The sequence below is a fragment of the Mesorhizobium sp. WSM3862 genome, from assembly GCF_002294985.1.
Lineage (GTDB): Bacteria > Pseudomonadota > Alphaproteobacteria > Rhizobiales > Rhizobiaceae > Mesorhizobium.
Genome location: NZ_NSGE01000007.1, coordinates 173015 through 227533 on the forward strand (window position 1 = coordinate 173015; position 54519 = coordinate 227533).

Here is a 54519-nt window from a genome sequence, read left to right on the forward strand (position 1 = left end):
CGAGCTTCGCGAGTGGGTGGTGTGGGCGATCGAGACCAACCGCAACGGGTCCGCCACGCCGCAATGGATCGCCACCATGCCGGTCGTCGGTGAATGGCTGAACCAGCAGTGGACGGCCAATCTCGGCCATCCCGGCGGCATCGGCGAACTGATCCAGATGGTCAGCGGCTCCAACATCGGCACCATCTATCGCGGCGCGCTGGCCGCCGGCGGCAGCGCCTTCGGCCTGCTGCTCACGCTGCTTTTCATGCTGATCGCGCTGTTCTTTGCCTATCGCGACGGCGAGGGCTTCGCGGCGCAGGTTGATCGCCTCGGCGAGCGCATCTTGCCGACGCGCTGGGAGCGCATCTCGCGCGTCGTGCCGGCCACCATTTCATCGACCGTCACCGGCATGACGGTCATCGCCATTGGCGAGGGCGTGGTGCTGGGCGTCGCCTATTGGCTGGCCGGCGTGCCGTCGCCGGTCACGCTCGGGGCGCTTACCGGCATCATGGCGCTGATCCCGGGCGGGGCGCCGCTCTCCTTTACGCTGGTGTCGATCTACCTCGCGGCCAGCGGCAAGTTGTTTGCGGGCCTCGCGCTGTTCGTCTGGGGCGCGGTCGAGCTTTTCATCGTCGACAAGACGCTGCGCCCGAAGCTGGTCGGCGGGCCGATCAAGCTGCCTTTCCTGCCGACCTTCTTCGGCCTGATCGGCGGCGTCAAGACGATGGGCTTCCTCGGCCTGTTCATAGGCCCTGTACTGATGGCGCTGCTCGTCGCCATCTGGCGCGAATGGCTGCGCGAGGTCGAGCTGATGGATGAGCTTCCACCTACCGCTGAAGAAGGGAACGGGCCGCCACGGATCGAGACGGCGCCTGAGACCAGGAAAATTCAGGCCGGGTAGGCGACGGCGAGCGCCGCGCGGCGCCTGCGGCCTTCGTGCAATTGCCAGAGCGAGTGGGCTACCAGCGCCACGATCAGGATCGCGCCGCCGATCAGGCTGTTTCCCGTCGGAGCCTCGGCAAAGACCAGCCAGACCCAGACAGGCGCGAGCACCGTCTCCAGAACGTAGAACATCGCCACCTCCGGCCCTGAAATATATTTCGGGCCGGCGGCGAGACAGAAGAACGAGATCGGCATGATCACCGCGCCGTTGAAGATGATCCACCACGGCGCGTTGACGTGCAGTCCTTCACCCGAGACCATGAATGCGGCGAGCGCCAGCGGAAAGACGACGCCGACCAGCGCGGTGAAGCCCATGTCCTTGCCGCTGGCGCGCGAGATGGTGATGGCGAGTGCGACGAAGAAGGCCGAGCAGAGCGCCATGAAATCGCCGAACAGTTTTCCGGTGCCGACCGAACCCCCGACAATGATCAGCACGCCGACGATCATCGCCAGCATTGCGATCACGGTGCTCAGCCGCGGTCGTTCTCTGAGGAACAGCCAGGAGAGCAGCGCCGCGAAGACGGTGTTGAAGGCCAGGATGAAGACGAGGTCGGCGGTCGAGGTATGATAGACGGCGGTGACGAAAGTGATGGAAGTCAGGCCGTAACAGATCGCCGCCGCCAGGCCCGACCAGCCGGGGATGAGCTTCGGCACGTTGCCGCGCACCGCTCGCCAAACGACCCAAATCAACAGGGTGGCGACAAGCGTTGTCCCGGTCCGCAGCGCCATGATGGTCCACGGGCTGCCATCCGCGAGCCGGATCAGGGGAATGTCGAAGGTGAGCACCAGGCCGCCGATAGCGGTGATCAGCAGGCCTTTCTGATGGTCGTGGTGGGAAGACATGATAGGTCTCGCAATGATTTGCAGGCGGTGGCTGGCTCGATGGCGCACTCTTCCAGCGAGTGGCGGAAACACCAGCTTCCTGCCCCTTGAAACAGTTTAAGAACGGGCTTTGGAAAAAACGTCAGCGACTGACCGCTTCGTGGTCGTAGCGTTCCCAGCCTTTCGGGCCGAGATGCTCCTGCGGCATGAAACGCATCTTATAGCTCATCTTGCGCGAGCCGTTGACCCAGTAGCCGAGATAGACGTGGGGCAGTCCCATCGCCTTGGCGCGGGCGATGTGATCGAGGATCATGAAGGTGCCGAGCGAGCGGTCCTCGAAATCGGGATTGAAGTAGGAATAGACCATCGACAAGCCGTCGGCCATCTTGTCGGTCAGCGCCACCGCGATCAATTCACCCTGGCCCTTGCCGGTGATGAAGGTGTCGGGGCCGCGGCGCCGGTATTCGATGATCTTGGTGTCGACATGCGTGTCCTCGACCATCATCGCATAGTCGAGCACTGTCATGTCGGACATCCCGCCGCGGCGATGGCGCGCGTCGAGATAGGCGCGAAACAGCGAATATTGCTCGGTGGAAGGCTGCGCGTCGTGCATGGCGCCGATGAGGTCGGCATTGCGCTGGGTGACGCGGCGCATGTTGCGGCTGGCGGTAAACTCCTGCGCCAGGATGCGCACCGACACGCAGGCGCGGCAGGATTCGCAGGCTGGCCGGTAGGCGATGTTCTGGGAACGCCGGAAGCCGCCTTGCGTGAGCAGATCGTTCATCTCGGGCGCCTTGTCGCCGACAAGGTGCGTGAACACCTTGCGCTCGAACTGGCCCTCCAGATAGGGGCACGGGGACGGCGCGGTCAGGAAGAACTGCGGCGACTGGGTCGGATGCTGCGTCATCGATTCTTGGACACGCTCCTGCGAATCGCCCTACCTTTGGCCCGGCCGGCGAAAAATTCAACAGGATTGTGCTGTCTCGGCCGGCCCAAGCTGTTCATAATCTAGCACAACCGGCGCGGCGAGGGCGGCCGCACATATCGTCAGCTATCGGTGCGGGTGACGACGGTGCCGAGAAGCAGGTCGTGCAGCGTGCGCTTGCGATCGGAAAACAGCGTGACCAGCAGCACCAGCGGCGTCAGGATGACGTTGCCGGCCCAGAACAGCACCGAATGCACGACGGCGGTCAGGCCGTCGATGCGCGTGCCGTCGAGCCTCTCAAGCCGGATGCCCATGATCTTCATGCCGGTTGTGGCCTGGTCGCGGCTGCCCAGCGTGTTCCAGACATAGAGGATGGCAACCGCCGGAAGCAGGACGGAGAACAGCGCCCAGCCCAGGCCGAAGGTCAAAAGCCCGAGTAGGGCGACCAATATGGCGAAGGGGATGGTGAGCAGCGCCACGAAGAAATAGTCGAGGATGAAGGCGAAGACGCGCCTAGTGCGCACGCCGCGGTAGGCGCGTGTATCCTCGAGCCTTGTGGTGATAATCTCGCCGTCCAGCACGCGCGTGTTCATGTGTCATGCCCTCGCAACAGACCAGAAATCAATCTCGGCCATTCGCCACTGAAATGGTGAAAGCCGGTGGCGGAATCAAGATGGACTGCTCGTGACGCCCGCGCGGCAGGCTGTGGCGAGCCGCGCTGCGGCGATTGAATTTATGGCGCGGATCGCGTTAGCCTGCTGCGGCGCAACAAGACGCCGAGGGGATGGGGAATATGGATTACGACATGTTGGTCATCGGCAGCGGCCCCTCCGGGCGCCGCGCCGCGGTGCAGTCGGCCAAGCTCGGCAAGTCGGTTTTGGTCGTCGATAGGGGCCGGCGTCTCGGCGGCGTCTCCGTGCACACCGGCACCATTCCATCCAAGACGCTGCGCGAAACCGTGCTCAATCTCTCCGGCTGGCGCGAGCGCGGCTTCTACGGGCGCGGCTATCGGGTCAAGCAGGATATTTCGGTCGGCGACCTCGTCGAGCGCCTGCGCAAGACGCTCGATCACGAAGTCGAGGTGCTACAGCATCAGTTCATGCGCAACGCGGTCAAAAGCGCGCGGGCCACGGCCAAGTTCATCGGCGCCAACAAGGTCAGCCTGACCACCGACAATGGCGACTACAGCGAGATCGGTTTCGCCAATGCGCTGATCGCCGTCGGCACCAGGCCGCACCGCCCGCGCGACGTGCCGTTCGACAAGACGCGCGTCTTCGACAGCGACGAGATGCTGGAACTCGACCGGTTGCCGCGCACGCTGACCGTCATCGGCGCCGGCGTCATCGGCGTCGAATACGCGACCATCTTTTCCGCGCTCGACGTGCCGGTGACGCTGGTCGAGCCGCGCAACACCATCCTCGATTTCGTCGATCGCGAAATCGTCGACGACTTCATCCATCAGATGCGCGACCGCGGCATGACCATTCGCCTCGGCAGCACGGTGAAGGAAATCGCCTCCAAGCCCGATCATGCCGAAGTGACGCTTGCCGATGGCCGTACCATTCGCTCCGAAATCGTGCTTTACGCTGCCGGCCGCAGCGGCAATCTTGGCAGCCTCGGGCTCGACGTGGTCGGCATCGAGGCCGACAGCCGCGGCCGCATCAAGGTCGATCCCCAGACATTTCGGACCAGCGCGCCCAATATCTATGCCACCGGCGACGTCATCGGGTTTCCGAGTCTGGCCTCGACCTCGATGGAGCAGGGCAGGGTGGCTGCCTGCCATGCCTTCGGCGTGGCGCTGCCACCGCCGCCGGAAACGTTTCCTTACGGCATCTACGCCGTGCCGGAAATCTCCACCGTCGGCCAATCGGAGGAGCAGGTGCGCGAGAGCGGGATCGCCTATGAGGTCGGCGTGGCGCGCTTCCGGGAAACCTCGCGCGGCCACATCATGGGCGTCAACTCAGGTTTCCTGAAGCTCCTGTTCTCGGTCGACACGCGCCGCCTGCTCGGCGCCCATATCGTCGGCGAGGGTGCGACCGAGCTCATCCATATCGGCCAGGCGGTGATCAATCTCGGCGGCACGGTCGACTTCTTCGTCAACAACACCTTCAACTATCCGACGCTCGCCGAAGCCTACAAGATCGCCGGGCTGGATGCCTGGAACCGGATGGGGCAGGGCTAGCCTCGGCAGCACCGTCTATCTCTCGTCAGGCGGCCGGCGTCGAGGTCGCGGCAAGCCACTGCCGGGCGATCGCGGCATCCGCGGCGCCGAACTCGTGGCCGGAGGCGACGATGCGCGCATCGACCTCGGCACGGCGCTGGCTGAAGAGCGTCACCAAGGCTGGCGCGAACGGGCCGTAGGTCTGGTCGGCCGCGCCGGCGATGATCAGCACTCGCGTTGCGGCAAGATCGGTCGCCGGCGCATCGTCGAGCACCGGCATGGCCCTGAGCAGCGCCGCCTGCCTGACGAGGCCCGGGTGAAGCAGCATCAGCGTGGAAACCAGATTGGCGCCGTTTGAGTAACCCAGGAAGGTCGCGCGAGTGAGATCAAGCTCGTGGTGCCGTGCGGCTTCCACCGCGAATTGGGCGAAAGCGGCCGTCTCCGCGCGGATGCTCGACTGCTCGAAGCTGGTCGGCGTGATTCGCTCGAACCAGCGAAAACCGTCCTCCTGGCGGATGCGGCCGCGTGCTGCGACAACCACCGCGCGCGGCGCGATCCGCCTCGCCAGCGGCAAAAGTGTCGCTTCGTCCACGCCCGATCCATGCAGCACGAAAAGGCATTCGCCGCTCGCATTTTCCGGTCTGATCAGACGATAGGAAAAGGGCAGATCACGCTGCAGCTCGCTGTTTTTGCTGTCATGTTCGGACATGATCAGATCCTTTTGATTCTACGGTGATTTCGCTGATTTGCCGGCTTCAAAACGGAATGTTTTCAAGCTCCGCGAAAGTTGATTGAACCCGGCGCATTTCGGGCCGTTTCTGCGCCGATACACTCCCGAACGGGAGGAATCGAAGCGGTGCGTCGGGGGTCGCATTGCTGGACATGAAACACCAGCTCTGAGGCCTTTTGTCGATGACCATCCCCGTTTCTCAACGCGATACGCGTATCGATGTGCTGCGCGCGCTCGCCTTGCTCACCATTTTCGTCGACCACGTGCCGGGTACCGTCTTCGAAAACCTGACCTACAAGAACCTCGGCTTTTCCGATGCGGCAGAGGCCTTCGTTTTGATCTCCGGCATCTCGGTGGCGCTCGCCTATGGCACCAAGTTCAAGCCGGGGGGCAGGCTGCTGGCGACCCTCAAGATGTGGCGGCGCGCCGGCGTGCTCTACGTCACCCACATCGTCATCACCATGCTGGTGATCGCCCTGTTTTCCGCCACGGCCGTGTTCGCCCACCGCCCGGAGCTGTTGGAGATGATCAACATCGAGCCGCTGATGAAGGACACGCCGGAGGTGCTTTTCGGCATCGTCACCCTCGGCCATCAGCTCGGCTACAACAACATCCTGCCGGTCTATGCGGCGCTGCTTCTGGCGGCGCCGGCCTTCGTTCTGTTCGTCAGCTACAGGCCCGTGGCGGCACTGACCGTGTCCGGGCTGCTGTGGCTGGTCGCCGGCATCTGGCAGATCGCTCCGCCGAATTATCCCGAGCCGGGTCTCTGGTTCTTGAACCCGCTGTCCTGGCAGTTTCTGTTCAACATCGGCCTTGCCGCCATGCTGCATATCAAGCGCGGCGGCACCATCCCCGTAAACCGGTGGCTGCTGGGTTTCGCCGGCGTCTATGTGGTGGGCGCGGCGATCTGGGTGCACAGCCCACTCTGGGGGCAGATCACCTGGTTCAATCTGCCGGTGGTGATCGGCGGCTTCGACAAGACCTTCCTGTCGCTGCCGCGGCTGCTGCATATCTTGGCCGTCAGCTATCTGGTAGTCGCCCTGCCGGCCGTATCGAACCTTTTCCGCGCCAAGCCCGACAATCCGCTGGCGATCCTCGGCAAGCGCTCGCTGCCCGTTTTCGTTGCCGGAACGCTGATCGCCATGGCCGCTCAGGTGCTCAAGCTGATCAATCCGGGCGGCCTCGCCTATGACACGCTGCTGATCGCTGCCGGCATCGCCATGCAGTTCGCGCTGGCGCTCTATCTCGAATGGCTCGCCGGTCTCGGCCCGACCCGCATCAAGCCGGCGCGTGCGGAGCCGGCGCGCACCGGGTTCCCTGTGCCGCCCATGCCGGCGCGGGTCGGCGGATATTGAGATGTGGTTCTAGGATATGGGAGCAGGGCCCGTTGAGGCCCTGACGACGAGCTCAACGCCCATCGTCTCGCGCCGCACCGCGCCGTCATAGTCGAGGATCATGCGCGCGGCCCGCCGGCCGATCTCGGTGATCGGCTGCGCGATCGTGGTCAGCGGCGGGTCGCAGAGCGCGCCGTCGGGCACGCCGTCGAAGCCGACAACGGAAACGTCTTCCGGCACTTTCAGACCGCGCGCAGTCAGCCAGTCGATGGCGATCATGGCCATCCTGTCCGACATTGCCAGGATAGCGGTCGGCCGCTCGCCGCCGGCAAAGATCGCTTCGAGCCCGGCCCAGGTGCTCCTTTGCTCGTTCTCGGTCTCGAAGACCGGGATGCTCTTCGTGTCGACACCGAAGCCGGACAGTTCCTCGAAATAGCCGGCCAGACGATCGCGCGTTCCCGTGTAGACGGCCGAGCGGACCATTTCGGGCGTGACGAAGCCGGTGCGGTCATCGCCGAGAGTAAGCGACAGCACGGCGAAACGGCGATGCCCGAGTTCGGCAAGATGCCGCGCGGCGAGCCGTCCGCCAGCGATATTGTCGACGCCGATGGCCGAGATCGTCTCGTCGTGAAAGCCGAGCTCCAACGCCACGAAGGGCAGCCTGCGTTCGCGCGTCAGCTCGACGAGACGCGAGCCGCCTTCGATGCAGAACAGGATGAAACCGTCGACAAGCGCGCTCTGGATGTTCCAGGCGAGCTTCTCCTGGTTGGCCGCCGAAACCAATGCGATGCCGGCGCCGGTGGCGTCGCAGGCCTCGGAAATGCCGGCCATCATGACGCGCGCGAAGGGATCCTCGAAGAAGTAGGAAAGGGGCTCGGTCGTGCCGACGCCGATGGCATTGACCTTGCCGGCGCGCAGCAGGCGGCCTTTCGGATCAGGCCCGGCGTAACCCATCGCCTCCGCCACCGCCCTGACCCGCTCGCGCACCTCGGCGCGCACGACCTCCGGGCGACTGAAGACATTGGAGGCCGTCCCATGCGAGACGCCCGCCGCCTTGGCAATATCCGCCAGCCGGATGGGGCGTGCCTGGCCTTCGATGAGTGATGCCATGTCTGTTCTCCGAATCCGGTCGCATGTCGAACATGGACGCGGAATGTCCGACGGTCCACTTACCATTTTTGTTGGATCGATTCAAATTTCTCCTTGACTTCGGCGGTGCAGGGCTTATAATTGAATCGATCCAAGTCACCTGACATGAAGCAAGATACGAGAAGGAGGGTGCCATGCATCCGGTCAACTTTTTGTTCGAGGACGTCTACCGCAACGATTGGGGCATTGCTTCGGCCGCGCAGAGTGAGCGGCGCTGCGGCAAGACAGGCCCGTGGAAGCGTCAGCCCCGCTTCATCGTGGAGCGCAAGCGCGCCTGAGCAGCCAGTCTTTTTCGCGTCGATCGGTTGGATCGATTCAATTGAAGGAACCAAGCCATGCATCCCATCAGCCATCTTTTCGAGGACATCTATCGCAACTATTGGGGCATCTCGCCGGCAACCGACCGGCCGGAACGGCGGCGCGCGGCGGAGCCGGCGTCGCGCCAGCGGCGCCTGCGTCGGGGAGGGCGGTAGTCGCGGCCCATTTTCCGACGAGCCTCAGCAATGGCAAGGCGGATCTAGGACCCTGGGCGCCACAGCGCCGAGACCGCAATCGCCAGCCAGCCGACGATAAGCAGCGTGCCGCCGATCGGCGCCGACATCGGAAACAGTCGCGAACCGAGGAAATCCCGGGCGAGAAGATCGCCCGAGAACAGCAGCAGGCCGACAAGGAGCGCCAGGCTTGCGATCCTCAGATACCGGCTGCCGCCGATAAGACCGATGGCGAGGAAGACCGGCGCATGCATCAGCAGGAAGGATGCGGCCGTGCCGGTGAAGGCGCCGCCGCGATGCGCGGCCGCCGCCGACAGCGCCACCCCTGCCGCGCCGACGAGACCGCCTGCCAGCACGAGGATGCGGCTGCCGCCGTCTGATGGTTGCCCGGCAAGACTCATTTCGATGCTCCGTCTTCGATCGCGCGCGGCTCAGGATTCGCCGGCTTCGAGCAGCATATGCCGTGCGCGCCGCGTCTGGACAATCCAGTTATAGACCGCCCCCAGCGCCATCAGCACCGATGTGCCCAAGAACGCCGCCCGCATGCCGAAATGGCCGCCGACGAAGCCTCCGGCGAGCGGTCCCGCGACCTGGCCGACATACTGCGCCGAGATCGATAGTCCGAGCACATTGCCGCCGACGCCGTCGGGGATGTTGTGACGGATGACGCTGGTGATGCAGGGCAGGAGGCCGCCCAGCGCCAGCCCCATCAGGAAGCGCAACCCGATCAGCTGCCAGCCGTCGGTGACGAAAGCTTGCGGGACAAGCAGCAGCGCAGAAATCGCGAGCGCGCCGACGACCACGTTCCAGTGGCCGACCCGATCGGCAAGCTTGCCCAGCCACGACGAGGACAGGATGGTTCCAAGCGCGGCCGCCGACATCACCACGCCCGCGACCATCGTCACCTTGCTCTGGTCCGCGACGAGCTGCTGCACATAGACCGTGATGATCGGCTCGATCGACATGGTTGCAAAGGCGAGCAGCATGCCGGTCGTCAGCATCGCGACGACCGGGCGCTTGTCGGGAATCTGTGCCCAGCTGCTCTTCGGCTTTGCCGACGAGACCGGTTTGGGAGCCGGCGGGTTTTCCTTGATCAGGAAAGTCGTGGCCAGGAAAGCGAGAAAGATGACAGCGCCTGACAACAGGAAGGTGGCGCGGATGCCGATCACCGGCGGCAGCATGCCACCAAGCAGCGGTCCGACCAGCGAGCCGGCCGTGATACCGGCCGACAGCACGCCGAGCGCCCAGCCGGAGCGCTCCTTTGGCGTCTGCATCGCCACCAATATCGTCGATCCCGAGGAGTAGCCGCCGGCAAAGCCGATCAGGAGCCTCAGCAACACCAATTGCCAGACGCTCTCGACCATACCGGTCAGCGACATGCAGATCGCCATGCCGAACGAGGCGCGCACCAGCATCAGCTTTCGGCCGTAACGGTCGCCGAGCCGCCCCCACAGAGGGGCGACCAGCGCCGCGGCAAAGAAGGTGGCACCGTAAGCAACTCCTGACCATTGCACGATTGCCGCGTGCCCTTTGGCACCCAGCTGTTCGACATAAAGCGGCAGGAACGGCAACAGCAGCGTCATGGCAATCAGCGTGCTGAACGAGCCGGCGAAGCAGACGGCGAGATTGCGTCGCCAATGGATATTGTAGCCGCTCTGGGTGCTGTTTTCTGCCATGTCATGCCTACTTGGTTGTCCGGGATTGTTCCGGATACCATTTTGGGATACCAAATCGGTATGCGTCATGAACCTCAACCCAGCCGCTGTCAATGCGGTGCCGAAGAGCGGAACGACAATGTCGCAAATGCAGAATGTCGAAAGGCAGCTTCGCGGAATGATCCTTGGGCTCGAGATCGGCCCGGGCGAGCGGCTGACCGAGCGTTGGATCGAAAGTCGCTTCGGCGCCTCCCGCACCCCGGTCAGGGCGGCGCTGCTGCGCCTCGAGACCGAAGGGCTGATCGCTCGTGACGGCCGCGGCTGGACGGTGGCGCCGATCAATCTCGCCGAGCTCGGCCAGATCGCCGTCTACCGCGAGGCGGTCGAGGTGGCGGCGGTGCGGTTGACGGCGTCGCTGGAAGATCGCAGCGGGATCGAGGTGATCGCGGCGATGCTCGATTCCTGCGACGCCGGTACGCCTCGCGAGGAATGGCACCGCGTTGGTCTGGATTTTCACATCGAGCTGGCCAGGCTTTCCGGCAATGAATTCCTGCTTAGGGGAGTCCGCGATGCAATGACCAGGCTCTCCCGCGCGCGTTGGCTGGAAGTGCGCGACACGGCGGCGCTTGGCCGCGCCTGGGCCGAGCACCACGCCATCCTGGCTGCCGTGCGAAAGGGTGACGCCGAAAAGGCGGCACGGCTGCTCTCGGCCCACATCGCCGGCAGCCGCCACCGCCTGGTGACTTCGCTGCATGACGACCGGCGCGGCCTGCGCGCCAGGGGCTTTGCTGTCGTCGCTGCCTGATCCTCGGCCATCGTCGAATATTAGAACTTCAACAAGTTCGTCAGCTTGGGCGGGCTTGCAAGATGTTCGGCACAATGCTGTAGGAGGCGACGGACATCTTTAAACGACGGACGCATGGCCTCGCCCTTACGCACCGCAGCGCGGGTATTTTATTTCATACGCAACATCACCCGCGATGTGGCGCCGCAGGCTCTCTTTCGCCAGCGGCTTGCGCGCCGGCTGGAGCAGGCACGGCTCTCCAGCAAAACGGTCCGTGATCGGGTCAACTACTACAACCGGCTCGACCATAGCTTCGTGCCGAGCGCGGCGGCGGTGCCCGCCAGTCAAATACCCAAGTTCGGGAGCATGTACTATTACGACCTGAAGGAGTTCGCCCGCTACTTCGATCGCCACCTGCTCATCGATCTCGAGTTCGGCGACGTCGTCGACGTTCCGGCGGTGCCGTCAATCGTCAAGGACCGCCCGATCCGCAACGACAACGGCAACGCCGTGATCATGAAGCTCGACAAGTTCCGCCATTTCAACATGCCAAAGGACAATTTGTCCTTCGCCGACAAGCGCCCGATGGCGGTCTGGCGCGGTCATTTCAACAATCCGATCCGCAAACGGTTCGTCGATGCCGTGCGCGACCTGCCGTCTTGCGATGCCGGCTCGCCCAAGCCAAGCGCCCCGGAGAACTATCGCAAGCCGTATCTCACGATCGCGCAGCAGCGGCAGTTCCGCTACATCGTCTCGCTCGAAGGCAATGACGTGGCGACGAACCTCAAGTGGATCATGAGCTCGAATTCGCTCTGCCTGATGCCGCCGCCGACCTACGAAACCTGGTTCGCCGAGGCTGAGCTCGAGGCCGATGTTCACTACGTGCCTCTGGCGTCGGATTTTTCTGACGTCGCCGACAAGATCGCCTATTTCGAAAAGCACCCGGCGGAAGCCCAACGCATCATAACGGCGGCCAACGCCTATTGCCGCCGGTTCAGCAACGAAAAGGACGAGCGGGCGGTATCGCTACTCGTCCTCTACAAATATTTCGTGCTCAGCGGCCAGGTCGAACCCGACCCGGAAGTCTGGCGTTTTATCGCCGGCTGACCTCCGCGCCTTTCGGGCGCGGAGCACGGCGCGAATTCTCAGATATCGCTGCGGTCGAGCACCAGGTCGGCGGGGCCGAACCGGTTCTTGGCGGTGAGCTGCTGGTGCCAGTAGGGATAAAGCACCGGCGGCCGGCTGACGTCGTCGAGGCGCAGGCGCTCGTCCAGGGACAGCGTCAGGCTGGCCGCGGCGAGGTTGTCCTTGAGCTGGGCTTCGTTGCGGGCGCCGATCACCAGCGAAGAAACGGCCGGGCGGCCGAGCAGCCAGGCAAGCGCCACCTGTGCCGCCGAAACGCCGCGCGCCTTGCCGATTTCGACCAGAACGTCGACGATCCGCCACAACCTGTCCTCGTCGCGGATCGGCGGTTCGGACCAGCCGCCAAGCTGGCGGGCCGACGGGCTGTCGCGGCGGTATTTGCCCGACAGCAGGCCGCCGGCCAGCGGGCTCCACACCAGCACGCCAAGACCCTGGTCGACCGAGATCGGCAGCAACTCGTACTCCGCCTCGCGCGCTTCCAGCGTGTAGTGGATCTGCTGCGTGACGAAGCGCGGCTGATGATGGCTGTCGCTGATCGAGAGCGCCTTCATCACCTGCCAGCCCGAATAATTGGAACAGCCGACATAACGGACCTTGCCCTGGCTGACCAAAGTGTCGAGCGCAGCGATCGTTTCCTCCAGCGGCGTGACCCCATCCCACTCATGCAGGAAATAGATGTCGATCACGTCGGTCTTGAGCCGCTTCAGGCTCCTCTCGCATTCCCGAATCAGGTGATGGCGCGACAGGCCTTCGTCGTTGGGGCCGTTTCCGATCCGCATGCGCGCCTTGGAGGCGATGAGCACATCGTTCTTGCGCTTGCCGCTGAGCGCCTCGCCGACGATCTCCTCCGACAGGCCGTTCGAATACACGTTGGCGGTGTCAATGAGATTGATGCCGGCATCGATGCAGGTATCGATGATGCGGCTCGCCTGCGAAAGATCCGAATTGCCGACCGCGGCGAACGGGCCCGTCCCGCCGAAGGTCATTGTGCCAAGGGTCAAAGTCGAAACCTTCAGGCCGGAACGGCCAAGCGTGCGGTATTCCATGTCAGGTCCTTGCGATTTGTTTTGAAGAGGCGCGGCGTCGCGGGCGCCGGGAAGAGGCGAAGTATTTGTAGGACAATTCGGGCGGCTTGTCGCCCCGCCATCGATACGGGCCGATCACATATCGGCTGGTCCAGCGTTGCCGGCTCCTGCTCGCAATAAAACCGTCATTGCGCGTCTGTATCTCAGTCGGCTTACGGAGTTGTGCTTCCGGCCGCGGCCGGAGCGCATCCGAGGCGAAAGTGGCTGACAGGCAGGAGCTGCGCAATGAACGAGGTCAAGACGAATTCCGGAGCCAAGGACTGGCTGGAAGCCGAACTCGAGGACACGCTCGACGAGGACTACGAGCTGGAGATTTCCGAACCCGCGCTCTCGCTCGAGATCGCCAGGATCTACAAGAAGTCGCATCCGCCCTCCATCGAGCGAATTACCTATTTCCGCGAGCTGCTGCGGCTGCAGTCGGAGCTCATCAAGCTGCAGTCCTGGGTTGCCTACCACAAGAAGAAGCTGGTGGTGATCTTCGAGGGACGCGACTCGGCCGGCAAGGGCGGCGTCATCAAGCGCATCACCCAGCGCCTCAATCCGCGCATCTGCCGCGTCGTCGCGCTGCCGGCGCCGACCGAGCGTGAAAGATCGCAATGGTATTTCCAGCGCTACGTGCCGCATCTGCCGGCGGGCGGCGAGATCGTGCTGTTCGACCGCTCCTGGTACAACCGATCGGGCGTCGAGCGGGTGATGGGCTTTGCCAATGCGGATCAGGTCGAAGAGTTTTTCCGCGACGTGCCGGAATTCGAACGCATGCTGGTGCGCTCCGGCATCACGCTGGTGAAATACTGGTTCTCGATTACCGACGAGGAGCAGCAGATGCGCTTTTTGATGCGCATCCACGATCCGATGAAGCAGTGGAAGCTGTCGCCGATGGACCTGCAGTCGCGCGTGCGCTGGGAACAATACACCAAAGCCAAGGAAGAGACCTTCGCCCGTACCAACATCAAGGAAGCGCCGTGGTTCATTGTCGAAGGCAACGACAAGAAGCGGGCCCGACTGAACTGCATCGATCACCTGCTGCAGCAAATGCCTTACGAAGACGTGCCGCATGAGGAGATCACGCTGCCGGAGCGCGTCTTCAACCCGTCCTACGAGCGGCAGGTGCTGCCGCGCGAGCTTTATGTGCCGGAAAAGTATTGAGCACTTCCCCATCTCCCACAGGGGGAGAAGGGGGAGCCGAGCTTACGCCCGCCCGATCATCACATGCGTCGCGTCGGCGGTCGCGACCTGGCTGGTGCAGCGGTAGCCGAGCTTCGGCATGTCCAGCCCGGCGAAAAGATGCTCGCCGGAGCCGAGCAGGATCGGCGAGACCGCGAGATGCATCTCGTCGATCAGGCTTTCCTTCAGATATTGCCGGATCGTGGCGACGCCGCCGCCGACCCGCACATCCTTGTCCTTGGCGGCCGCCTTTGCCTGTTCGAGCGCCGAATGGATGCCGCCGGTGACGAAGTAAAACGTCGTGCCGCCTTCCATTAAGATCGGCGCCCGCTTGTGATGGGTGAGCACGAAGACCGGCACGTGATAGGGCGGGTTGTCACCCCACCAGCCTTTCCAGCTCTCGTCCGGCCATTCGCCGCGGACCGGCCCGAACATGTTGCGGCCGAGGATCCAGGCGCCGACATTCTCGAAACTGCGCACGGCGAAGCTGTCGTCGATGCCCTTGGTCCCGCCGTCTTTGCCGATCACCATCTCACGAAAGGTGCGGGTGCCGATCATCCATTTATGCAGTCCTTCGCCGCCGACGCCGAGCGGGCTTTCGAGAGTCTGATCGGGGCCGGCGCCGTAGCCGTCCAGCGACAGGGTAAAAGCGTTGACGCGCAGCTTTGACATGATCGCCTCGTGAACTAGTTGTATTTTGCAAGCAGTCATGGGGTAACTTAACTGATTGCATAATGCAAGCGGAATTTTCCGGCGAGCGATCGCCTCGTCGGGCGGCGCCCAGGTGACGCTGCGAGAATTTAAGATTTCGCCTGGGCCTAGCCCCTCAGCATCTCCGCTACGGTCGGCGCGAAATAGGTGAGGACGCCGTCGCAGCCGGCTCGCTTGAGGGCGAGAAGCGATTCCACCATCGCCTTTTCGCCGTCGATCCAGCCATTGGCGCTGGCCGCCTTGATCATCGAATATTCGCCCGACACCTGGTAGGCGAAGGTCGGCATCTGGAACTCGTCCTTCAGCCGCCGGATGATGTCGAGATAGGGCAGCCCCGGCTTCACCATCAGCATGTCGGCGCCTTCGGCCAGATCCTGCTCGGCCTCGCGCACGGCTTCATCGGAATTCGCGTGGTCGATATAATAGGTCTTCTTGTCGCCCTTGAGCAGGCCGGCGGTGCCGACTGCCTCGCGATAGGGGCCGTAGAAGGCCGAGGCGAATTTCGTCGCATAGGACATGATCGCCACGTCCTGGAAGCCGTTGGCGTCCAGCGCGTCGCGGATCGCGCCGATGCGGCCGTCCATCATGTCGGACGGCGCGATGATGTCCGCCCCGGCGGCTGCCTGGATGACGGCCGCGGCCGTGACCTGCTCGACGGTTTCGTCGTTGACGATGATGCCGTCGCGCAGGATGCCGTCATGGCCATGGCTGGTGAACGGATCGAGCGCCGCGTCGGTGATGATGCCGATCTCCGGCACCGCATCCTTGATGGCGCGGGTGGCCCGGTTGATGACATTGTCGGGATCGAGGATATGCGAGCCCGTCTGGTCGCGCAGCGAAACCTCGATGTTGGGAAAAGTCGCGATCGCCGGGATGCCGAGCTTGGCGGCGCGCTCCGCTTCCTTCACCGCGAGGTCGACCGACAGACGGTAGACATCCGGCATGGCGGCGATCGGCTCGCGCACATTTTTGCCCTCGACGACGAAGATCGGCCAGATCAGATCGTTCACCGAGAGCTGGTTTTCCTGCACCAGCCGGCGCGACCAGTCGGCCTTGCGCATGCGCCGCAGCCTGCGGCTGCCTGTGATCTCGTCGACGCTGCGGGCGCCGGCGGGCTTTGCGGGGGTGAACTTGTTCATCGCCAAAACTCTGTTGTCGTCCCGGCTTTTACCATGCGCCCCTGCCGCTGACCAATGCGACACGATTGTGCCAGTTGCTTCCGTGAAGAACGAGGGAGGGATCGCCGGCGCTGGAGCACTTCCCTTCTTCCTTCACGGGGAAAAGGTGGAGCAGGCGGATGAAGGGCTGCGCCGACGTTTACGGCTGTCCATTCCCCGACAGAATCTGTGCCGCGCCCTTCACAGCCACGCGAAAAGCCTCGTCGAAGCTGACGCCGCGCACCTGCCATTGATAGGTTTTGCCGTGTTCGGCCAGCCGCCAGTCGGCGATCCAGCCCAATTCCTTGTCGTTCCACACGATGCTGCCGGCGAGCGCCCGGTCGGCACCCGCCTGCCGGGCGAGCTGGTCGAGCTTTGCCATATCGGCAGTGCGCAGCGCCTTGTCGTCGAGGCCGGCGAGCTGGTTAGCCTCTGGAAAGCTGACATGCACCGAGAGCGGCGCCGTGGCATTGGCAAAGGATTCGCGCATTGACTGGCCGCGATCCTCGTCGGCCGTCAGCACGAAATGTTGCGCCCCTTGCTCGGCCGTTATGAAGACGGCAATCAGCGGCCGCTCGCCCTGCCATGGCCTGCTGCCGAGCTGCGCCAGGAGCTTGTCGACCACTGTGGGCTTGTAGAGGCAGGTGAGGTCGTGCGGCCGGTCATGCGTGCCTTGCTCGTCATGGATCGGAACGCCTTCCAGCCGGTCACGGTAGCGGAAGGATTGGACGAAGTCAGCCGCCTTATTGCGCAGCGCCAGCATCTCCGGCTTCTGCGTCAGCCGCTGATCGCCTGAAACCTTGACCAGCACCTTGTCCAGGCAATCCCTGAAGCCGATCTCGCGATTAGGCTCGCCGGTGCCGGTGACGATCGTCTGCGCCAGGTAGAGTTCGGAGGCTGCCTCGGCGGCGGCCGGCGCAACTCCCAGAAAGAGGAGACCTGCCAATCCAGCAACGAGACGAGAAACCCCAGCCATGTCGATTAGCTCGAAATCTGTCGCGCCGCCTACGCGCGACACTTTGCCGGTTACCTAACACCGGAAGCGGCTGGCCGCCAGCGCGGCGTTGCCGCCATTGACGCATCCCTATGCCGCCTTTAGCACTTCAATCCCTCTGGAAGGGCGGAGAGGAGGATTCTCTGGCGATGGATTTTGGCGGAGGCGACGAGATTCGCTTCGAGCGTCTAGGCAAGGCGGGCGTCGTCACACTGACGCGGCCGCAGGCGCTCAATGCCGTCACCCATCGCATGGTCAAGGCGCTTGGCAAGGCGCTTGACGCCTGGGAGGGCGATGCCGGCGTCGCCGTCGTCGTCGTCAAGGCTGAGGGCAGGGCATTTTCCGCCGGTGGCGATATTCTGCACATTTACGAGGCGGGCCGCGCCGGCAAGCCGCCGGTCGACTTCTTCGCCGACGAGTATCGTCTCAATGCCCGCATCGCCCGCTTCAGGAAACCCTATGTCGCGCTGATCGACGGCATCGTCATGGGCGGCGGGGTCGGCATTTCCTTCCACGGCTCGCACCGCGTGCTGACCGAGAACGCGCAATTCGCCATGCCGGAAGTCGGCATCGGCTTCTTCCCCGATGTTGGCGCCAGCCATTTGCTGCCCGATCTCGGCGGCAGCTTCGGCATGTATCTGGGGCTGACAGGAAACCGCATCCGCTATGGTGATGCACTGTGGTCGGGCCTCGCCACCCACACGATCAAGGCCGAGGACCAGGCGGGGCTGCTTGACGAGCTGGCCACAAGCGGCGACGCGAACGCGGAGTTGCGCGATTTCTTCACACCCGCAAGACGCGAGACCGAGCGGCAGGATCTGGAATCGATCGCCCGCCATTTCTCGCAACCCTCGCTCGCCGCTATCGTCGCCAGCCTGGAGCGGGCATCCGCCACCGACGCTTTCGGCGACAAGACGCTGGCAACGATCAGGACGCGTTCGCCGACCAGCCTCAACGTCGCCTGGCGCGAGATCAGCGCCGGGTCGACGCTGTCGATGGACGAGTGCATGAAGATGGAGTTCCGCATCCTCAACCGCATGCTGGCCGGCCACGACTTTTATGAAGGCATCCGCGCGGCCATCATCGACAAGGGTTCGAAGCCGGAATGGCGGCCCGCCAGCCTCGATGCGGTGAGCGCGGCCGATGTCGACGCGTATTTCGCGCCGCTCGGGGCCGGGGAGCTGGAGCTGTGAGCGAGGTCACCTCCAGGCGCGTGGTGCTGCAGCCCTCGACCACCGAGATCATCTTCGCCTGGTTCCAGCGGGTCATTGCCGGCTACTGCCTGCTGTTCGGTGTCCTCTACTGGGTCCGGCTGATCGGCATCTATCCGGGCGAGCTCTGGCGCTTCGATCTGATGCCGGTGCACTGGCAGGTGGCTGCGGCCACGCTTGCCGTTTTCTTTCCTTTCGCCGCCGCGGGCCTTTGGATGCTTGCCTCCTGGGGGCCAGTGATCTGGTTCATCTGCGCGGCGACCGAGACCGTCATGTATGCCGGTTTTCCCAATCTCTTCGGCCACCGGATCCTGATCGTCGTCTCACATGCCTGCGTGGCGCTGCTCTACATCGTCTTCCGCGTGGTCATCTGGCTGCAGAAGCGCCAGCTCAGGCAATAGCTTGCCGGGCGGCGTAAGGAACCTAGATACGGGGTCGGCGACTGCCCCAAAACCCTTGGCTAAATCTTTAGGTTAATTGTTCTTGCTCGTATGACCGTTCGTTAAGCCTCTTTCGAAACCTCTTACCGGTAAGCTCTTGTTAGCCCTGGCGTTTAAGTCGAATTTTATGAGTATTCGATAGTGTCGCGATCAAGGTGAAGAACAAAAAATCACCGGGCGACAAACGAGAGGCAAAGACAATGATCAATTCGCGTCCGGCGGCGAAAACCGCCAACGTTTCCGACGATCGCCGCGAGGCGATCCGTTCGCTGTACATGGAATCGCTGCAGCTGGTGGAGCGTCTGCATCGCCGTCTGCTTGACGTGATCAAGGACGAGTTCGACCGCAACGGCCGCTCCGACATCAACGCCATCCAGGCGCTTTTGCTCTTCAACATCGGCAATTCGGAGCTGACCGCCGGCGAGCTGCGCTCGCGCGGTTATTATCTCGGCTCGAACGTCTCCTACAATCTGAAGAAGCTGGTCGACCTCGGCTTCATCAACCACCAGCGCTCGCGCATCGACCGCCGCTCGGTCCGCGTCTCGCTGACGCCGAAGGGCAACGAGGTGGCCGAGGTCGTCGCCGGCCTCTACGAGCGCCATGTCGGCTCGATCGAGGCGGTAGGCGGCATCAACACCGACGAGTTCAAGCAGATGAACCGCGCGCTCCAGCGTTTGGATCGCTTCTGGAACGACACGATCGCTTACCGGATGTAAGCGGATTCGAAATCTGAGACGATCGAAGTCGCGCCGAAGAAGCGCGGCCGGAGGAAACAATCAGGGGCCGGTGCCGACAGGTGCCGGTTCTTTTCTTTTGCGAAAGCGCGCTGCAGCAGGGCGCTTGACCGCCGAGCAGCGCGCGTGGAAGCTCTGCAGGCAAAAGAGGAGGGCCTCATGCGTCATATCCTGCTTGCGATTTGCGCTGTGATCCTTGTTTCACCGGCCGCTGCCCGGACCCTCGGTTATGGCTCCAAGGCCGGAATGGAGGTTACGGTCGTCAAGAAATCCGGCATCAACACCTCGCATGCCAGCATCCTGACCAAACATACGAGGCAGAACGCCATCGGATACTGCCGCGACTATGTCGGTAAGGTGACCGAGGATTGCATCGCTAAGGAAATGAAAACGCCCTTGCATCTGGAGATCACAGCGGACTGCAAGAGCGGAAAATTCACCACCTTTTACGGCGCCAACATGCTGTTCCAGGGGCGCAGCCCCGCCGGAAGCGAGACGGATTATCAGATCACCGACACCGACGAGAACGTGGTGCTCGATGGCTCGGGGGCTCGGGCTACGACTACACGCTGGAGCAGTTCAAAGCCCTCTGCCCGAACCGGGTGAAATAGGGGCAAACCGAGGATGACGGCGGGCATCTGGTGAACCCGCCGCTATCGGCGATGCCAAAATGCCTCGGTCCCATTTTTGATCATCTTGCCGGATGCAAATCGCGGGCCAAGGTCACGTTGCCGCCATAATCACAGTGAAAGCGAGAATGCGGGTGATGCTGCGGGCCGAGGCCCTGCGCTTCCTGGAGCAGGTGTCGTGGTCCTACGTTTTCACGCCCTGCTGACGCAAGTCATGGTTGGCTAATTGTTAAGATTGCCGACCCTAGAGTGCGGGCAACCCGCCAGTAGAGCGAACTGAGCGAGATTAGATACAGCTAAAATGTCTGGAACATCCATGAGAACCAGCCGCCGTTTCTTCCTGACCGGAGCCTCTGCGCTCGCCGCCGCCGTCGTCGCCGGCCATGCCAGCGCGCAGGATGTGATCGGCGACATCCTGAAATCCTCGACCCGCGGCAATTGGGACGACCAGTTCGACGCTCGTGCCAGCGAGACCGGCAAGGTTGCCTCGACGCTGCCGATCTTCAGCCTGCAGACTGTAGCCTTCACCGAGCAGGCGGTGGCGCAGTACCAGGGCATTGTCGGCCAGGGCGGCTGGGAGCAGGTTCCGGCAACCAAGAAGTTGCAGCTCGGCGTCGATGATCCGGATGTCGTGCCGCTGCGCAAGCGGCTGATGGTCTCGGGCGACCTGTCGCAGAGCGCCGGCATTTCGACGGCGTTCGATTCCTATGTCGACTCGGCGGTCAAGCGCTTCCAGCTCCGTCACGGCCTGCCGGCCGACGGCTCCATGGGCAAATACACTTATTCGGTGATGAACGTGCCGGCGCCGATCCGGCTTGGCCAGCTGCAGACCAATCTGCAGCGGCTGCGCGAGAAGGCGGGCACGCTCGGCGACCGCTATGTGCTGGTCGATATTCCGGCCGCGCAGGTGGAAGCCGTCGAGAACGACCGCGTCGTGCTGCGCCACACCGCGATCGTCGGCAAGATCGACCGCCAGACGCCGATCGTGAATTCCAAGATCAACGAGATCATCGTCAATCCTTACTGGAACGCGCCGGTCTCGATCGTGCGCAAGGACATCATTCCGCTGATGCGGAAGGACCCGAACTACCTCAAGGACAGCCACATCCGGCTGTTCGCGCCTGACGGAAGCGAGGTCGATCCGATGACCGTCGACTGGTCGACGGACGATGCCGCCAAGTACCGCTTCCGCCAGGATCCCGGCGCCGGCAACGCCATGGCCTCGGTCAAGATCAACTTCCCGAGCCCGGACGGCGTCTACATGCACGACACGCCGCAGCAGAGCCTGTTCGGCAAGCTGATGCGCTTCGACTCTTCCGGCTGCGTGCGCGTCCAGAATGTGCGCGACCTCGTCACCTGGATCCTGCGTGATACGCCCGGCTGGGATCGCCAGCATTTCGAGGCGGCGATCAAGACTGGCGAGAATACGCCGGTTCAGGTGGTCAACCCGGTGCCGGTCCACTTCCTGTATCTGTCGGCATGGTCGACCGGACCCGGCGTCGTGCAGTTCCGCGACGACATTTACGGCCTCGACGGCAACAGCGAGCTGCAGATTACTTCTGCGCTGTAAGTCATTGATATAAAACATGAAAAGGCCGCTCTTGGAGCGGCTTTTTTGTTTGCATGTCGCCAAACAGTGCGCAGCGGTTTTGGCAGAGCGACATGGCGCCGAAAAGTGAGACTTAAAGCGCGAGCAGCTGGAATAGCATCATGGACGTCGCCGTCTTCATTCTCGTCGTGCTTGCTTTCGTGGCGCTTTCCGGCGCTCTCGTGCGGCTGGTGCGGGTGCCGCTGCCCGTGCTGCAGATTGCGATCGGCGCCGCGCTTGCCTGGCCGGCCAAGGGACTGCATGTCGAGATCGATCCGGAACTCTTCCTGCTGGTGTTCATTCCGCCGCTTCTGTTCGGTGATGCCTTCGCGACGCCGAAACGGGAGCTGATCGAGCTGCGCCGGCCGATCCTCGATCTCGCCATCGGACTTGTCTTCTTCACCATCGTCGGCTTCGGGTATGCTCTGCACTGGCTGGTGCCAAGCATCCCGCTGGCGGTTGCGTTCGCTTTGGCCGCCGTGCTGTCACCGACCGATGCCGTTGCCGTGTCCTCAATTGTCGACCGCAATGTCGTTCCGGCTCGGCTGATGCACATATTGGAAGGCGAATCCCTGCTCAATGATGCCTCCGGCCTGGTCATGTTCCGCTTTGCCGTTGCGGCGGCGCTCACCGGCAGCTTTTCGTTCGCCGCCGCCTCGTTGAGCTTTCTTTACGCCGTGGCGGCCGGCATCCTCGCGGGCATTGCGGCGTTGTTCGTCGCCGCCAAGGCGCTGCAGGTGCTTGGCCGCATCGGCGGCACTCCGGCGGGGGCGCAGGTGCTGGTGATGGTTCTGCTGCCCTTCGTCGCCTATCTGATTGCCGAGCATGTCGGCGCTTCGGGCATCCTGGCCGCGGTCACCGCCGGCCTGGTTACGGGCACCTCCGGCATTTTCCGCCATCTCTCGGTCTCGGCGCGGATTCAGGCGATGTCGCTATGGTCGATGCTGACCTTCGTCTTCAACGGCGCTCTCTTCATCCTGCTTGGCCTGCAGCTTCCTGACATCATCCGCAGGGTCCCGCCGGAGCTCACCAGCCGGCACTGGCTGTTCGAGCCGGTGCTGACCGTGCTCATTTTGACGCTCTGCGTGATCGGCCTGCGCTTCCTCTGGATCTGGATCGGCGACATGGCATCGATGATCGCCGCGCGGCTCGGCAAGCGCAAGGCAGAGCCCTTTGGTTTCCGCGTCAGGCTTGCCGGATCGGTGGCCGGTGTGCGCGGCGCGATCACGCTTGCCGGCATCCTGTCGCTGCCGCTCGCGCTGCAGGATGGCTCGCCCTTTCCAGCGCGAGACGTGGTGATCTTCCTCGCCGCCGGCGTCATCATCTGCTCGCTGGTCATCGCCAGCCTTGCGTTGCCGAGGATCGCCCGCGGGCTGGTCGAGCCAGGCGAGGATCCGGGTGCGGCCGAGGAGCGGCGGGCGCGTGCGGGCGCCGCCAAGGCCGCCATCGCCAAGATCGAGCGCCTCGCCAGCGAGGGCGGCGAAGGCGAGGCGGCCGAGGCCCGGCTCGCGGTCGCCGACAGCATCGTTGCCGGCTACCGGCGCCGCATCGCGGCTTCCGACGAGGCCGAAGAGGCGCGCGCCGAGGCGCGCGAATCCGGGCGGCTGGAGCTTGAGCTCAGGCACGCCGGCATCGAGGCGGAGCGCGCCGCCGTGCGCGCCATGTTCCGCACCCGCCAGATCAACGACCACACGATGCGGGCGCTGCTTTCCGAGATCACTTTGACAGAAGCGCTGCTCAAAAGCCGGCGCGACCGGAAATAGTGTTCAGCCGATTTGCTTGGCGCAATCCGGCCAGCAAATTTCGCGCCGCAAACGTGGCGGGCTCCAAACAACTGTGTTAATGGCGCGGCGACCTCGCAGACCTCCGGCCCCAAGGGAAAGCAAGCCATGTCAAATGCCGCGGCAGCCGCCAACAAATTCGAATCCTTCTTCGAGACCACGCTTGCCGACGCCGATCCGGAAATTTTCGGCGCCATCCGCAACGAGCTTGGCCGCCAGCGCCATGAGATCGAACTGATAGCCTCGGAAAACATTGTGTCCCGCGCCGTGCTCGAGGCGCAGGGGTCGATCATGACCAACAAATATGCCGAGGGTTATCCGGGCAAGCGCTATTACGGCGGCTGCCAGTTCGTCGACGTAGCCGAAGAACTCGCCATCGAACGCGCCAAGAAGCTTTTCGGCTGCAACTTCGCCAATGTCCAGCCGAACTCCGGCAGCCAGATGAACCAGGCCGTCTTCCTGGCGCTTCTGCAGCCCGGCGACACATTCATGGGCCTCGATTTGAACTCCGGCGGCCATCTCACGCATGGCTCGCCGGTCAACATGAGCGGCAAATGGTTCAAGGTCGTTTCATATGGCGTGCGCAAGGACGACCACCTGCTCGACATGGACGCGATCGAGAAGACCGCACATGAGACGAAGCCGAAGCTGATCCTGGCCGGCGGCACCGCCTATTCGCGCATCTGGGACTGGAAGCGTTTCCGCGAGATTGCCGATTCGATCGGCGCCTATCTGATGGTCGATATGGCGCATATCGCCGGTCTGGTCGCCGGCGGTATGCATCCGTCGCCGCTGCCTTATGCGCATGTCGTGACCACGACCACGCACAAGTCGCTGCGCGGGCCGCGCGGCGGCATGATCCTCTGCAACGACGAGGAGATCGCCAAGAAGATGAACTCGGCGGTCTTCCCGGGCCTCCAGGGCGGCCCGCTGATGCATGTCGTCGCCGCCAAGGCGGTGGCGCTCGGCGAGGCGCTGAAGCCGAGCTTCAAGGCCTATGCCGAGAGCATCGTCGCCAACGCCAAGGCGCTGGCTTCGAGCCTGCAGGAAACTGGCCTCGACATCGTGTCGGGCGGCACCGACAACCATCTGATGCTGGTCGACCTGCGCCCGAAAAACGCCACCGGCAAGCGCGCCGAGGCGGCTCTCGGCCGCGCCAACATCACCTGCAACAAGAACGGCATCCCCTTCGACCCCGAAAAGCCGTTCGTCACCTCCGGCGTCCGTCTCGGCACGCCGGCCGGCACCACGCGCGGCTTCGGCCAGGCCGAGTTCCGCGAGATCGGCAAGCTGATCGCCGAGGTGCTGGACGGGCTGAAGGCGGCGAATTCCGACGAGGGCAATGCGGCAGTCGAGGCTGCGGTCAAGGCCAAAGTCACGGCGTTGACGGATCGCTTCCCGCTCTATCCTTATCTCGGTTGACCGGAAGCCGCGCGTCATCTTTTATCCGCCGGCAGTGCGCCGTCCTGATTGGGCGGCGTCGCGAACTGGAGATTTGATGATGCGCATTTTCCATCTTGCCGCCCTGGCCCTGTTCGGCTCGCTGGCCGGTTTCGCCGTGTCCGGCGCGGTCGCGCAGGAGAAGGCACAGCCGGATTCGAATTTGCCGGCCACAAACACCTTCGGCAGATGGACCACGATCATCGACACGCTCGACACCGGGCAGGATGCGCACAAGACCTGCGCGGCCTCCGCAGCTTTCGTCGACGGCATCGGCAATGCTGGCACGCTAACGCTGTCGATCTCGACCGGCGACGCGCTGCCGCCGGATGCCTATCCCGCCATCATGATCGCCGTCGACAACAAGGACCTGCCGACCGGCAAGGACATCGCGGCGACCTTCGGCGACCCCGGCATCAAGGTTTCCGCGAAAGTCTATTCGAATGCCGTCGGCGGTCGTCCCAGCTGGACGGTCGACAACCAGGCGAAGACAAGTCTCGCTCTGCTGCGCGCCATGCGCAAAGTCACCTCGCTCGATGTTGTTTTTGGCAAGCAGACCGTCGCCAGCATTCCGATGGACGGCTTCACCAAGGCCTACCGCAACCTCGGCACGTCCTGCGGATTCCCGACCAAGGACGTCGCGCCCTGAACCGACCGGGCACGACAGGGGCAGGGCGCTGGCAATCTTTCTCGCGCCTCGCTATCTCTGAGAAATGAAAGGCTCTAAGCCTTCCGCTCACCAGAGCGAGATGACGCTTCCTTGAATCGCCGTCTCGCTCTAAGATTTTGTTTTTGAAGCATGATCTTCTCCGAAGAGTCTGCAACTTTTCGGGATCATGCTCTGAATCGCAAACCCAAGGCTCTCCATGCGCTGCCCCTATTGCCAGTCCGAAGATACGCAGGTGAAGGATTCGCGTCCCGCCGAGGATGGCGCGGCGATCCGCAGGCGCCGCGTCTGTCCGGACTGCGGCGGCCGCTTCACCACCTTCGAGCGCGTGCAACTGCGCGATCTCGTCGTCATCAAGAAGTCCGGCCGCAAGGTGCCGTTCGACCGCGACAAGCTGCTGCGCTCGGTCGAGATCGCGGTGCGCAAGCGCAATGTCGATCCCGAGCGGATCGATCGCGCCGTGACCGGTATCGTGCGCCAGCTCGAAAGCTCCGGCGAGACGGAAGTGGCCTCCGGCGAGGTCGGTCGGCTCGTCATGGAGGCGCTGAAATCCCTCGACGACGTCGCCTATGTGCGCTTCGCTTCGGTCTATCGCAATTTCCGTGAAGCCAAGGATTTCCACGAGTTGCTGGGCGAACTGAAGGGCGACGAAGAAAAGACCGAAGAGGACGCCGGCTGATCATGGCGAAAGCTCAATTGGGCGAGGCCGAGCAAGCAGCCCTTGATCGCCGTTTCATGGCGGCGGCCATCCGGCTGTCGCGCCGCAATGCCGGCCGCACCGCGACCAACCCTTCCGTCGGCACCATCATCGTGCGCGACGACGGCGCCGGCCCGATGATCGTCGGTAGCGGCGTCACTGCTGTCGGCGGCCGGCCGCACGCCGAGACCGAGGCGCTGGCCGAGGCCGGCGAACTGGCCCGCGGCGCCACCGCCTATGTGACGCTTGAGCCCTGCGCCCATCACGGCCGCACGCCGCCTTGCGCCACCGCGCTGGTCAATGCCGGCATTGCGCGCGTCGTCGGCGCGGCAAGCGATCCCGATCCGCGCGTTTCCGGCAAGGGTTACGCCATGCTGCGCGCCGCCGGCATCGACGTCGTGGAGAAGGTGCTCGCCACAGAGGCCGCCGAGCAGATGGCCGGCTATCTGATTCGATCTTTGAAGAAACGTCCCGAAGTGACGCTGAAGCTTGCGCTTTCGAGCGACGGCAAGATCGGCCGCAAAGGCGCCGGCCAGGTCGCCATCACGGGCGAGATCGCCAGGCGCGAAGTCTATCTTATGCGCGCGGAGGCCGACGCTATCCTGGTCGGCATCGGCACTGCGCTGGAGGACGACCCGGCGCTGACCGTGCGCCTGCCGGGGTTGGAGAACCGCTCCCCGGCTCGCATCATCCTCGATCGCCAGATCCGGCTGCCGGAGTCGTCGAAGCTCGTTTCCGGGGTGGATCGTGTACCGCTCTTTGTCGCGGCATGCGCCGAGGCCGACCCGCAGCGGCGGGCTGCGCTCGAACGCGCAGGCGTGCACTTCATCGGCACCGAAACCTACGAGAGCGAAGTAGCCCTGCCGGAACTGCTCGAGGATATTGCAGCGCTCGGCATGGCGAGCGTGCTGGTCGAAGGCGGCGCCAAGGTAGCCGAGGCCTTCCTGGCGGAAGACCTCGTTGACCGCATCGTCCTGTTCCAGGGACCCGAGGCGATCGGCGAGGATGGTATCGCCTCGCCGATCGACGCTGCGCATATCCCGCCGGGTTTCCGCAAATTGCGTGAGATGCGCTTCGGCGAGGACAGCTATGCCGAGTGGGTAAGACCATGATCCCAAAAAGTGGGAAATGGTTTTCGGATAAGAGCATGGTCAAACTGGAAGACACGATCTGATGTTTACGGGAATCGTTACGGATGTCGGCACTATCGCTTCGGTGAAGCCGCTCAGCGAAGGCGTGGGCCTGCGCATCGACACGGCCTATGACCCGGAAAGGATCGCGATCGGCGCTTCGATTTCCTGCGGCGGCGTCTGCCTGACCGTGACGGCGCTGCCCGAGAACGGCTCGAACGCGCGCTGGTTTGAGGTCGAAGCCTGGGAAGAGGCGCTCAGGCTGACGACTGCATCCGGTTGGAAATCGGGCACCAGGATCAATCTCGAACGGGCGCTGAAGATCGGCGACGAGCTCGGTGGCCATATCGTCTCCGGCCATGTCGACGGCACGGCGGAAATCGTGGAGCGCAAGCAAGAGGGCGATGCCGTGCGCTTCACGCTGGAGGCGCCGCGTCACTTGGCGAAGTTCATCGCGCCGAAAGGCTCCGTCGCGCTCGACGGTACCTCCCTTACCGTCAACAAGGTCGAAGCTACGCGCTTCGATGTGCTTCTGATCCAGCACTCTCTGAGCGTCACCACCTGGGGCGAGCGCCAGGCTGGCGATCGCGTCAACATCGAGATCGATACCATGGCCCGGTATGCCGCGCGCCTCGCCGAGGCGGCGAAACAGGGGCTTTGAGCGAAACCGACCGGTTGCGGGGAGGCGGCGCGGATCGCTGAGGCGCCAGGTCGCGCCGGCGCCTCAGCTTCCCTTCTGCTCACGCGATCCCCGGCTGGCAACGTCTAAGTGATCAAAGAACAACGAGCCCGACCAGATCAAATTCATCGATGTGGTCAGGCTGGCGGTTACAGGCGGCCTCGAGCGGACGCGGGCACAATATGCCCGCCTGTTCGAAGGCGTCGGACTGAAGCTTGAGCGGGTGATCGGCCCTCGAGCATCGATCTCGAACATCGAGGCTTTGCCTGCTAGCTGAAGAAAGCCCGGAAGATCGCGCGGCTTGGGATCCGGATCTGTCGGGAGATGCTGTGTCGCGCGGCAATCTTGTGCTTGCGATCGATCCGGCTTCGGCCTAAGTCACCGGCAACCCCCGGAGACCTTTATGGCAGGCATATCCCAACACGGCAAAGCGTTCATTCGTCCGCAGGCGAAGGCGCATCTACTTATCGTCGAGGCGCGTTTCCACGACGACCTCGCCGACGCGCTGCTCGAAGGCGCGACCAGCGCGCTGGACGAGGCCGGCGCCACTTATGACGTCGTGACTGTTCCTGGCTCGCTCGAAATTCCGGCCGTCATCACCTTCGCGCTGGACGGTGCCGGCGAGGGCGGCGTACACTATGACGGCTTCGTCGCGCTCGGCACCATCATCCGTGGCGACACCTATCATTTCGACATCGTCGCCAATGAATCGAGCCGTGCGCTGATGGATCTTTCCGTGCAGGAAGCGGTCGCGATCGGCAACGGCATCCTGACCACCGAAAACGATGCGCAGGCCTGGACGCGGGCCAAGCGCACCGAAGGCGACAAGGGCGGCTTTGCCGCCCGCGCGGCGCTGACCATGATCGCGCTCAAAGAGAAATTCGGAGCCCAATCGTGAGCGATCCTGCCCAGACCGGTGCGGCGCGCCACGCCAACAAGCGCGGTGCCGCCCGTCTTGCCGCCGTCCAGGCGCTCTACCAGATGGACGTGGCCGGCAGCGGTGTTTTCGAGATCACCGCCGAATACGAGGCCTTCCGCCTCGGCAAGGAAGTCGACGGCGCGCTTTATCGCGAGGCCGACGCGCAGTGGTTCCGCGCCATCCTGACCGGCGTCGTCGAGAACCAGAAGACCATCGATCCGATCATCCGCCAGGCGCTGACCGACGACTGGCCGCTGTCGCGGCTGGACTCGACGCTGCGCGCCATCCTGCGCGCCGGCGTCTATGAGCTGATGAAGCGCGAGGACGTGCCGGTGGCCGTGATCGTGTCGGAATATGTCGATATCGCCAAGGCCTTCTACGAGGAAGACGAGCCGAAGCTGGTCAACGCCCTGCTCGACCGTGTCTCGCGCCGGGTACGTGGCGAGGGTCGCGGCAAGGACGCAACGTGACCGCCACGGCAGTCGTCGCTGACGCCGGCAGGGAAGCGCGCCGCACGGCAGTGCTCCTCGCGGCCGCGCAGGCGATCGTCGGTTCCGCCGCGCCGATCGCCATTTCGATCGGCGCGCTTGCCGGCCAATATCTGCTCGGCCCCGACAAGTCTCTGGCGACGGCGCCGGTCACCGGCTTCAACCTCGGCGTTGCGCTCGGCGCCCTGCCGGCGGCCGCCATCATCCGCCGACTCGGCCATCGCGGCGGCTTCATGACCGGCACCATCGTAACCGCCCTCGGCGGGCTGATCGCGACGCTCGCGCTCTTTCAGGCGAGCTTCTGGCTGTTCGCCTTTGGCCTGGGCGTGATCGGTGTCGGCGGCGCCTTCGTGCAGCAGTTCCGCTTCGCCGCCGCCGACAACGCGCCGCCGCAATTCAAGGCGCGCGCCATTTCCTTCGTGCTGGCTGGCGGCATCGTCACCGCCATCCTCGGGCCTCAGATCGTCATCTACACCGGCGACCTTCTGGCGCCGGTGATGTTTGCCGGATCCTTCGCCTCCATCCTGGTGCTGGCCGCCATAGGCGCGATTATCCTTTCCTTCCTGCATACGTCCAGGCGGACGAGCAGCGCCGCCGAAGCCGCCACAAGCGACGCACGTCCGCTGGTCGAGATCGCCACCCAACCGCGTTTCGTCGCGGCGCTGTTCTGCGCCGTAGGCAGCTATGCGCTGATGAGCTTCGTCATGACCGGCGCGCCGCTCGCCATGGTCGGCTGCGGTCTTTCAACCGACGATGCCACGCTTGGCATCTCCTGGCACGTTATGGCGATGTTCGGGCCGAGCTTCTTCACCGGTTCGCTGATCCACCGCTTCGGCGCCGAGCGCATCGTCGCCATTGGGTTGGTGCTGCTCATCGCCTGCGCAGTGGTGGCGCTCTCAGGCCTTGCGCTATGGCAGTTCTGGACCGCGCTGATCCTGCTCGGCCTCGGCTGGAATTTCGGTTTCATCGGCGCGACCGCCATGGTCGCCGCGAGCTACCATCCATCCGAAAAAGGCAAGGTGCAGGGCTTCCACGACTTCGTCCTGTTCGGCTCCGTCGCCTTCGCCTCGCTGATGTCGGGTGCGGTCTACAATGCCTGGGGCTGGACCATGCTGAACTGGATCGTGTTCCCGGTCGTTGTGCTCTGCTTCCTGGCGCTCGGCACCCTGAAGCTGCCGGGCTTGCGCCTCGCCAACTGACATTGCGCCGTTTGCCGGCGCGCAATCGCTCTAAATGCACGGCTGCCCCTGCCGGTGAGTCGCGGCATTCGTCTTTCCGGCGAAAGCCGGGCAAAAACCGAACAATATCTTGACGTTCCCAGCCCTGTTTCGCATACACCGTAGCCAAGGGGTGGATTCCGCGTCCGGCGTTCATCTCCGTCCCAACGGCCCAGGGAGGGGTTCTTCTGGGCCATCAATCGAGGAAAATCCGGCAATGACCATCATTACCGCCGTCATCGCCTGCGGCTTGCTGTCAGTCCTGTACGCCATCTGGGCGACACGATCGGTCCTGGCGTCCGATCAGGGCAACCAGCGCATGCAGGAAATCTCCGCCGCCATTCGCGAAGGTGCTCAAGCCTATCTGGCGCGCCAGTACACCACCATCGCCGTCGTCGGCATCGTCGTGCTTCTTCTCGCCTGGTGGCTGCTCTCCATCACGTCCGCGATCGGCTTCCTGATCGGCGCGGTGCTTTCGGGCGCTGCCGGATTCATCGGCATGCATGTCTCGGTGCGCGCCAATGTCCGCACCGCGCAGGCCGCTTCCAACAGCCTCGCCGCCGGCCTCGACATCGCCTTCAAGTCGGGCGCCATCACCGGCCTGCTGGTGGCGGGCCTGGCGCTGCTCGGCGTCTCCATCTACTACCTCATCCTGACCGGCCCGATGGGCCTGCAGCCGAACGACCGCGTCGTCATCGACGCGCTGGTCTCGCTCGGCTTCGGCGCCTCGCTGATCTCGATCTTCGCCCGTCTCGGCGGCGGCATCTTCACCAAGGGCGCCGACGTCGGCGGCGACCTCGTCGGCAAGGTGGAAGCCGGCATTCCGGAAGACGATCCGCGCAACCCGGCCACCATCGCCGACAATGTCGGCGACAATGTCGGCGACTGCGCCGGCATGGCCGCGGACCTGTTCGAGACCTATGCGGTGACGGTCGTCGCCACCATGGTTCTGGCCGCAATCTTCTTCGGCGGCACGGCGGTGCTGGGCGCCGCCATGCTCTATCCGCTCGCCATTTGCGGCGCCTGCATCCTGACGTCGATCGTCGGCACCTTCTTCGTCAAGCTAGGCTCCAACGGCTCGATCATGGGCGCCCTCTACAAGGGCCTGATCGTCACCGGCCTGCTGTCGATCGTCGGCCTGGCCGTCGCCACTTCGGCGACGCTCGGTTGGGGAGAGGTCGGCACCGTTGCCGGCATCGCCATCACCGGCAAGAACCTGTTCATCTGCGGCCTGATCGGTCTTCTGGTGACCGGCCTCATCGTGGTGATCACCGAATACTACACCGGCACCAACAAGCGCCCGGTGAATTCGATCGCCCAGGCCTCGGTGACCGGCCACGGCACCAACGTCATCCAGGGCCTCGCGGTCTCCTTGGAATCGACGGCGCTGCCGGCCATCGTCATCGTCGGCGGCATCATCGCCACCTACCAGCTTGGCGGCCTGTTCGGAACGGCCATCGCCGTCACCACCATGCTCGGGCTCGCCGGCATGATCGTGGCGCTCGACGCCTTCGGCCCGGTCACCGACAATGCCGGCGGCATCGCCGAAATGTCGGGCCTGCCCAAGGAAGTGCGCCACTCCACCGACGCGCTCGACGCGGTCGGCAACACCACCAAGGCCGTGACCAAGGGCTATGCCATCGGCTCCGCCGGCCTCGGCGCGCTGGTGTTGTTCGCGGCCTATTCGAACGACCTCAGGTTCTTTGCCGCCAATGGCGACAAGTACCCGTACTTCCAGGGCATGGGCGAGATCTCCTTCGACCTTTCCAACCCGTATGTCGTTGCCGGCCTGATCTTTGGCGGCCTCATTCCGTATCTGTTCGGCGGCATCGCCATGACCGCCGTCGGCCGCGCGGCGGGCTCGATCGTCGAGGAAGTGCGCAAGCAGTTCCGCGAGGATAAAGGCATTATGGCCGGAACCTCGAAACCGAACTACGCGCGCGCCGTCGACCTGCTGACCCGGGCAGCAATCCGGGAAATGATCATCCCGTCGCTGCTGCCGGTGCTGGCGCCGCTCGTCGTCTATTTCGGCGTGCTCCTGATCTCGGGCTCGAAGGCCTCGGCCTTCGCGGCCCTTGGCGCCTCGCTGCTCGGCGTCATCGTCAACGGCCTCTTCGTCGCCGTCTCGATGACCTCCGGCGGCGGCGCCTGGGACAACGCCAAGAAGTCGTTCGAGGACGGCTTTACCGACAAGAATGGCGTCAAGCACCTGAAGGGCTCCGAGGCGCATAAGGCCTCGGTCACCGGCGACACCGTCGGCGATCCCTACAAGGACACCGCCGGCCCGGCGGTCAATCCGGCGATCAAGATCACCAATATCGTGGCGCTGCTGCTCCTGGCCGTGCTCGCGCACGGCTGAGCCACGTTCTACCAAGTGACCCGCGGGAGCGATCCCGCGGGTTTTGTTTACGGCCAAGCCGTTTCGGCAAAACAAAAACCCGCCGAAGCGGATTCGGCGGGTCTTGGTCCGTGGACGTCGCTGACAGCGAACTCAGGGCGTGCCGCCGCCCGGGATGCCGGGCGCCAGCTTGCTGGCGCCGTTGATGATCTGGCTGAGGAAGTTCTGGTCCTTGCCGCCCGTCGGCGTCGTCCTCGAGATGAAGTCGAAGACCTTGCCGTCCTTCAGGCCGTAATTGGCGATCTGGGTGACGCGGCCGTCGGCGCCGAAATAGACCGCCAGCACATGCTGGTCGACGATGCGCGGGTTGTCGAAGGCGACGTAGCGCTTGCGCGTCTGCGAGATGTAATAGAACGCCTCGTTGTCGAAGGTCGCCGTCGTCGACGGCGTGCCCAGCGCAAGAAGAACCTGCTCGCGACTCGATCCGACCGGCACCGAGTCGATCGCCGCCTGGTCGATGACGTAGCCTTTCGTCAGCGTCTCGCTCGGACGCAGATCACCGAACATCTTGGACGAATTGCAGGCGGAAAGCGCGGATACCGCCACCAGCAGAGTGGCCACGCCCGCCCGCACAGGCATGAAAAACGACTTGAATTTCAGCGCACCCAACAACAATTCTCCATCACATCCCCGCAGCTTGCGCTGGGCCGCAAAACCGGTAAACCAGCTTGCATGCCGATGCAACAAGGCCAAATCAAACAAAAGGTCCCCGGGAGACCACCCTCAATGTTCCAGCGCCTTTTTGGTCGCGAACGTCACGCCAACCGCGCCATCACCGAGGCGCTCTACGCACAAATCGTGGCGGCGGCGCGGCAAACGGTGTTTTATTCCGACTGGAATGTGCCGGATACGCCGCTCGGCCGCTTCGAGATGCTGTCGCTCCATATGTACCTGATCCAGCACCGGCTGCGCGGCGAGGGCGGAGCCGCGGCCGAGATCGCTCAGGTGCTGATCGACGAGTTCTTCCTCGATGTCGACCATTCGCTGAGGGAACTCGGCATCAGCGATGTCGGCGTGCCGAAGCGCATGAAGAAGCTGGCAAAGATGTTCTATGGCCGCACCGCGGCCTACGACGAAGCCTTGCGGGACGACGACGGCGCGGCGCTTGCCGCGGCGCTCGCCCGCAATGTCAGGCCCGATGCCGGCGAATGGCCTGAGGCGTCGCTGCTGGCGAATTATGTTGGCGCGGCGACCGGGCAGCTTGCCGCTCAGCCGACCGAATCGATCATGGCCGGCGTCGTCGCTTTCCCGGCCGCCGGAGCCGCCTGAAGGAGGCGAGAATGAAGCACGCCGAACCGCAGAGCCCCGTATCCTTTGTCGCCAATGTCGCCCGCCTGCCGCAAAACGGTTTGCCGGTTGCAATCGAGGCCGACGAAAGGCAGCGCACTGCGCTTGCCGCCGAACATGACCTGCTTTCCGTCGAGAGCTATCGCGCCGAGCTCTTGGTGGCGTCCTGGAAACGCAACGGCGTCAAGGTCAGCGGCCGCGTCGAGGCCGACATCACCCAGGCCTGCATCGTCACACTCGATCCGGTCGCGGCTCACATCGACGAGCCCGTCGAGGCGCTGTTCTTGCCGGAGCAGTCGAAACTCGGACGCGAAGGCTTCGACGGCGGCGGCGAGATCGTCCTCGACGCTGACGGGCCCGACAGCCCGGAAACTTTTTCCGGCGACACCATCGATGTCGGGGCGCTCGCCGAGCAGTTTTTCGGCCTGGCGATCGACCCTTATCCGCGCAAACCCGGCGCCTCGCTCGAGGGCGCGGGTGACGATCAGCCCGAGGAAAGCGAATTCCAGAAAAAGCTGCGTTCGCTGCTCGGAAAATCCTGAAGGCGGCCTGGATTTTGGAAAAGTTGGTTGTGCGGCAGCCCAAAACCGCTATTTTCGCCGAACCTTCGCGAGCCCCCTTACCTCGGCAGGCGCCCGCCGCTAGCCAGGCAAACCGTGAGAAAAACACCGCGTGATCAGGATTTCCATCGATGCCATGGGCGGGGATCACGGACCAGGCGTCGTCATCCCCGCGCTGATGACGGTCGCCATCCGCCGCCCTGACATCCGTTTCGTCATCTATGGCCGCGAGGACGCCGTGCGTCCCGAACTGGCCAAGTTTCCCAAGCTCGCCGAGGTGAGCGAGTTCGTCCATTGCGAGATCGCTGTCAGGATGGACGACAAGCCGAGCCAGGCGCTGCGCCACGGCCGCTGGAAATCGTCGATGTGGAAAGCGGTCGAGGCGGTGAAGAACGGCGCCGCGCAGGCCTGCATCTCGGCCGGCAACACCGGCGCGTTGATGGCGATGTCGAAATTCTGCCTGCGCACCATGGCCACCATCGACCGCCCGGCGATCGCGGCGCTTTGGCCGACGACGCGCGGCGAGAGCGTGGTGCTCGATGTCGGCGCCACCATCGGCGCGGATGCGCATCAGCTCGTCGATTTCGCCATCTTGGGCACCGGAATGGCGCGCTCGGTGTTCGGTATCGAGCGGCCGAGCGTCGGCCTGCTCAATGTCGGCGTCGAGGAGATCAAGGGCCAGGAGGAGGTCAAGGAGGCCGGGCGCATGCTGCGCGAGGCCAACATGGCCTCGATGAACTATCGCGGCTTCGTCGAGGGCGACGACATCGGCAAGGGCACGGTCGACGTGGTCGTCACCGAGGGCTTTGCCGGCAACATCGCACTTAAGACCGCCGAGGGCACGGCAAGGCAGATCGCGGGCTATTTGCGGGCCGCCATGAGCCGCACGCTGATGGCCAGGATCGGCTACGTGTTTGCCAAAGGTGCCTTCGACCGGCTGCGCGAAAAGATGGATGTCGGCCGCTCCAATGGCGGCGTCTTTCTGGGCCTGAACGGCATTGTGGTGAAGAGCCATGGCGGTGCCGATTCGGATGGCTTTGCCGCGGCGATCGAGCTCGGCTACGACATGGTGCGCAACAATCTGCTTGACCGGATCGAGGCCGATCTCGATCTGTTCCATGCGCGCAATCCGACTGCCCAGGCAAACAGGAAATCCGGCGTCGCCGTCGAGGCCGAGGAATAGGAACGAACCTTGATCAGATCAGTTGTGCGCGGCAACGGTGCCGCGCTGCCCCGCCGCATCATGAAGAATGCCGATTTCGAAGGCATGGTCGAGACCTCCGACGAGTGGATCGTCCAGCGCACCGGCATTCGCCAGCGCCACGTCGCGGCCGATGACGAGACGACGGCCTCGCTGGGCGAGGCGGCGGCGCGCGCCGCGCTCGACAGCGCCGGCCTGACGCCAGCCGATATCGACCTGATCGTGCTGGCGACTTCGACGCCCAATAACACGTTCCCGGCGACGGCTGTCGAAATCCAGAACCGCCTCGGCATGCATCACGGCTTCGCCTTCGACATGCAGGCCGTGTGTTCCGGCTTCGTCTATGCGGTCGCCACCGCCGATCTCTATATCCGCGGCGGGCTGGCAAAACGCGTCCTGGTGATCGGCTCCGAAACCTTCTCGCGCATCCTCGACTGGAGCGACCGCTCGACCTGCGTGCTGTTTGGCGATGGCGCCGGCGCCGTGGTGCTCGAAGCGGCGAAAGGGGCTGGCAACATCGCCGATCGCGGCGTGCTGGCCGCCAGCCTGCGTTCGGATGGCGTCCACAAGGAAAAACTCTTCGTCGACGGCGGCCCGTCCACCACGGGAACGGTCGGCCATCTCAAGATGGAAGGCCGCGAGGTCTTCAAGCACGCGGTCGGCATGATCACCGACGTTATCGAGGCCACTTTCGCCGAGGCCGGCATCACGGCGGAAGACCTCGACTGGTTCGTGCCGCATCAGGCCAATAAACGGATCATTGACGCTTCCGCCAAGAAGCTCGGGATAGCCGAAGAGAAAGTCGTGGTCACCGTCGATTTGCACGGTAATACCTCGGCTGCCTCCGTGCCGCTCGCTTTGTCGGTGGCCGTCGCCGACGGCCGCATCAAGAAGGGCGACCTTGTTCTGCTCGAGGCGATGGGCGGGGGTTTTACCTGGGGCGCGGTGTTGCTGCGCTGGTAAGTGCCGAACGCGGGGGTTCGGTCCTTGACCTTGCCGGATCAATTACTTAGGCTCTGCCGCTGCCTGTATCGATTTATGTTTTTGAGCTGATGGGACGGTCGCATGGGGGGAAAGACACTGACGCGTGCCGACCTAGCCGAAGCCGTTTACCGCAAGGTTGGTTTGTCGCGAACTGAATCGGCCGAGTTGGTCGAGGCCGTCCTGGATGAGATTTGCGAAGCCATCGTTCGCGGCGAGACGGTGAAGCTGTCTTCCTTCGCGACTTTCCATGTCCGCTCCAAGAATGAGCGCATCGGCCGCAATCCCAAAACCGGCGAAGAAGTGCCGATCCTGCCGCGCCGCGTGATGACCTTCAAATCCTCGAACGTGCTGAAGAACCGCATCTTGCGTTCGCACCAGAACAGCAAGGCCAAGGGCGTCAAGTAACCCTCGAATGCCGGTTGAAAACCGCGGCCCCTTTGACGCCGGGCTTGAATATCGCTTCATAAACCGCTGAAATAAGGTGCGATTCGGATCAACTCCGGATTGCGGTCCAGCGTGAGGATTCGCCCATGGACAAGAGCCCCGATGCTTTCCGTACCATCAGCGAGGTTGCGGAAGATCTCGACCTGCCGCAGCACGTGCTGCGTTTCTGGGAAACCCGTTTCAACCAGATCAAGCCGATGAAGCGTGGTGGCGGCCGCCGTTACTACCGGCCGCAGGATGTCGAACTGATCAAGGGCATCCGGCACATGCTTTATGATCAGGGCTATACGATCAAAGGCGTGCAGAAGCTGTTGCGCGAGAACGGCAACCATTTCCTGGTCGCGATCGGCAATGGCGACATGGCAGCCGTCGAGGCGATCGCGCAGCGCCGCCAGGCCGAGCAGGTGCCGCTGACCGCGGCTGCCCAGCCGCGCGGCGACGAGGATGCGCTGGTCGGTCAGCCCAAGGTGAAGCCCAGCCGCCGTTTCTTCGGCCTTGGCAAGGGAGACGACGAAGGTCCCGTGCAGCCGGACTCCTCGAAATTGTCGCGCGACAACCGGGCCTTGCTGCAGGAGGCACTCTTCGACCTTCTGGAGTGCAAGCGCCTGCTCGACCAGGTGCGTTGAGCTTCGGTTGCCGCTCCCGCGGCTTGGACGGCCGGCGTCCCTGACAGCCGGAACTGCTGTGGCATCCATGCGTTAGCCCTTCTCTGCAAGAGAAGGACATCAGGCATGGCGTGGTTTTCGACCCTTTCCGATCTCGATCTGGACAGGCAGGTCGCGGCGCTCTCGCGTCAACTTGACGATGTCAGGAAAGCCTTGGCAAAACGCGGCGACACCTATTACGAGGACGGCCGCGAGGCGGCGTCCGATTATTATTCGCAGCTCGCCGACCGCTTTCACGAGGCGCTGCCGGCAATCAGGCGCCGGGGCAGGGCGCTCGAGCACACCGCGCGCGAGCATCCGGCCACCGTGGCCGCCGTCGGACTGGTCGTGGTCGGCCTGCTTGCCGGCCTTCTGATCAGCCGGCGCTGACTCCGGGCTGCGAAACAGAAATGGCGACCGTTCGCGCCGGCCGCCATTCCGTCAGCACGAGAGTCCAACCGGATGGAATCGGGATGGAGTGGGCTCCGGCTTCGATCAGTTCGCGAGCTTGATCCGGCTCTTAGGATCGACCTTCATGACCTGGCTGCACTTGCCGTAGACGGTGCCGTTCTTATCGGTGGCGTCGGTGTAGGTGCCCTTACAGTCGAGCTGCAGCACCAGACAGGAGCCGGAGCCTTTGCAGACCGCACCGCCGTCGCCGGTCGGATGCGTGCCGGCAAAGGCCGGCGCGGAAACCGAGCCGAAAGCCGAGACGACGAAGGCGGCGGCGAGCGAGATACGCTTGAAGTTGGTCATTTGAGCATTTCCTTCCATTGGTTGTTGGGATCGCTTTCTGGCGTCCCGGTCGGGTTGAGGAACGCCTTCGTGGCGTCCATGACCGCTTGGTGCGGCCTCCAATGGAAAGGTTCATGGCCCGCGCGATTTTTGTCGCCTGGCGAGCATTGCTGTGAAGGTGTCAGGGTTCAGCGTTTACCGTAGGTGCCGAATTTGCCGGCGGCGCTAAGCGCTCGTTGGGCAGTGGCGGCTTGATGCGGCAAGAGGTCGGGACCGCTTGACAAGCGATCGAACCCGGCTGCGCGCTCATCAGGGGACAGCGGGTGCTCGAAGGAGAGGCTTGTCTCACGAAGCGAAAAATTCCGATGGGAAGACTTGCGCGACCAATACAATGAAGGCCTGTCTTCCCATCGGCAGGTGGGAAGGATCAGGCCTTCTTCTCAACCACCTTCTTATGGTGGTGATGATGGTGGTGGTGATGATGATGATGGTGCCGGCGATGATGCTTGTGATGGTGGTGCTTTACCACCGGGGCCGCATCGGCGCTGGTCGTGCCGAGGATCGGCATGGTGAATGCCAGGGCCAGAGCCAGCCCGAGCGCGGAGAGGAGGGACTTCTTCATGATTTCGTTTCCTTTTACGCGGGCGTTCCGGAGTTCACCGGACCAAATCGGTGACCCAAGCCCCGCGATCGGCACTATCCTCCTGGATTTTTTCGACACTTTTTCCGGACTGTAGATTTTTGTTTCTGGATTGTTTCTGGCGAACCACGATCGCGCCGCGCGCTCTTGCGGGCGCGCATGGACGGCTCGACATCATGCTTTTCGAGCCTGATGCGTCAGCTGCGCGCCTCACATCGGCGGAGCCACGCCATGATTGCCGACCACCACCCGGCGCGAAACGAGCTTGCCGCCGCTGCCGCGCTCGGCGCTGACGAACACGGTCATGCCTGGCTTGAGATCCGCAGGCGCAGCGGGCGCGAATTTCACGATCGGCGTCGATTGCGGGATGGCGATCTCTTTCTTCTGGCCATTGCTGTAGGTCAGCGTCACGGTCCTGCCGTTGACCTCGGTCACGTCGGCGACAGTGCCGTTGGTCATTCGGCTGTTGGGCTGCAAATCCCAATCGCGGTCGCCTTCTCCGGTTCCCTTTAACGCCGCCGGGAAGATCACTACTTCCAGCGCGCCGCTGCCGCCGTCGGCCTTGGACACCGATGCGATGCCGAGGAAATCGCCCTGGTTGATATCGGCGGCCGACGCCTTGGCGACACCGGAGATCATCCAGTCGGGGGAAAGGGTGATCGTTTCGGTCTTGCCGTCGCGGGCTTTCACCGTCAGCGTCGTACCGGCGAGGTCGACCACCGTGCCGCGCAAGCGCACGGTGTCCGCCTGAGCGGCGCCCGCAAAGCCTGAAATCATGCCGAGTACGATAGCGAATAGCTTCAGTTTCATGGAATCCGATCCTCTTCAAAGGGGCTGGCGTCGCCCGCCTTCCGGCAAGCGACGGAGAGCTAACGAATCGGAGTGGGCTAAATGCCGGCGGGTGCGGCCTTTGGCGCTTCAAAAGATCTTGATTGGGCTTCGCGCCACCTTACATGTCGGTGGCCTGCGGCCTCGGCTCCCAGCCGATGACCACGGTCACGATGGCGTGACGGCCAAAACGGCCTCTTGGCAAATCATCCGTTAACGGCCATTCTCCCGCCCGTCTCAGGCAACGCCACATTTCATCTGTGTTGTTTCATCCCAAGGAGTTGCCATGCCCAACACCGCAAGAAGCGCTGTTTCCAACAACATCATTGCCGCGTCCGGCCTCAATCCGCTGAAAGCCGTCCGCGAAACGAGGGGATATACGATTGAGGAGCTTTCCTTGACCTGCGGCCTGGCCGTGGGCGAGATCGTCGACATCGAGGACGGCAAGGATGCCGACCCCGCCAAGCTCAGGCGTATCGCTTCCGCGCTGCAAGTGCCGGAAGAGGAATTGATCATGATGCCGACCGAAGAGAATCGGCCCACACAGCAATAGAGACGCCGAAGCGTCCGCGAAAAAAGCCCGCCATGGCCCTCCCTGGCGGGCTTTTTGCGCCTTCCACAGATGGTCCCCTGGCCCTTGCCAACTGCCAGCGCGCCATGCGGCAATCCCGGCCGCTGCCACGATTCGGCGGCATCGAGTGGCCAACATGCCTGATTGAGGTTTCGCTCATGAGCTTGGAATCGGTCCGCGCCTTCTTTGCCGAACATGCTCCCGACATCGAGGTGCTGGTCACCGAAGCGAGCTCGGCGACCGTGGCACTGGCGGCCGACGCCCATGGCGTGCTGCCGGCGCAGATCGCCAAGACCATCTGCCTGCGCGTCGGCGAGGAGACCATGCTGGTCGTGACCAGCGGCACTGCCAGGCTCGACAACCGCAAATGCAAGGACACGCTCGGCGGCAAGCCGCGCATGCTCGACGGCGAACAGGTGCTTGCCGCGACCAGCCACCCGCCGGGCGGCGTCTGCCCCTTCGGTCTGCCGGCGCCGCTGCCGGTCTTTTGCGATGTGACGCTGCGGGCCTTCGACGAGGTCGTTCCCGCCGCCGGCGCGACGAATGCCGCCGTGCGGATTTCGCCGCAGCGGATGGCCGAACTTGTCGACGCCAAATGGGTCGACGTGTGCCAGTAGGGATTGGAGAGGACTTCTGGGGACAAGTCTCAGGCTTGAAAAATGGTCGGAGTGGCCGGATTCGAACCGACGACCCCTTGACCCCCAGTCAAGTGCGCTACCGGGCTGCGCTACACTCCGGACCGGGTGGCGATGTATCGTGATAACCCCGTGCGGGTCAACCGAATTCGGCGGCTAATTCGCCGATGACAGTGCCGCAGCAGGGAGGGCGCGCGCCAACCGCAATTCCTTCTGGTGCCGGTATTCCAGCGCGATCGCGCCCCAGATCAGCCCGAGCAGCAGATAGAGATGGCGCCAGTGATCGATGTCGATGAAGGTGCCGAGCCCGATATTGCCGAGATAGGCGACATAGGCGCAAAGCAGATAGGGCTGCCAGGGACGAGCGCGAAGGAGGATGCGGAAGCCGGCGCAGATCGTCCACAGGGTTAGCGTCAGGAACGAGACGAAGCCCAGCCAGCCATAGTCCATCAGCGCCTTCAGCCAGATGTCGTGCGTGTCCTCGCCGTAGATCGTGCCGAAGACCAGCGGGCCGATGCCGAACGGGTGTTCCAGTGCCAGCTGGAAGCCGATCGTATAGCGTGCGAAGCGGCCGAGGCGCGCGGTATCGTAGCTTTGCTCGAGATGCGCGCGCTGGGTGAACATGTCCGACACGCCGGGCAGCTGCAGGATGACGAGGATGGCGATGATCAGCAGCGCGAGCGCGGCGATCGTCATCACCACGACCCGCAGGCGGAACATGCCGCTGGCGCTCTGCAGGAAGAGGCAAGCGGTGAGCAGCACCGCCGAAACCGCGAACATGCCCCAGGCGCCGCGCGAGAAGGAGAAGAAGATGCCGGCGGTGATGATCAATAGCGGCACCGCCAGAAGCGGCATGCGCGATACCGGGCCGGTCAAGAGCAGATAAAGCAGGTAGGTGCCGGGCAGCACCAGGAACGGACCGAACACGTTCGGGTCCTGAAAGGCGCCGGCGGCGCGGTCGTATTTTGTGAACATCTCCGCGCCCGGAAAGGCATGGAAGTAGCCGGCGATGCCGAGCAGCGAGGTCGCCACAGCCGAGGCCACATAGGCGATGAAGATCAGCCGGTAGAGGTCAGGCTGGACCGATGTCACCGAGGCGAAGAAGACCGCGCTGAAGGCGAGAAACAGCGAGACCGCCAGATAGAGCGGCGTGTTGGCGAGATCCGCCATCTGCGTCATCGCGATCATGCCGCCGATGTTCATCGCCACCAACAGCACCAGCAGCGGCAATATCGCTCGCGATATTCTGAGGCCGAACAGCGCCCAGACGGCGATCAGCCCGGCCATGTAGAGCTCGTAGGGTGCCGGCTCGCTGATGACGAAGCCGGAAAGCAGGATGCCGACGACGATAGCGGCCGACGAGATCAGCGCGATCAGCTTTGCGTTGACCGCCTGAGGCGGCAACTGGTTGACCGCCTGAGGCGGCAACTTGCTGACCGCGTCCGCCGGCAACTCCTGCGCGAGCGCGCTCAATAGGCGTTTTCCGTGTTGAGCAGGCGGACGGGCGTCAGGAACAGGATGCGCAGGTCGAACAGCATCGACCAGTTCTCGATGTAGTAGAGATCGTATTCCGTGCGCATGCGGATCTTTTCATTGGTGTCCATCTCGCCGCGCCAGCCGTTGATCTGCGCCCAGCCGGTGACGCCCGGCTTGACCTTGTGGCGGGCGAAATAGCCGTCGACCACCTCGTTGTAGAGCAGGTTGTGCGATTGGGCGGCGATCGCATGCGGGCGCGGCCCGACCAGCGACAGCGAGCCGAACAGCGAGTTGAAGAACTGCGGCAGCTCGTCGACCGAGGTCTTGCGGATGAAGCGGCCGACGCGGGTGACGCGCGGGTCGTTCTTGGTCACCGTCTGCTTGGCGGTCGGGTCGGACCTGTCGGTATACATCGACCTGAACTTGTAGACCTCGATGACCTCGTTGTTGAAGCCGTGGCGCTTCTGCTTGAACAGCACCGGCCCCTTGCTGTCGAGCTTGATGGCGATCGCGGTGGCGAGCATCACCGGCGAGAATACGATGATGCCGACAAGCGAGAAGATGATGTCGAAGCTGCGCTTGGCGACCGAGTCCCAGTCGTTGATCGGCTTGTCGAAAATGTCGAGCATCGGCACCGAGCCGATGTAGGAATAGGCGCGCGGGCGGAACTGCAGCGCGTTGGAATGCGCCGAGAGCCGGATGTCGACCGGCAGAACCCACAGCTTCTTCAAAAGCTGCAGCACGCGCGATTCCGCCGTCAGCGGCAGAGACACGATCAGCATGTCGATGCGGGCGATGCGGGCGAACTCGATCAGCTCGGAAATGGTGCCGAGCTTCGGGTAGCCGGCGACGATCGGCGGCGAGCGCTTGTCGCCGCGATCGTCGAAGATGCCGCAGATGCGAATGTCGTTGTACGGCTGCTTCTCGACCGAGCGGATCAGCATTTCGGCCGACTTGCCGCCGCCGACGATGAGCGCGCGGCGCTCCATGCGCCCGTCGCGCGCCCAGCGCCTAATCAGCCTGGACATCACCAGTCTGAGCCCGAAGATCAGCACGAAGCCGACCACGAACCAGCTGCCGAACAGGAGGCGCGAATAGTCCTCCGAGGCCTTCATGGCGAAGGCCGTGAGAGCCATCAGCGCGAAGGTGCCGGCCCAGACGAGGAGCACGCGGCCGAAATTGGCGAGGGGGCGCATCAGCGCCGCGATCTGGTAGCTGTCGCTGACGTCAAGCAGCACCACCGCCAGGAACGAAGCTGCCGCGATCGTCAGCGGATATTGCCAGGCGAGATAGTTGAAGAAGCCGACATAGTAGAAATAGAGGCAGATGCCTGACAGGAAGAGCACGGCGAATTCGACCATGCGCAGCACACCGCTGACCATGATCGGCGACATTGTATCGCGCCGGTACTGCGAGGCGACCTGTCGCGCCACGTCATTGATGCCGGGCACTTGAGCTTCGGTCGGGCCGTCGAATTTGCGCACCGCTTCCATCGAAAAGCGGTGCGCGGGGTCGATCTCGTTCATGGGGATTGTCCGCGAGCTTCGCGCGAGTGAATAGCAAAAGAGAGCTAAGAAAGCCTTGAAACAACAGGTGGCTTTGAATGCGTATTGTTGCTTGCGACGACTGGCGGTTTTTCACGCCTATTGCAGATTAGTAAATTCTAAAGCTTTAGCGCCGCGAAGTAAGCCTTCTCGATCTCGGCCGCCATCACGTCGGCCCCGAATCGCGCCTTCAACTCGGGGTTTTGCGGCATCAGCTTGCGGTAGGCGCCGCGATCGTCGAGAGCCGTTCTGAGCCTGTCGGCAAGTTGGCGGGCATCGGGTCGGATCAGGGCAGGGGAGTCTTCGCCGAAGATCTCGGGAATGCCGCCCACGGCGGTGGCAATCATCGGCATGCCGGCTGCCAGCGCCTCGAGCACGATATAGGGCATTGCTTCCGCGCGGGACGGGACGACGATCAGCTCGGCCAGGGCGAAGGCTTCTCTGGCCGGCATCGGCGGCAGGAAACGGACATGGCCCTTCAGTCCGAGTCGCTCCACCTGCGCGTGGTAGCGTGGCAGGTCGTCGCCGGCGCCGACCATCACCGCGCTTACCCGGCGGCCGAGCTCCCTGCCGGCCCGCGCCAGCGCATCGATGAAGATGTCCGGGCCTTTGAGATCGCGCATCATGCCGATGTATATGAGATCGGCCGCATCGGCCGCCGGCGCCACCGGTTCGAACTCCACGGCCCGCAGGCCGTTATAGACCAGCCTGTTGGGGATGGGCGGCTCGCCGACCTTCCGTCGATAGGTTGTCCGCTCATAATCGGAAACGAACAGAAGGCAGTCGCTGAAGCGGGCCATGAAACGCTCCAGCGCGAAGAACAGCTTTCCGGTGGCCGTCGTTTCGTCATAGTGCAGCGAGCCGCCATGCGGCGAATAAAGGCGGGCCACGCGAGACCTTGAAACCCGCAACAGTGAGCCGAACAGACGGGCATAGGCGCCACCCTTGGCGCCATGCCCGTGCAGCACGTCCGGCCGCAATTCCTTGATGATTTGATAGGTGCGCCAGGCCGCGGCGATGTCGCCCGGTCCGATATGGCGCTGCATGGGCGTGCGATGGATGCCGAGCGCCAGGCGCTCCTTCATCGCTCCGAACAGCCGCTCCTCATAGTCGCCGCCCGTGGTTGAATCGCACACGATGCCCACGGAATGGCCGGCGGCGACCTGCGCCTCGGTCAGGTCGCGCACATGCCGGAAGATTCCCCCGACAGGTGAGCGGAAGCAGTGGACGATCCGGAGGTGAGCCGCCACGTTGATTGTCAGAACAAGCGTTCGCGGACGTAGACGGTGTCGCCGGGCAGGAGTGGATCGGATGTCTGCACCCTGCCGGTCATCACCTTGCCGTTGATGTCGCGGGTGATGTCGACGCTTTCCTGGTTGGCGCGCGGTGTGAAGCCGCCGGCGATCGCGATCGCCTTCTGCACCGTCAATCCCGGCACATAGGAATATTGCCCTGCGGCGCCGACTTCGCCCATGACGAAGATCGGCCGGTAGCGGTCGATCTCGACCGAGACGTCGGGATCGCGCAGATATCCCTGGCGCAATTTATCGGCGATTTCCTTTTCGAGCTGCTGGGCGGTGTGGCCGCGCGCCGGCACGGCGCCGACGAGCGGGAAGGAGATGTAGCCGGATTGGTCGACGCTGTAGGTGTTGGTCAGCCCGTCCTGCTCGAACACCGTGACGCGGATCCGGTCGCCGGCGCCGAGTCTGTATGGCTGGTCGAGCACTTCATGAAAGGCGGCGGGCGCCGGCCGGTAGCTGGAACAGCCGGTAAGCAGCGACAAGGCGAGCATGGCGCGAAAAAAATGAGCAGTGCTTTTCATGATCGGACACGAACCTTCGTCGCTCTCGCCACCGGTGAGGCGGCCAACCCCAGGAAGTGCGCCCGTTATCATCCTGTTAGGGTTAATGGTCGGTAAAGGATGGGCCTTAGACTCATCGGCTGCTGGCAAAAAGGCCAATTGTTCTATTGCTTTCGCAGGACGTTCTTTGAGTGCGTTCTAATAAGTACGCATCCTGATCTTAACGGCTGAGTTACCATAGTTGTTTACGGTCCATCCTCGACTCAAAGTTCGGAGCAGGATGCATGTCCGTTCAGTCCGCGGCCGCAGATGTCGATGTCGACCTGAGACAGCTCTTCGCCAGCCTAGCGAGGAATTGGCTGCGCATTGTTCTCGTCACGCTTGTCGTGACCGGGCTGGCGTTTGCCTTCGCCTGGCTGGCGACGCCGCAATATAAGGCAGTGGCCAAGCTGGAGATCGGGTCGCGCGAATCGGTCTTCACTCGGCCGGCCGGCACAACCAGCGACGACAAGCCGGCGACCGATGAGGAGGCTGTAGCCACTGAAGTCCAGATCATATCCTCGCCCGATATCCTCAAGAAGGTTGCCTCGGACCTCAACCTGGAAAAATTGCCGGAATTCGACGAAGCGTTGAAGATGTCGCCGTTCAGTCGCGCGCTTGTGCTTGTCGGCCTGAAGAGCGACCCCTTCGACATCCCGCCGGAAGAGCGCGTGCTCAAGGCAATGCACGATAAGCTCAACGTCTACGGCGTTGAAAAATCCCGCGTAATTGCCGTTGAGTTCTCCTCGAACAATCCGCAGCTCGCCGCCCAGGTCGCGGACGCCATTGCGCAGGCCTACCTTGCCTCAAAAGGCAGTGCGAAGATGGAATCGAACACCGCCGCCACAGGCTTCCTCGGCCCGGAAATCACCGATCTGCAGAATCGGGTGAAGGATGCCGAAGCCAAGGTTGCCGCCTATCGCGCGCAATCCGACCTGTTGATGGGCGGCAACAATTCGGTGCTCGCGACGCAGCAGCTCTCGGAACTGTCGAGCGAGCTTTCCCGGGTGCGCGCCAATCGCGCCGCCGCAGAGGCGACCGCCGACAGCGTGCGCAAGGCGCTGCAGAATGGCGGCACGCTGGACAGCGTGCCGGAAGTTCTGTCTTCCGAGCTGATCCAGCGCCTGCTCGAGCGGCAGGTAGAGCTCAGGACCAATATTGCCGATCTGTCGACGACGCTGCTCGACAACCATCCTCGCATCCGGGCGCTGAAGTCGCAGCTTGCCGATCTCAACGGCCAGATCCGCAACGAGGCGCAGAAGATCCTCAAGGGATTGGCGACTCAGGCACAGACCGCCAAGGCTCGCGAGGACCAGCTGGTCCAGGAGGTCAACACGCTGAAAGCCGCTTCGGCCCGCGCCGGCGAGCAGCAGGTGGAGCTCGATGCGCTGCAGCGCGACGCCAATGCCCAGCGCCAGCAGCTCGAATCCTATATGGCAAGCTACCGCGAGGCGGCCTCGCGCGCGGACCGCAACTATCTGCCGGTCGACGCCCGTCTGCTTTCCAAAGCACAGGTGCCGACCGAACCGTATTTCCCGAAGATCGGCCCGATCACTGGTGCCGCCGCCGCCGCGTCGCTGCTGCTGATGGCGATCAGCACGCTTCTGAGGGAATTGTTCTCCGGCCGTGCCATGCGTCCGGCCGCCGGAGCCCGATTCGAGCCGATCGAACAGGTGGCGATGCCGGTGGCGCGCACCGAACCGGCGCTCGCCGATGCCGAGGATGAAGCTAGCGACGATTCGGTCGCTGACGAGCGGATCGGGCAGGGCACCGTCATGGAGGCAGCGCCTGCCGAGCCGGTAGATCCACCAGACCCGGCACAGCCCGAAGCGCGCCGGTCATGGCAGCCGAGGCTTGGCGAGATCGATGTCGAGAAGGCGGCGGAAAAGCTGATTGCCTCGGGTGCCGCGCGCGCCATCTTTGTCTCCCCGGAAGGCGACGAGGCCGCCGCCACCGCCGTGCTGGTGGCGCGCGAAGTGTCGGATGCGGGCCTCCGGGTGCTCCTGCTCGATCTCACCGCCTCGGGCGCCGCCTCGCGCCCGATGCTGGACAGCGGACTGCTTCCCGGCATCACCAATCTGCTGGCCTCCGAGGCGCAGTTCAGCGACGTCATCCATCCCGATCTCTATTCGGACGCGCATGTGATTCCGGTCGGTACCGCCGATCCTATCCGCGCCATGCGCGCCGCCGACCGGCTGCCGATCATCATGCAGTCGCTGACCACGGCTTACGACCTCGTCGTTGTCGAATGCGGCCCTGCCGACGCACAAGGCATTGGCCGACTGGTCGGCGATGGCACGGAAGTCTTCCTGTCGATGCTTGAAGCCGATGACGAGGTGACGCAGGCGGCGGTCAAGCTGATCGAGAACGGCTATCCGGATGTCACGCTGGTCACGCCGGTTGGCCATGAACCGGGAGATCCATTGCCCGGACGCCGGTCGGCAGCCTGAACACATATCGCCCGCGAAGCGCTCGGATTTTGAGTCTCGCGCTGGCGGACGACGGTCAGGCGTCGTCCTCGGCAACAATAGGGGCGGCCTGTCCGGCAGCCTTCCGGCGCAAGCTCTTGGTCAGTTTCCACACCGTCGGACTGTTCTTGATGAAGGCCTTCGCCCGCGCGCCTTGCCGTAACCCTGTGGCTAGCACGCGACCTTTCAGCGTCAGCGGCATCAGCACCTCGAAATGCTGGACCTCGATGTCGCACCAGAGCCGCTTGTAGGGCTCGTCGCCGACCGAGAAATCATAGAGGTCGAAGCCTTGCTCGCAGGCTTCCTGGATGTTGTCGAAGAACAGGAAGTCGCCAGGGCTGGTGAAGGCGAGATCATCCTCGGCGATCGCGCCGAACTCGCAGATCAGGCGCTTGCCTGAGCGGCTGGTGCCGGTAACGGCGCGAAGTTTTCCCGCTACCTCCAGCCCGTGCAGCAGGAAGGATGGCTCCTGCTCGGCAAGCGCATCGGCAAACAGCGCCCGGAAGAAGGCGCGCACGCCTTCATCGCCGAACACGTTGGCGATGCCCATCTTGGCGAAGCGCGCCTGCTTCATGTCGAAGAAGGCGTCGAGCAACCTGTCGACCTCCTTGCGGCTTCGCCCCTCGCTACGGCGGAAGCTGCCGACGGCCTCGAACTTGCGCGTCTGCGAGCGGTGCTTCTTGCGCTTCCGCTTGCCGCTCGCGCGGCTGAGCAGCGCGTCGAAGCCGCCATCGAGGTCGACGGCCAGCGCAAGGTTAGGGCTCGGAAAATTGGGCAACGCGGCGAGCGGGTTGGCGGTGCCGTCGAGATCGGGCAGCAGCCGCTCCAGCGAAACGAGGTCGATGTCGGGCCGTGCCGTGGCGATTGACGAGAGCAGGGAGCGGATCGCAGGAACGTCGAAAGCAGGCAAAAGCCGCGGGTCGGTTGCGGGGAAATTGCCGTTGGCATGACGTCCGCCGGCGAAACGAGCGACGCGGAACGGGCCGTTTCGGACCACTTCCAGCGCCAGCGAAAGAGCCGGTCGACCCTCGATGCTTAGCGTGGCGACCGCCATATCGGCTTCGGTCTTGGCCGCCCAGTTGCTCACCCAGGACGCGCTCTGCGCCGGAGCAAACAGCGCCGAAGCGCAGAATTCTGCATAGCCCGCAAGACCGGTGCCGTCGGTCACCGCCGCCGTCAGTCTGCCTCGGCTCGAGGCAGGCGCACGCGCCGGCGCTTCGTTGGCAGCGACGCGATTGCCGTCAAATGACGCGGCGGCGTCAACCATCCCTCAATCCTTAAGACGTATTGGTTGCAACCTGGGGTTCGCGTAGGTCCTTGGATGAGCCTAGGCGCAAAAGGTGAAGGAATGATCGACGGGGCCGAGGCAATCCGGAAGCTGGCGTTGAACGTTGCCCGCTACACCGGTCTCGCTCCGCTGGCGAGGCCGTTTGTCGGCGGCATCGGTGCCATCTTGATGTTGCATCGCGTGACCGCGACGCCCGAGAAGCCGAACAGCGTCAATCGCCATCTGAACATCGCCCCTGCCTTCCTCGACAAGCTGATCGCCGACATGAAGGAAAGGGGCTATGCCTTTGTTGCCCTTGATGAAGCGATCGAACGCATCGAAGCGGGCGGCAAACACGGCCAGTTCGCCACCATCACCGCCGACGATGCCTATCGCGACAACATGACGGAGGCGCTGCCGGTATTGGAGAAGCACGGTGCGCCGATCACCATCTATGTCGCGCCCGGCCTGATCGACGGTGCCGTCGACCTGTGGTGGGAAGTCATCGAGGATATCGTCGACACCGGCTCGCACCTGACGCTGAAGACTGCGAGAGGATCGACGGTCGTCGATTGCTCGACACCCGGCCGAAAGATCCAGACCATTGCAAGGCTGAACGCGTGGTTGACCCTGGAGGTCCCGGAGGAAGAGCAGGGCGCCGCGCTGCGTGAACTGGCGCGCTCCAACGGCATCGAGCTCGGCACCGGCCGCCCCGGCACCCTGATGAGCTGGGATGAGATTCGCAAGGTGGCCGCCCATCCGCTGGTGACGATCGGCGCGCACACCGTCAACCACCGCAACCTCAAGCGGTTGTCCGAGGCGGAAGCGCGTCACGAGATCGGCGACGTCCGCCGTATCCTCATGGAACGGCTGGGCGCAGAGCCGCGCCACTTCGCTTACCCCTACGGTTATCCCAGCGCGGTCGGCTGCCGCGAGGTCGGCTTCGCTCGTGATGCCGGCTATGTCTCGGCGGTGACGACCCGGCATGGCGTCCTGAGAGCCGAGCATGCCGGTTTCCTGCATGCGCTGCCGCGCATCTCCGTCAACGGCCGCTACCAGAGCGTCGCCCATATCCGCACGATGTTGTCGGGTGTGACCACGCCGCTCGCCAATGCCGGCAAGACGGTCGTCACCATTTAGCCCGAAGGGGCGTCAGCATCTGTGGAAATAGCGGTAGGTGTCCGGCGCGCTCATCCATTTGAGCTGCGACGCAAGCCCGCCATGCGCGTTGATCCAGCCTCGGATGTCGGCAGCATAGGCATTCCACAAGACGGCGGTCATGTCGGTGCGGTGCGCCAGATGGAAGCCGAAGCTTGCCGCAGGCATCACGCAGATGCGGCTGCGGGGAATGTAGCCGAGCAGCACCGTGCAGGCCGACTGGCATTTGCCGACGATGCGGACATTGACGCCGCGCGCGGCGAGCCCCTTCCAGCGCTGGCTGTACGCGGCGACGCTGCCGCCATGATCGTCCGACACGTTGATGGTTTCGGCGGCTGCCATCGAGGCCGCCATGCAGGCGATGATCAGGATCAATCCCGCGAACGAGGCTTTTGGCATGACGCAAGCCCTCCCTGCCATGCGGTCAAGCCAGGCAAGTTAGTCCCAATGCGCAATCACGTATGAATCACGTTAGCGTTAGCGCGGCCGCGCTCAGCCCTTCTGAGGCGGCTCCAGGATCAGCCATTTGATGATGCCCATCGCCGGCAGCACCCAGAACAGGCCGCTGAGCAGGAAGAACAGGAAATGCGCCAAGGAGCCGTATTCGGCGAGCCTTGTGACCGCGATGGCCGAGGCGATCAGCGCGTAGATGACGACCAGCGCCACCAGCAGGATGGTTCCGATCAGCTTTCTCAGGCGAATGGGCATGTCGCGGTCCCGTTGACCCGCTTCGCTTAGGCCGATTGGGGAGCGGGCGCAACCGCCGTGGGCCGGCGCGACGGCGTGCCGCGCTGTCCGGTCTTGCCAGCCGGGCGGCCATGGTCCACCAATCCCGCGATTTTCAACTGCCGGGAAACCCCCATGGCCGCCATAACCACCACGGCCCCATACGCCGCCCGCGATCGCGATCTCCACAACCGCGCGCTGGTGCGCGGCTGGCTTTATTTGGTGCTGGTCGTGCTGGCCGCGCTGGTGCTGGTCGGCGGCGCCACAAGGCTCACCGGTTCCGGCCTGTCGATCACCGAATGGCAGCCGATCCATGGCGTGATCCCGCCGCTCAACGATGCCGAATGGCAGGAAGAGTTCCAGCGCTACCAGCAGATCCCCCAATATACAGAGCTCAACAAGGGCATGAGCTTAGAAGCTTTCAAGTCGCTCTTCTGGTGGGAATGGGTGCACCGCATCCTCGCCCGCAGCGCCGGCGCGGTCTTCGCATTGCCGCTGTTGTTCTTCTGGGCGACGCGCCGCATCGAACGCGGCCTCGGGCCGAAGCTTCTAGGTATACTTCTGCTCGGCGGCCTGCAGGGGGCCATCGGCTGGTGGATGGTGGCCTCGGGTCTAGTCGACCGTGTCTCGGTCAGCCAGTACCGGCTGGCGACGCATCTGACGCTCGCGGCGCTAATCTTCACCGCCACCATGGTTGTCGCGCGAGGATTGGCGCCGCACTCCGAGCGCGCCGCCGACCGCTCGACCCAGCGGCTTGCCGGCGCGATCGTGCTCTTGGCACTGATCCAGATCTATCTCGGCGGCCTGGTTGCCGGCCTCCACGCCGGCCTCTCCTACAACACCTGGCCGCTGATGGACGGCAAGGTGATCCCGGCCGATCTCCTGCTCTTGAAACCTGCCTGGCTGAATTTCTTCGAGAACCCGAAGACTGTGCAGTTCGTGCACCGGCTCGGCGCTTACACGCTCTTTGCGGTGGCGCTCTGGCACATGATCGCCACCTGGCGGCGTCAGCCCGGCACCACGCATGCCCGCCGCGCCACGCTGCTGTTCCTGCTGGTGCTGGCGCAGGCCTCGATCGGCATCGGCACGCTTTTGATGCAGGTGCCGCTGCACATGGCGCTCACCCATCAAGGCGTCGCGCTGATCGTGCTCGGCTTCGCCGCCGCGCACTGGCGCGGCACCAAGGGTGCCTATCCGCTGCCCACCGAGATCGCCGTCAAAGGCTGAGGCGCGCCTTGCGCATCGTCGCTCAGTGCTTGATGCCGAGCATCAGGTCCAGATTCTGCACGGCAGCGCCGGAAGCACCCTTGCCGAGATTGTCGTAGACGGCCAAGAGCAGCGCCTGCGCCCGCTCGTCATTGGCGAACACATAGACCTTCATCCGGTTGGTGCCGTTATAGGCCTCCGGATCGATCTCCGGCATGCGCTCCATATGCGTATAGGGCGCAACCTCGACCACGCCGCCGCCGACCGACGCATAGTGATCGGCGATCGCCGCATGAAGCTCGGCGCCGCTCGGCACACGGTCGAGGCCGACCAACTGCAGCGGCACCACCGTGATCATGCCTTGCGCGAAATTGCCGACGGCGGGCTGCATGATCGGATCGTGCGACAGCTTCGCGTAGGTCCTGAGCTCCGGCACATGCTTGTGCTGCAACGTGAGCCCATAGGGCAGGAATTCAGGCGCGTCCTCGCCCTTGCCGACATAGTCCTCGATCATCGGCCGGCCGCCGCCGGAATAGCCGGAGATGCCGTTGACGGTGACGGGGAAATCGGCAGGCAGCAGGCCGGCCGAGACCAGCGGACGCAGCGTCGCGATAGGGCCCTGCGGCCAGCAGCCGGGATTGGCGATGCGTTTTGCACTGGCGATCTTGTTGGCCTGATCCTTGTCCATTTCGGCAAAGCCGTATTCCCAGCCTTCGGCCACACGATGCGCGGTCGAAGCGTCGATGACCTTGGTCGTATCGTTCTCGATCAGCGATACGCTTTCCTTGGCCGCGGCATCCGGCAGGCAGAGGATCGCGACATCGGCGGCGTTGAGGAATTCGGCCCTGGCCGCGGCTTCCTTGCGGCGGTCGGCGGGAATGGAGATGATCTCCAGATCGCCGCGGTCGGCCAGCAGCGCCCTGATCTGCAGGCCTGTCGTGCCATGTTCGCCGTCAATGAAGATTTTCGGTTTCATCGGTTGCCAAAATCCCTGCGATTCCAGAGCTATATGCCTTGAGCGTTATGTAGTACGGCATGAGTGCCGTTGTTCAGGTCGT

At 63.8% G+C, this 54519-nt stretch carries 59 protein-coding genes and 1 tRNA gene (2 of these 60 only partly in view); 35 read left to right on the forward strand and 25 right to left on the reverse strand.

Features of this window, described 5'->3' with window-relative positions; all coding sequences use genetic code 11:
* Positions 1 to 883, forward strand: partial view of an AI-2E family transporter gene (locus tag CK224_RS22095; RefSeq protein WP_095783238.1) — the 3' portion only. Its footprint begins 317 nt before the window's first position; 883 of the gene's 1200 nt are visible here — the last part of the coding sequence; its start codon lies beyond the left edge, outside the window; the stop codon is at positions 881 to 883.
* Here the strand turns inward: CK224_RS22095 and CK224_RS22100 are convergent.
* From CK224_RS22100 to CK224_RS22110, 3 genes are all read right to left on the reverse strand, one after another.
* On the reverse strand, positions 871 to 1767 hold the full coding sequence (locus CK224_RS22100; RefSeq protein ID WP_095783239.1) for a DMT family transporter: 897 nt from the start codon (positions 1765 to 1767) through the stop codon (positions 871 to 873). The genes CK224_RS22095 and CK224_RS22100 overlap by 13 nt on opposite strands.
* A 121-nt stretch (positions 1768 to 1888) precedes the next feature.
* Positions 1889 to 2653, reverse strand: a complete 765-nt coding sequence (locus CK224_RS22105) for an arginyltransferase (RefSeq protein ID WP_067000678.1) — start codon at positions 2651 to 2653, stop codon at positions 1889 to 1891.
* Between the two features lie 140 nt (positions 2654 to 2793).
* Entirely contained in the window at positions 2794 to 3264 is a 471-nt protein-coding gene (locus tag CK224_RS22110) for an RDD family protein (RefSeq protein ID WP_095783240.1), read from the reverse strand.
* 200 nt (positions 3265 to 3464) lie between these two features.
* On the opposite strand from CK224_RS22110, the gene sthA reads away from it, so the two are divergent.
* Positions 3465 to 4853 carry a Si-specific NAD(P)(+) transhydrogenase gene (sthA, locus tag CK224_RS22115; RefSeq protein ID WP_095783241.1) on the forward strand — a complete coding sequence of 463 codons (1389 nt, stop codon included), beginning with the start codon at positions 3465 to 3467 and terminating at the stop codon, positions 4851 to 4853.
* 25 nt (positions 4854 to 4878) lie between these two features.
* On the opposite strand, the gene CK224_RS22120 is transcribed toward sthA, so the two are convergent.
* Entirely contained in the window at positions 4879 to 5541 is a 663-nt protein-coding gene (locus CK224_RS22120) for an alpha/beta hydrolase (RefSeq protein ID WP_095778626.1), read from the reverse strand.
* A 203-nt stretch (positions 5542 to 5744) separates the two neighbouring features.
* Between CK224_RS22120 and opgC the strand changes: the two genes are divergently transcribed.
* A complete protein-coding gene (gene opgC / locus CK224_RS22125) occupies positions 5745 to 6917 on the forward strand; it encodes an OpgC domain-containing protein (protein WP_095783242.1) in 1173 nt (390 codons plus the stop codon).
* Between the two features lie 9 nt (positions 6918 to 6926).
* Here the strand turns inward: opgC and CK224_RS22130 are convergent, their stop codons facing one another.
* Positions 6927 to 8006 (reverse strand): substrate-binding domain-containing protein, encoded by a 1080-nt coding sequence (locus CK224_RS22130; RefSeq protein ID WP_067000691.1) that lies wholly within the window; start codon positions 8004 to 8006, stop codon positions 6927 to 6929.
* Between the two features lie 173 nt (positions 8007 to 8179).
* On the opposite strand from CK224_RS22130, the gene CK224_RS31425 reads away from it, so the two are divergent.
* Positions 8180 to 8323 (forward strand): hypothetical protein, encoded by a 144-nt coding sequence (locus tag CK224_RS31425; RefSeq protein ID WP_095783243.1) that lies wholly within the window; start codon positions 8180 to 8182, stop codon positions 8321 to 8323.
* A 57-nt stretch (positions 8324 to 8380) separates the two neighbouring features.
* Complete coding sequence (locus CK224_RS31430) at positions 8381 to 8518, forward strand: hypothetical protein (protein ID WP_095783244.1); 138 nt, start codon at positions 8381 to 8383, stop codon at positions 8516 to 8518.
* A gap of 44 nt (positions 8519 to 8562) precedes the next feature.
* On the opposite strand, the gene CK224_RS22145 is transcribed toward CK224_RS31430, so the two are convergent.
* Both CK224_RS22145 and CK224_RS22150 read right to left on the reverse strand, forming a co-directional pair.
* On the reverse strand, positions 8563 to 8937 hold the full coding sequence (locus CK224_RS22145; protein WP_067000694.1) for a DUF423 domain-containing protein: 375 nt from the start codon (positions 8935 to 8937) through the stop codon (positions 8563 to 8565).
* Between the two features lie 30 nt (positions 8938 to 8967).
* Positions 8968 to 10281, reverse strand: a complete 1314-nt coding sequence (locus CK224_RS22150; protein WP_348628404.1) for a multidrug efflux MFS transporter — start codon at positions 10279 to 10281, stop codon at positions 8968 to 8970.
* A gap of 49 nt (positions 10282 to 10330) precedes the next feature.
* Between CK224_RS22150 and CK224_RS22155 the strand changes: the two genes are divergently transcribed.
* Positions 10331 to 10996 (forward strand): GntR family transcriptional regulator, encoded by a 666-nt coding sequence (locus CK224_RS22155; protein WP_095783312.1) that lies wholly within the window; start codon positions 10331 to 10333, stop codon positions 10994 to 10996.
* A gap of 114 nt (positions 10997 to 11110) precedes the next feature.
* Complete coding sequence (locus CK224_RS22160; protein WP_095783246.1) at positions 11111 to 12082, forward strand: glycosyl transferase family 90; 972 nt, start codon at positions 11111 to 11113, stop codon at positions 12080 to 12082.
* 38 nt (positions 12083 to 12120) lie between these two features.
* Here the strand turns inward: CK224_RS22160 and CK224_RS22165 are convergent, their stop codons facing one another.
* Positions 12121 to 13164, reverse strand: coding sequence for an aldo/keto reductase (locus CK224_RS22165; RefSeq protein ID WP_095783247.1), 1044 nt, complete (start codon positions 13162 to 13164; stop codon positions 12121 to 12123).
* Positions 13165 to 13428: 264 nt separating this feature from the next.
* On the opposite strand from CK224_RS22165, the gene ppk2 reads away from it, so the two are divergent.
* Positions 13429 to 14349 (forward strand): polyphosphate kinase 2, encoded by a 921-nt coding sequence (gene ppk2 / locus CK224_RS22170; protein ID WP_067000709.1) that lies wholly within the window; start codon positions 13429 to 13431, stop codon positions 14347 to 14349.
* Positions 14350 to 14391: 42 nt separating this feature from the next.
* Here the strand turns inward: ppk2 and CK224_RS22175 are convergent, their stop codons facing one another.
* The 3 genes from CK224_RS22175 to CK224_RS22185 all read right to left on the reverse strand — a co-directional run bounded on the left by CK224_RS22175 (position 14392) and on the right by CK224_RS22185 (position 17211).
* Complete coding sequence (locus tag CK224_RS22175; RefSeq protein ID WP_067000711.1) at positions 14392 to 15039, reverse strand: dihydrofolate reductase family protein; 648 nt, start codon at positions 15037 to 15039, stop codon at positions 14392 to 14394.
* A gap of 146 nt (positions 15040 to 15185) precedes the next feature.
* Positions 15186 to 16217 (reverse strand): porphobilinogen synthase, encoded by a 1032-nt coding sequence (gene hemB, locus CK224_RS22180; protein WP_095783248.1) that lies wholly within the window; start codon positions 16215 to 16217, stop codon positions 15186 to 15188.
* A gap of 178 nt (positions 16218 to 16395) precedes the next feature.
* Positions 16396 to 17211, reverse strand: coding sequence for a DUF2066 domain-containing protein (locus tag CK224_RS22185; protein WP_095783313.1), 816 nt, complete (start codon positions 17209 to 17211; stop codon positions 16396 to 16398).
* A gap of 167 nt (positions 17212 to 17378) precedes the next feature.
* Between CK224_RS22185 and CK224_RS22190 the strand changes: the two genes are divergently transcribed.
* The 15 genes from CK224_RS22190 to CK224_RS22260 all read left to right on the forward strand — a co-directional run bounded on the left by CK224_RS22190 (position 17379) and on the right by CK224_RS22260 (position 33208).
* Positions 17379 to 18422, forward strand: a complete 1044-nt coding sequence (locus CK224_RS22190; RefSeq protein WP_067000717.1) for an enoyl-CoA hydratase/isomerase family protein — start codon at positions 17379 to 17381, stop codon at positions 18420 to 18422.
* Complete coding sequence (locus CK224_RS22195) at positions 18419 to 18841, forward strand: DUF6163 family protein (RefSeq protein WP_067000719.1); 423 nt, start codon at positions 18419 to 18421, stop codon at positions 18839 to 18841. Before CK224_RS22190 ends, CK224_RS22195 begins: the two co-directional genes overlap by 4 nt.
* 239 nt (positions 18842 to 19080) lie before the next feature.
* Entirely contained in the window at positions 19081 to 19596 is a 516-nt protein-coding gene (locus CK224_RS22200) for a winged helix DNA-binding protein (protein ID WP_067001002.1), read from the forward strand.
* Between the two features lie 177 nt (positions 19597 to 19773).
* Positions 19774 to 20220, forward strand: a complete 447-nt coding sequence (locus CK224_RS22205; RefSeq protein ID WP_245426102.1) for a hypothetical protein — start codon at positions 19774 to 19776, stop codon at positions 20218 to 20220.
* Between the two features lie 339 nt (positions 20221 to 20559).
* Positions 20560 to 21813, forward strand: coding sequence for a L,D-transpeptidase family protein (locus CK224_RS22210; protein WP_095783249.1), 1254 nt, complete (start codon positions 20560 to 20562; stop codon positions 21811 to 21813).
* Positions 21814 to 21953: 140 nt separating this feature from the next.
* Positions 21954 to 23594: a Na+/H+ antiporter gene (locus tag CK224_RS22215; protein WP_095783250.1), complete on the forward strand. Its 1641-nt coding sequence runs from the start codon at positions 21954 to 21956 to the stop codon at positions 23592 to 23594.
* 126 nt (positions 23595 to 23720) lie between these two features.
* On the forward strand, positions 23721 to 25034 hold the full coding sequence (gene glyA, locus CK224_RS22220) for a serine hydroxymethyltransferase (protein ID WP_067330041.1): 1314 nt from the start codon (positions 23721 to 23723) through the stop codon (positions 25032 to 25034).
* A gap of 76 nt (positions 25035 to 25110) precedes the next feature.
* Positions 25111 to 25701: a hypothetical protein gene (locus CK224_RS22225; protein ID WP_245426104.1), complete on the forward strand. Its 591-nt coding sequence runs from the start codon at positions 25111 to 25113 to the stop codon at positions 25699 to 25701.
* A gap of 217 nt (positions 25702 to 25918) precedes the next feature.
* The gene (gene nrdR / locus CK224_RS22230; protein WP_059184872.1) at positions 25919 to 26398 is read left to right on the forward strand and encodes a transcriptional regulator NrdR; all 480 of its coding nucleotides are present in this window, start codon (positions 25919 to 25921) and stop codon (positions 26396 to 26398) included.
* Between the two features lie 2 nt (positions 26399 to 26400).
* The gene (gene ribD, locus CK224_RS22235; protein WP_176477994.1) at positions 26401 to 27528 is read left to right on the forward strand and encodes a bifunctional diaminohydroxyphosphoribosylaminopyrimidine deaminase/5-amino-6-(5-phosphoribosylamino)uracil reductase RibD; all 1128 of its coding nucleotides are present in this window, start codon (positions 26401 to 26403) and stop codon (positions 27526 to 27528) included.
* 61 nt (positions 27529 to 27589) lie between these two features.
* A complete protein-coding gene (locus CK224_RS22240; protein WP_095783251.1) occupies positions 27590 to 28207 on the forward strand; it encodes a riboflavin synthase in 618 nt (205 codons plus the stop codon).
* A gap of 421 nt (positions 28208 to 28628) precedes the next feature.
* Positions 28629 to 29123, forward strand: a complete 495-nt coding sequence (ribH, locus tag CK224_RS22245) for a 6,7-dimethyl-8-ribityllumazine synthase (protein ID WP_067000738.1) — start codon at positions 28629 to 28631, stop codon at positions 29121 to 29123.
* Entirely contained in the window at positions 29120 to 29614 is a 495-nt protein-coding gene (nusB, locus tag CK224_RS22250) for a transcription antitermination factor NusB (RefSeq protein WP_095783252.1), read from the forward strand. The genes ribH and nusB overlap by 4 nt, the downstream gene beginning before the upstream one ends.
* On the forward strand, positions 29611 to 30831 hold the full coding sequence (locus CK224_RS22255; RefSeq protein ID WP_095783253.1) for an MFS transporter: 1221 nt from the start codon (positions 29611 to 29613) through the stop codon (positions 30829 to 30831). The genes nusB and CK224_RS22255 overlap by 4 nt, the downstream gene beginning before the upstream one ends.
* A 235-nt stretch (positions 30832 to 31066) precedes the next feature.
* Positions 31067 to 33208: a sodium-translocating pyrophosphatase gene (locus CK224_RS22260; RefSeq protein WP_095783254.1), complete on the forward strand. Its 2142-nt coding sequence runs from the start codon at positions 31067 to 31069 to the stop codon at positions 33206 to 33208.
* A gap of 132 nt (positions 33209 to 33340) precedes the next feature.
* Here CK224_RS22260 and CK224_RS22265 read toward each other — a convergent pair whose 3' ends face one another.
* A complete protein-coding gene (locus CK224_RS22265) occupies positions 33341 to 33856 on the reverse strand; it encodes an outer membrane protein assembly factor BamE (RefSeq protein WP_067000750.1) in 516 nt (171 codons plus the stop codon).
* Between the two features lie 117 nt (positions 33857 to 33973).
* Here CK224_RS22265 and CK224_RS22270 point away from each other — a divergent pair, with 117 nt between their 5' ends.
* The 7 genes from CK224_RS22270 (at position 33974) to CK224_RS22300 (ending at position 38757) form a co-directional block, all read left to right on the forward strand.
* On the forward strand, positions 33974 to 34516 hold the full coding sequence (locus tag CK224_RS22270; RefSeq protein ID WP_095783255.1) for a ubiquinol-cytochrome C chaperone family protein: 543 nt from the start codon (positions 33974 to 33976) through the stop codon (positions 34514 to 34516).
* A gap of 11 nt (positions 34517 to 34527) precedes the next feature.
* The gene (locus tag CK224_RS22275; protein WP_095783256.1) at positions 34528 to 35076 is read left to right on the forward strand and encodes a DUF177 domain-containing protein; all 549 of its coding nucleotides are present in this window, start codon (positions 34528 to 34530) and stop codon (positions 35074 to 35076) included.
* Between the two features lie 130 nt (positions 35077 to 35206).
* Entirely contained in the window at positions 35207 to 36277 is a 1071-nt protein-coding gene (gene plsX / locus CK224_RS22280) for a phosphate acyltransferase PlsX (RefSeq protein WP_067000757.1), read from the forward strand.
* A gap of 9 nt (positions 36278 to 36286) precedes the next feature.
* Positions 36287 to 37258, forward strand: coding sequence for a beta-ketoacyl-ACP synthase III (locus CK224_RS22285; protein ID WP_067000775.1), 972 nt, complete (start codon positions 36287 to 36289; stop codon positions 37256 to 37258).
* 102 nt (positions 37259 to 37360) lie between these two features.
* Positions 37361 to 37684, forward strand: a complete 324-nt coding sequence (locus tag CK224_RS22290; RefSeq protein ID WP_067000778.1) for an integration host factor subunit alpha — start codon at positions 37361 to 37363, stop codon at positions 37682 to 37684.
* 125 nt (positions 37685 to 37809) lie between these two features.
* A complete protein-coding gene (locus tag CK224_RS22295) occupies positions 37810 to 38349 on the forward strand; it encodes a MerR family transcriptional regulator (protein WP_067000781.1) in 540 nt (179 codons plus the stop codon).
* Between the two features lie 105 nt (positions 38350 to 38454).
* Positions 38455 to 38757 carry a DUF883 family protein gene (locus tag CK224_RS22300; protein ID WP_095778647.1) on the forward strand — a complete coding sequence of 101 codons (303 nt, stop codon included), beginning with the start codon at positions 38455 to 38457 and terminating at the stop codon, positions 38755 to 38757.
* Between the two features lie 105 nt (positions 38758 to 38862).
* Here CK224_RS22300 and CK224_RS22305 read toward each other — a convergent pair whose 3' ends face one another.
* The 3 genes from CK224_RS22305 to CK224_RS22315 form a co-directional block, all read right to left on the reverse strand.
* Positions 38863 to 39123 (reverse strand): hypothetical protein, encoded by a 261-nt coding sequence (locus CK224_RS22305; protein ID WP_067000787.1) that lies wholly within the window; start codon positions 39121 to 39123, stop codon positions 38863 to 38865.
* A 406-nt stretch (positions 39124 to 39529) separates the two neighbouring features.
* Complete coding sequence (locus CK224_RS30875) at positions 39530 to 39724, reverse strand: hypothetical protein (RefSeq protein WP_127246941.1); 195 nt, start codon at positions 39722 to 39724, stop codon at positions 39530 to 39532.
* 228 nt (positions 39725 to 39952) lie between these two features.
* Complete coding sequence (locus CK224_RS22315; RefSeq protein WP_095783257.1) at positions 39953 to 40552, reverse strand: hypothetical protein; 600 nt, start codon at positions 40550 to 40552, stop codon at positions 39953 to 39955.
* Between the two features lie 304 nt (positions 40553 to 40856).
* Between CK224_RS22315 and CK224_RS22320 the strand changes: the two genes are divergently transcribed.
* A complete protein-coding gene (locus CK224_RS22320; RefSeq protein ID WP_095778649.1) occupies positions 40857 to 41123 on the forward strand; it encodes a helix-turn-helix transcriptional regulator in 267 nt (88 codons plus the stop codon).
* Between the two features lie 176 nt (positions 41124 to 41299).
* Positions 41300 to 41758: a YbaK/EbsC family protein gene (locus tag CK224_RS22325; protein WP_095778701.1), complete on the forward strand. Its 459-nt coding sequence runs from the start codon at positions 41300 to 41302 to the stop codon at positions 41756 to 41758.
* 43 nt (positions 41759 to 41801) lie between these two features.
* Here CK224_RS22325 and CK224_RS22330 read toward each other — a convergent pair.
* From CK224_RS22330 to CK224_RS22350, 5 genes are all read right to left on the reverse strand, one after another.
* Positions 41802 to 41878, reverse strand: a tRNA-Pro gene (locus CK224_RS22330).
* Between the two features lie 54 nt (positions 41879 to 41932).
* Complete coding sequence (locus CK224_RS22335) at positions 41933 to 43180, reverse strand: O-antigen ligase family protein (protein WP_095783316.1); 1248 nt, start codon at positions 43178 to 43180, stop codon at positions 41933 to 41935.
* A 65-nt stretch (positions 43181 to 43245) separates the two neighbouring features.
* The gene (locus CK224_RS22340; protein WP_095783258.1) at positions 43246 to 44778 is read right to left on the reverse strand and encodes an undecaprenyl-phosphate glucose phosphotransferase; all 1533 of its coding nucleotides are present in this window, start codon (positions 44776 to 44778) and stop codon (positions 43246 to 43248) included.
* A 137-nt stretch (positions 44779 to 44915) separates the two neighbouring features.
* The gene (locus CK224_RS22345; protein WP_095783259.1) at positions 44916 to 46046 is read right to left on the reverse strand and encodes a glycosyltransferase family 4 protein; all 1131 of its coding nucleotides are present in this window, start codon (positions 46044 to 46046) and stop codon (positions 44916 to 44918) included.
* A gap of 8 nt (positions 46047 to 46054) precedes the next feature.
* On the reverse strand, positions 46055 to 46618 hold the full coding sequence (locus CK224_RS22350) for a polysaccharide biosynthesis/export family protein (RefSeq protein ID WP_095783260.1): 564 nt from the start codon (positions 46616 to 46618) through the stop codon (positions 46055 to 46057).
* A gap of 263 nt (positions 46619 to 46881) precedes the next feature.
* On the opposite strand from CK224_RS22350, the gene CK224_RS22355 reads away from it, so the two are divergent.
* Positions 46882 to 49086 (forward strand): exopolysaccharide transport family protein, encoded by a 2205-nt coding sequence (locus CK224_RS22355; RefSeq protein WP_095783261.1) that lies wholly within the window; start codon positions 46882 to 46884, stop codon positions 49084 to 49086.
* 55 nt (positions 49087 to 49141) lie between these two features.
* Here CK224_RS22355 and CK224_RS22360 read toward each other — a convergent pair whose 3' ends face one another.
* Positions 49142 to 50371, reverse strand: coding sequence for a GNAT family N-acetyltransferase (locus CK224_RS22360; RefSeq protein ID WP_095783262.1), 1230 nt, complete (start codon positions 50369 to 50371; stop codon positions 49142 to 49144).
* Positions 50372 to 50452: 81 nt separating this feature from the next.
* Here CK224_RS22360 and CK224_RS22365 point away from each other — a divergent pair, with 81 nt between their 5' ends.
* Entirely contained in the window at positions 50453 to 51511 is a 1059-nt protein-coding gene (locus CK224_RS22365) for a polysaccharide deacetylase family protein (RefSeq protein ID WP_095783263.1), read from the forward strand.
* A gap of 12 nt (positions 51512 to 51523) precedes the next feature.
* On the opposite strand, the gene CK224_RS22370 is transcribed toward CK224_RS22365, so the two are convergent.
* Positions 51524 to 51928, reverse strand: coding sequence for a hypothetical protein (locus tag CK224_RS22370; RefSeq protein WP_067000818.1), 405 nt, complete (start codon positions 51926 to 51928; stop codon positions 51524 to 51526).
* Between the two features lie 93 nt (positions 51929 to 52021).
* Positions 52022 to 52237, reverse strand: coding sequence for a DUF2842 domain-containing protein (locus CK224_RS22375; protein ID WP_067000821.1), 216 nt, complete (start codon positions 52235 to 52237; stop codon positions 52022 to 52024).
* A gap of 153 nt (positions 52238 to 52390) precedes the next feature.
* On the opposite strand from CK224_RS22375, the gene CK224_RS22380 reads away from it, so the two are divergent.
* Positions 52391 to 53482, forward strand: a complete 1092-nt coding sequence (locus CK224_RS22380; RefSeq protein ID WP_095783264.1) for a COX15/CtaA family protein — start codon at positions 52391 to 52393, stop codon at positions 53480 to 53482.
* 22 nt (positions 53483 to 53504) lie between these two features.
* Here the strand turns inward: CK224_RS22380 and argC are convergent, their stop codons facing one another.
* Both argC and speB read right to left on the reverse strand, forming a co-directional pair.
* Positions 53505 to 54437 carry an N-acetyl-gamma-glutamyl-phosphate reductase gene (argC, locus tag CK224_RS22385; protein WP_095783265.1) on the reverse strand — a complete coding sequence of 311 codons (933 nt, stop codon included), beginning with the start codon at positions 54435 to 54437 and terminating at the stop codon, positions 53505 to 53507.
* Positions 54438 to 54466: 29 nt separating this feature from the next.
* On the reverse strand, positions 54467 to 54519 hold the 3' portion of the coding sequence (gene speB, locus CK224_RS22390; RefSeq protein WP_067000830.1) for an agmatinase. It continues 949 nt past the right edge of the window; 53 of the gene's 1002 nt are visible here — the last part of the coding sequence; the start codon falls outside the window, past its right edge; it ends in the stop codon at positions 54467 to 54469.

What these genes read in the sequence shown, in the direction of transcription:
- CK224_RS22260 (WP_095783254.1), top strand. Translation starts at nt 31,067, where the DNA reads ATGACCATCATTACCGCCGTCATCGCCTGCGGCTTGCTGTCAGTCCTG.
- CK224_RS22295 (WP_067000781.1), top strand. Translation starts at nt 37,810, where the DNA reads ATGGACAAGAGCCCCGATGCTTTCCGTACCATCAGCGAGGTTGCGGAA.
- CK224_RS22165 (WP_095783247.1), bottom strand. Translation starts at nt 13,164, where the DNA reads ATGGAATACCGCACGCTTGGCCGTTCCGGCCTGAAGGTTTCGACTTTG.
- CK224_RS22355 (WP_095783261.1), top strand. Translation starts at nt 46,882, where the DNA reads ATGTCCGTTCAGTCCGCGGCCGCAGATGTCGATGTCGACCTGAGACAG.
- CK224_RS22150 (WP_348628404.1), bottom strand. Translation starts at nt 10,281, where the DNA reads ATGACGCATACCGATTTGGTATCCCAAAATGGTATCCGGAACAATCCC.
- sthA (WP_095783241.1), top strand. Translation starts at nt 3,465, where the DNA reads ATGGATTACGACATGTTGGTCATCGGCAGCGGCCCCTCCGGGCGCCGC.
- CK224_RS22100 (WP_095783239.1), bottom strand. Translation starts at nt 1,767, where the DNA reads ATGTCTTCCCACCACGACCATCAGAAAGGCCTGCTGATCACCGCTATC.
- CK224_RS30875 (WP_127246941.1), bottom strand. Translation starts at nt 39,724, where the DNA reads ATGAAGAAGTCCCTCCTCTCCGCGCTCGGGCTGGCTCTGGCCCTGGCA.
- argC (WP_095783265.1), bottom strand. Translation starts at nt 54,437, where the DNA reads ATGAAACCGAAAATCTTCATTGACGGCGAACATGGCACGACAGGCCTG.
- CK224_RS22350 (WP_095783260.1), bottom strand. Translation starts at nt 46,618, where the DNA reads ATGAAAAGCACTGCTCATTTTTTTCGCGCCATGCTCGCCTTGTCGCTG.
- CK224_RS22145 (WP_067000694.1), bottom strand. Translation starts at nt 8,937, where the DNA reads ATGAGTCTTGCCGGGCAACCATCAGACGGCGGCAGCCGCATCCTCGTG.
- CK224_RS22270 (WP_095783255.1), top strand. Translation starts at nt 33,974, where the DNA reads ATGTTCCAGCGCCTTTTTGGTCGCGAACGTCACGCCAACCGCGCCATC.
- CK224_RS22210 (WP_095783249.1), top strand. Translation starts at nt 20,560, where the DNA reads ATGAGAACCAGCCGCCGTTTCTTCCTGACCGGAGCCTCTGCGCTCGCC.
- opgC (WP_095783242.1), top strand. Translation starts at nt 5,745, where the DNA reads ATGACCATCCCCGTTTCTCAACGCGATACGCGTATCGATGTGCTGCGC.
- CK224_RS22155 (WP_095783312.1), top strand. Translation starts at nt 10,331, where the DNA reads ATGTCGCAAATGCAGAATGTCGAAAGGCAGCTTCGCGGAATGATCCTT.
- CK224_RS22275 (WP_095783256.1), top strand. Translation starts at nt 34,528, where the DNA reads ATGAAGCACGCCGAACCGCAGAGCCCCGTATCCTTTGTCGCCAATGTC.
- CK224_RS22375 (WP_067000821.1), bottom strand. Translation starts at nt 52,237, where the DNA reads ATGCCCATTCGCCTGAGAAAGCTGATCGGAACCATCCTGCTGGTGGCG.
- hemB (WP_095783248.1), bottom strand. Translation starts at nt 16,217, where the DNA reads ATGAACAAGTTCACCCCCGCAAAGCCCGCCGGCGCCCGCAGCGTCGAC.
- glyA (WP_067330041.1), top strand. Translation starts at nt 23,721, where the DNA reads ATGTCAAATGCCGCGGCAGCCGCCAACAAATTCGAATCCTTCTTCGAG.
- CK224_RS22110 (WP_095783240.1), bottom strand. Translation starts at nt 3,264, where the DNA reads ATGAACACGCGCGTGCTGGACGGCGAGATTATCACCACAAGGCTCGAG.
- CK224_RS22160 (WP_095783246.1), top strand. Translation starts at nt 11,111, where the DNA reads ATGGCCTCGCCCTTACGCACCGCAGCGCGGGTATTTTATTTCATACGC.
- CK224_RS22320 (WP_095778649.1), top strand. Translation starts at nt 40,857, where the DNA reads ATGCCCAACACCGCAAGAAGCGCTGTTTCCAACAACATCATTGCCGCG.
- CK224_RS22340 (WP_095783258.1), bottom strand. Translation starts at nt 44,778, where the DNA reads ATGAACGAGATCGACCCCGCGCACCGCTTTTCGATGGAAGCGGTGCGC.
- CK224_RS31425 (WP_095783243.1), top strand. Translation starts at nt 8,180, where the DNA reads ATGCATCCGGTCAACTTTTTGTTCGAGGACGTCTACCGCAACGATTGG.
- CK224_RS22225 (WP_245426104.1), top strand. Translation starts at nt 25,111, where the DNA reads ATGATGCGCATTTTCCATCTTGCCGCCCTGGCCCTGTTCGGCTCGCTG.
- CK224_RS22325 (WP_095778701.1), top strand. Translation starts at nt 41,300, where the DNA reads ATGAGCTTGGAATCGGTCCGCGCCTTCTTTGCCGAACATGCTCCCGAC.
- CK224_RS22380 (WP_095783264.1), top strand. Translation starts at nt 52,391, where the DNA reads ATGGCCGCCATAACCACCACGGCCCCATACGCCGCCCGCGATCGCGAT.
- ppk2 (WP_067000709.1), top strand. Translation starts at nt 13,429, where the DNA reads ATGAACGAGGTCAAGACGAATTCCGGAGCCAAGGACTGGCTGGAAGCC.
- CK224_RS22215 (WP_095783250.1), top strand. Translation starts at nt 21,954, where the DNA reads ATGGACGTCGCCGTCTTCATTCTCGTCGTGCTTGCTTTCGTGGCGCTT.
- CK224_RS22305 (WP_067000787.1), bottom strand. Translation starts at nt 39,123, where the DNA reads ATGACCAACTTCAAGCGTATCTCGCTCGCCGCCGCCTTCGTCGTCTCG.
- CK224_RS22200 (WP_067001002.1), top strand. Translation starts at nt 19,081, where the DNA reads ATGATCAATTCGCGTCCGGCGGCGAAAACCGCCAACGTTTCCGACGAT.
- CK224_RS22370 (WP_067000818.1), bottom strand. Translation starts at nt 51,928, where the DNA reads ATGCCAAAAGCCTCGTTCGCGGGATTGATCCTGATCATCGCCTGCATG.
- CK224_RS22130 (WP_067000691.1), bottom strand. Translation starts at nt 8,006, where the DNA reads ATGGCATCACTCATCGAAGGCCAGGCACGCCCCATCCGGCTGGCGGAT.
- CK224_RS22300 (WP_095778647.1), top strand. Translation starts at nt 38,455, where the DNA reads ATGGCGTGGTTTTCGACCCTTTCCGATCTCGATCTGGACAGGCAGGTC.
- CK224_RS31430 (WP_095783244.1), top strand. Translation starts at nt 8,381, where the DNA reads ATGCATCCCATCAGCCATCTTTTCGAGGACATCTATCGCAACTATTGG.
- CK224_RS22175 (WP_067000711.1), bottom strand. Translation starts at nt 15,039, where the DNA reads ATGTCAAAGCTGCGCGTCAACGCTTTTACCCTGTCGCTGGACGGCTAC.
- CK224_RS22360 (WP_095783262.1), bottom strand. Translation starts at nt 50,371, where the DNA reads ATGGTTGACGCCGCCGCGTCATTTGACGGCAATCGCGTCGCTGCCAAC.
- CK224_RS22185 (WP_095783313.1), bottom strand. Translation starts at nt 17,211, where the DNA reads ATGGCTGGGGTTTCTCGTCTCGTTGCTGGATTGGCAGGTCTCCTCTTT.
- ribH (WP_067000738.1), top strand. Translation starts at nt 28,629, where the DNA reads ATGGCAGGCATATCCCAACACGGCAAAGCGTTCATTCGTCCGCAGGCG.
- CK224_RS22315 (WP_095783257.1), bottom strand. Translation starts at nt 40,552, where the DNA reads ATGAAACTGAAGCTATTCGCTATCGTACTCGGCATGATTTCAGGCTTT.
- CK224_RS22205 (WP_245426102.1), top strand. Translation starts at nt 19,774, where the DNA reads ATGCGTCATATCCTGCTTGCGATTTGCGCTGTGATCCTTGTTTCACCG.
- ribD (WP_176477994.1), top strand. Translation starts at nt 26,401, where the DNA reads ATGGCGAAAGCTCAATTGGGCGAGGCCGAGCAAGCAGCCCTTGATCGC.
- CK224_RS22105 (WP_067000678.1), bottom strand. Translation starts at nt 2,653, where the DNA reads ATGACGCAGCATCCGACCCAGTCGCCGCAGTTCTTCCTGACCGCGCCG.
- CK224_RS22120 (WP_095778626.1), bottom strand. Translation starts at nt 5,541, where the DNA reads ATGTCCGAACATGACAGCAAAAACAGCGAGCTGCAGCGTGATCTGCCC.
- CK224_RS22240 (WP_095783251.1), top strand. Translation starts at nt 27,590, where the DNA reads ATGTTTACGGGAATCGTTACGGATGTCGGCACTATCGCTTCGGTGAAG.
- CK224_RS22365 (WP_095783263.1), top strand. Translation starts at nt 50,453, where the DNA reads ATGATCGACGGGGCCGAGGCAATCCGGAAGCTGGCGTTGAACGTTGCC.
- CK224_RS22290 (WP_067000778.1), top strand. Translation starts at nt 37,361, where the DNA reads ATGGGGGGAAAGACACTGACGCGTGCCGACCTAGCCGAAGCCGTTTAC.
- CK224_RS22190 (WP_067000717.1), top strand. Translation starts at nt 17,379, where the DNA reads ATGGATTTTGGCGGAGGCGACGAGATTCGCTTCGAGCGTCTAGGCAAG.
- nrdR (WP_059184872.1), top strand. Translation starts at nt 25,919, where the DNA reads ATGCGCTGCCCCTATTGCCAGTCCGAAGATACGCAGGTGAAGGATTCG.